Raw genomic sequence first — 50,343 nt, 5'->3', positions numbered from 1 at the left:
CAGGTTCAGGCTCAGGCTCAGGCTCAGGCTCAGGCTCAGGCTCAGGCTCAGGCTCAGGCTCAGGCTCAGGCTCAGGCTCAGGCTCAGGCGAGACAGTCTCGTCGACGTGCGACGGAACCTCTACCTCGGGCGCGGCCTCGGTGACCGGCGTCTCGGCTTCGCCCTCGGCACCTGCCGCTTCACTCTCGGGCGCCTGGGACTCCTCCAGCCGGGCCTCATCGGGCTGTTGCTGCTGCTCTTCCTGTTTCTTCTTGCGCTTGAAAAATCCGAACATGGGGGGATCTGACCTCGAGGTCTGAAGAATCGGCTCATCCTACCACTGCCAATCATTACTGTGGATGTGGATAAGGCCGGAGGGATACGCATTCCCCTTACACATCGAGCCACATCCTCCTCTCGCCACCGCCAACCATTACTGTGGATAAGGCCAGAGGCACGACCCCGGCCATGACTAGGGAGAAGGCCGGGGGTACAATCCCCGCCATGAAACGACGCCCTTCTTCTTCCTCTCGCCAGCGCCGCGCCTCGTCCCGGGGGACCGCTTCAGGATCTGGCCCGGCGGGCCGCGGCAAGCTACGCATCATCGGCGGCGACTATCGCCGCCGCCAGCTGCCGGTGCCCGATAGCCCCGGCCTGCGCCCCACCCCCGACCGGGTCCGCGAGACCCTGTTCAACTGGCTGACCGGGGTGACGCCCGGCGCCCGGGTGCTGGACCTCTATGCCGGTACCGGCGCCCTGGGCCTGGAGGCGCTCTCCCGGGGCGCCCGGCAGGCCTGCTTCGTGGAGCGCGAACCGCGGGTAGCCCAGGGGCTCGGCACCAACCTGGCGACCCTCGGGGCTGACGAGCGGGGCCGGGTCCTGACCCAGGCCGCGGAGGCCTTCCTGGCCGGCCCCGCCACCCTCTTCGACCTGGTCTTCCTCGACCCGCCCTTTCGCCAGGGGCTGGCGGAGGCGGCCTGTATCGGCCTGGAGGAGAATGGCTGGCTCGCCCCCGAGGCATGGATCTATGTGGAGGTGGAGCAGGAGCTGGCACTAAGGGTGCCGGCCCACTGGCGACTGCATCGGGAGGTCAAGGCCGGCGATACCCTGGGACGCCTCTACCAACGCCAGTGGCGCCAGGCCCCGCCGTCGCCGGCCGGCGACGCTTGCTGAGCCGCGCCAGCCATCGTACGCTGCGCCCTGTAGGCTCATGCCACACGCCCAGCGATCAGGAGAAACAGGATGAGTATCGAACTCTTCAACCAGCTCGAACAGAAGGTGTCCCAGGCCGTGGAGGCCCTGGAACTGCTGAAGATGGAAGCCGAGGAGCTGCGCGAAGAAAACAGCCGCCTGAAGCAGGAGCACGACGAGTGGCAGCGTCGCCTCAATGGCCTGTTGAGCAAGTTCCAGGAGCTGGACGGCGGTAGTCAGTCCTAAGCCATCTCCGCCGGGGGTGCCAGCGCGAGCGACATCAGCACGGCGTCCTCCCGGGGCGCCCCGGCCACCCCCGGATAGTAGCCCCGGCGGCGCCCGTCCTCCGTGAAACCGGCGGCCCGATAGAGCGCCAGGGCCGGCGCATTGCCGGCTCGTACCTCCAGCAGCAACCGCTCGCTCCCCCACCCCCTCGCCGTCTCGACCACGCTCTCCAGCAGCAGCCGCGCCAGGCCGCGCCGCCGGGCCCGAGGCGACACCGTGATGGCCTGAAGCTCCGCCTCAAAGGGCAGCCGATAGACGATCGCCTGCCCCAGCAGTGTCTCCCCGTCGCGTACGCCCCTGACCCGGGCCGCCTCATCTTCCAGGGCATCGGCCAACTGGCGCTCGCTCCAGGGGTGGGGCTGCCCGGCCCGCTCCAGGGCCAGCAGGTCCGGGAGGTCTCCCCCGACCAGGCGCACGAGCTCAGGCATCGCCATCGCCGGCCCAGGCCTGGCCCAGGGCGAACAGCCGCGGCCACAGGGCCCGCTTGGCCTCGCCATCCCGGGCCAGCTCGGCGAGGCTCGGCCCCTGCCAGGCGGGTAGCGCCAGGCCCTCGCTGCGCTCGCCATCGATGGCCAGCACCCGGCCAAGCTCCGGCGAGAGACCGAACACCAGCAGCCGCTCCGGGTACCAGCCACGCCCGGCGATAAAGGCCTTGAACCCCTCCCGGGCCTCCTCCAGAGGCGCCTCCACCGGCAGCTCCTCCATCAGCGGCCAGTCGAAGCGCTGCCAGGGCGCCGCCAGGGGCAGGCCGGCGGCACGCCCCAGGTTATTCAGCAGTCGCTGTTGCATGGCATCCGGCGCCTCGGGGAGGAGCACCAGCCAGCGCCCCTCCAGGGCCATCAGCCGTACGGAGAAGCGCAGCGCCTGCTGAGGTGCCACCGGCGAAGCGGCGGGGGCCGCGGTCTGGGCGGAGTGGGCCTCAGGCGGCGTGGCAGCCGGGGCCTGGGGAGCCTCGCCCAGCAGGGCCTTGGCCCGCCCAGGCCCGGCAGTCGTCTCGGGCGATGCCTGGGGCGATGTCTGGGGCGATACCTTGGGCGTCGCCTCGGCGGGCTCGCGGGAGGGCGCCGCGGGCTCCTGCAGCAGCGCCTGCAGGCGGGCCCGGGGTGCCTGAGCCGCCACCGGCGCCTCCTCGGGCCAGTCGCAGGCCGGGGTCTCGGCCGCCCCGGGCAGCCGATAGCGGGCCGTCCAGGCGGTCAGTCCCATGGCCTCCAGGTACTGGAGGCGCTGCGGCTCGTTGATCACCGGCCGCCGCCGCGACAGTTCGGGGAATCGGGCCGCTCGCCGCCCCGGGCGGCCCACTCCTCCGGGGTATAGGGATGCAATGCCAGGGCATGCACGGGGCCGGCCAGTTCGTCGGCCAGCAGGGCGTAGATCTGCTGGTGGCGTTTGACCGGCAGCATGCCGCCGAAGCGCTCGGAGACCAGGGTCACCTTGAAGTGGGTCTCGGAGTTCGGCGGCACATGGTGCTTGTGACTCTCGTTCTCCACCAACAGCATGCTGGGCTCGAGGGCCTGGAGTTTCGCTTCGATGGACGCCTGTACGCTCATGGGAGCCTCGCTAGGGGAGAGGAAAAGGACCTCCATTGTACTCATTCGGCCAGGCGCCGACGATGGTCCTCGCGGCGCGCCGCCTCACTCAACGGCAGGCGCCGCAGGCTGGCCAGCAGGGCCAGCAGGCAGGCCAGGCAGCCCAGCCAGAGGGTCGCCTGCACCGAGGCCAGCCAACCGGTGGCCAGCACCAGGCCGACCACGGCCACCCCCAGGGACTGCCCCAGGGTGCGGGTGGTGCTCATCACCCCGGAGGCGTTGGCGCTGCGTTCCCGGGGGATACTGCTCATCAGCTCGCGGTTGTTGGGGGCCTGGAAGAGCCCGAAACCCAGGCCACATAGCGCCATGCGCCACAGGCTATCGGCGAGGCTCGCCTCGGGCCCCAGCAGCGCCAGGGCCGCCAGGCCGCTCATCAGCAGCCCTAGCCCGGTGCTGGCCAGCAGGGCCGGATTGACACGATCCGCCAGGCGTCCGGCCAGGGGCGCGGTGAGCATGATGATCAGCGGCCAGGGGGTGAAGAGCCAGGCGGTCTGCAGGGGCGAGTAGCCGAGCTCCTTCTGGTAGTAGAAGGAGAGCGCGACGAAGACCAGCCCCTGGGCGATGAAGGTCAGCCCCTGGGCTTGGATGCCCAGGGCGAAGCGCGGTTCGCGGAAGAGCCCCAGCGGCAGCAGCGGATAACGGGCGCGACGCTGGCGGGCCAGGAAAGCGACGCCACAGGCCAGGCTCAAGGCCAGCAATGCCAGCCCCCAGGCGTCGCCATGGCCCAGGGCGTCCATGGCCAGAAAGAAGCTCACCAGCATCGCCGCCGAGAGCAGGGCCCCGGCCAGATCGAAGCCACCCTGGCGGCGCGGCTCGGCAGGCAGCGCTCGCCAGGCCAGCATGGCGGCGATCAGCCCCAGGGGCACATTGAGGGCGAACAGCCAGGGCCAGTCGGCGACGGCCAGCACCAGCCCACCCAGGGCCGGCCCCGAGGCATAGCCCACCGCCACCACCATGGCGCTGAAGCCCATGGCCGCCCCCAGCAGCCGCGAGGGGAAGACCTGTCGATAGATGGAGGGGCCAATGGAAAGGGTGGCGGCGGCCCCCAGCCCCTGGAGGGCGCGGAACAGCAGCAGGGTCTCGAAGCGCTCGGAGAGGGCGGCGCCCAGGGAGGCGACGGAGAACAGCAGCAGCCCCGAGAGGTAGAGGCGACGCCGGGTCAGCAGCTCGCTCAGGGCGGCGCACAGCAGCAGGCTGGCGCCACACACCAGTTGAAAGCTGGTCACCACCCACACCGCTCGGGCCTCGGAGATGATCAGGTCGCGGGCGATGGAGGGCAGGGCCACGTTGATCATGGTGACGTCCACCACCGTGATCAGGGTGCCCAGCACCAGGGTCAGGACGGCCAGGCGGCGCTCGGGGCCCGGCAGGCCATCGTCGCCGGGACGGGTGGAGAAGAGTCGGCTCATGAGGTTCCGTTTGTACCAGCGCAACGAAAAGACCGGCCGCGGCCGGTCTTGGAGGACGGTGAGGCGATCCGCTTAATCCGGGTCGCTTTCCATCAGCAGGGCATCGTCGAACTCGGAGATTTCCAGGGGCGCCTCATCGTCCAGGTCCATGGCCAGATAGCTGTGCTCGACCCGCAGGAAGCGCTGGAAGAGCGCCCAGTCGAGGGTCTCGGGCCAGAGGCGCTCGTCCTCTTCCCAGGCCCGCAGCTCGGTCTCGAGGATCTCCAGGTAGCGCTCCCGGACGAAGGCCTGCAGGGCCTCCGGGGCATCCATCTCGGGGATCAGGTAGACGGTGCTTTCCCGATCGATGTCATCGAGGGTCAGGTCATCCTCGCCCACCGTGGGCTCTAGGGAGTTGATCCAGTCCAGGAAGGGCTGGGTCGGCTTGACGCTCAGGGCGGAGCGGTTGAGCAGTTTCATCGCACTCTCCTCGATGACGATTCCTGGGCATTATGGGCGCAAGGGCTCGCAGTTACCAACACTTCCCGCCCCGGTTCATGCGCCCCCACGGAAGGAGGCGCCCCCCTTCAATCGCCTTCGGGGCGCATGGCCGGGAACAGCAACACATCGCGGATCGAGGCGCTGTCGGTGAGCAGCATCACCAGGCGATCGATACCGATCCCCTCGCCGGCGGTGGGCGGCAGGCCGTATTCGAGGGCGCGCACATAGTCGGCGTCGTAATACATCGCCTCGTCGTCGCCGGCCTCCTTCTCGGCCACCTGCTCGCGGAAACGCTCGGCCTGGTCCTCGGCGTCGTTGAGCTCGGAGAAGCCGTTGGCGATCTCGCGGCCGCCGACGAAGAACTCGAAACGCTCGGTGACGAAGGGGTTCGAATCCTTGCGCCGCGCCAGCGGGCTGACCTCGGTGGGGTACTCGGTGATGAAGGTGGGCTCACGGAGACGATGCTCCACGGTCTTCTCGAAGATCTCGATCTGGACCTTGCCCAGGCCCCAGCCATCCTTGACGTCGATATCCAGGCGCTCGGCGATCTGACGGGCGGCGCTCTCGTCGGCCAGGGCCTCGGCATGGATGTCCGGGTTGTACTCGAGGATCGAGTCGAAGACGCTGAGGCGGCGCAGCGGCCGGCCGAAGTCGTACTCGAAGGTCTCCAGCACCTCGCCGTCGCGGTTACGCACGGTATTGACCACGGTGGTGGTGCCCAGCACCTCCTGGGTCAGGCTGCGCAGCATCGCCTCGGTGAGGTCCATCAGGTCGTTATAGTCCGCGTAGGCCTGATAGAACTCGATCATGGTGAACTCGGGGTTATGCCGAGTGGAGAGGCCTTCGTTGCGGAAGTTGCGGTTGATCTCGAAGACCTTCTCGAAGCCCCCCACCACCAGGCGCTTGAGGTAGAGCTCCGGGGCGATGCGCAGGTACATGTCCTGGTCCAGCGCATTGTGATGGGTGACAAAGGGGCGTGCCGTGGCACCGCCAGGGATCGCCTGCAGCATGGGGGTCTCCACCTCCATGAAACCGCGAGCCTCGAAGAAGCGGCGCATGGCGCTGATCACCCCGGCGCGGGTCGCGAAGACCTGGCGCGAGTCGGGGTTCATGATCAGATCCACGTAGCGCTGGCGGTAGCGGGCCTCCATGTCGGTGAGGCCGTGGAACTTGTCGGGCAACGGTCGCAGGCTCTTGGTGAGCAGCTTGGCCTCTTCCATCATCACATAGAGGTCGCCCTTGCCGGACTTGTGCACCGGCCCGCGCCCGGCGACGATATCGCCGATATCCCAGCCCTTGACGTCCTCGAGCACCTCGGCCGGCAGCCCCTTCTTGTCGACATAGAGCTGGATCTGTCCGGAGACGTCCTGGATGACGATAAAGGGGCCACGCTTGCGCATGATGCGCCCGGCCACTGCCGCCCGGCGTCCCAGCGCCTCGAGTTCCTCCTTCGCCTTGTCGCCGAGCTCGGCCATCAGCTCGGCGGCCTGGCTGTCGCGGCGAAAGTCATTGGGGAAGGCACTCGTCCCCTGGGCAACGGCCTGCTCGCGGCGCGCGGCCAGCTTGGCGCGGCGCTCGGCGATCAGGTGGTTCTCGTCCTGCTGGGGGCTATCCGTGGAGGGGCTCTGGTTGGCCATGTCGCTACCTGTAGTCGAGTTAAGCTTGGGCAAAGGGGCTGGCGGAAACGGAGAAGACGCGCCGGCACGCGGCGAGGCCTTCGCCCCGCCGCGATGGGCGAGGGTCAGAGACCCTGTTTAAGGCTGGCTTCGATAAACTGGTCCAGGTCGCCGTCCAGCACCTTGTCGCAGTTGCTGGTCTGCACGCCGGTGCGCAGGTCCTTGATGCGCTGGTCATCCAGCACATAGGAGCGGATCTGGCTGCCCCAGCCGATATCGGCCTTGGACTCCTCCGCCTCCTGCTTGGCGGCGTTGCGCTTCTGCATCTCGTGTTCCCACAGCTTCGCCTTGAGCTGCTTCATGGCGAAGTCGCGGTTGGCATGCTGGCTGCGCTGGCTCTGACAGGCCACCACGATGCCGGTGGGCTCGTGGGTGATACGCACCGCCGAGTCGGTGGTGTTGACGTGCTGACCGCCGGCGCCGCTGGAGCGGTAGGTATCGACGCGCAGGTCCGCCGGGTTGATCTCCACCTCGAAGCTGTCGTCCACCTCCGGCGACAGGAACACCGAGGCGAAGGAGGTATGACGCCGGCCGCCGGAGTCGAAGGGGCTCTTGCGCACCAGGCGGTGCACCCCGGTCTCGGTACGCAGCCAGCCGAAGGCGTAATCGCCCTGGACATGGATGGTCGCCGACTTGATACCCGCCACCTCGCCGGCGGAGGCCTCGATGATCTCGGCCTTGAAGCCGTGATGCTCGGCCCAGCGCAGGTACATGCGCAGCAGGATATTGGCCCAGTCCTGGGCCTCGGTGCCGCCGGAGCCGGCCTGGATATCGAGGTAGGCGTTGTTCTCGTCCATCTCACCGGAGAACATGCGCCGAAACTCCAGCTTCTCCAGGGCGTCCTGGAGCCCCTCGAGCTCCTTGCGCACCTCGTCGACGGTGGCCTCGTCCTCCTCCATCTCGGCCAGCTCGAGCAGATCGCGGCTATCGCCGAGGCCCTGGTCGAGCTCATCGATGGTCTGGACGATCTGCTCCAGGGAGGCGCGCTCCTTGCCGAGCTTCTGAGCATAGTCCGGGTCGTTCCAGACGTTGGGGTCTTCCAGCTCGCGGGAGACTTCTTCTAGCCGATCCTTGCGTTCGGCATAGTCAAAGATACCCCCTCAGGACGTCTGTCCGCTCGGACAGGTCCTTGATGAGGTTATGAATGGGATTGGTTTCCAGCATGGGGGCGTCTCGCCTCGATCTGCGGTGAACAAGCGGCCGCCCACCCCGAGAGACATCCCCGGGTCGGGCGACGCGGAAAGGGCATTATTGTAGCGAACCTGGCGCCGGGCCGCATCCGCCACGACGCCCCCAAACGCCAGGAGCCCGGCCGGGGCCGGGCTCCTGAGTCGTCTGGTGACGAAACTTAGAAGCGGTAGGTCAGCTGGGCACCGAAACCATGGGCCTCGTTTTTGTAGTCGGCGGTGTAGGTCGCCCCGCCGAGGCCGTTGTAAAGGTCATCCCGGGACTGGCTGACTCGGGTACTCCGCTCGGTGAGATAGGAGTAGGCGAAGTCCAGGGTCAGATCCTCGATAGGCGTCCAGCCGGCGCCGATGGAGAAGATCCGCCGATCGTCCGAGGGAATCCGCACGCTGCGGTGTTGATCGCTGGTGGGCGTATTATCCAGGCTCACCCCGGCTCGCAGCGCCAGTTGCGGATTCAGCTGGTACTCGCCCCCCACGGCGAAGGCCCAGGCATTGGAGTAGCCCTGGGTCTCCTGGGTGATCTGCTGACCCTGGCTGCCGGTAACCAGGATCTGTTCGAAACGGCTCCAACGGGTCCAGGAGGCACCGAACATCAGCGTCAGGCGGTCCGACATCTGCTGGGTCAGGGAGAAGTTGACGGTCTCCGGGGTGGTCAGATCCAGGCTGGCATCGTCGGCGCGGACCACGTTACCGGCGGGATCGAAGGCCCGGAAGTCGCCGGTCAGGGTGTAATCCACCTTGGAGCGATAGGTCAGGCCCAGGGTGGTCTCCGGCACCGGCTGATAGATCACCCCCAGGTTATAGCCCCAGCCATCGTCGTCGCCCTCGACCCGCGAGTCGATATCGGCGGAGGGGTCGAAGGGCTGGGCGGGATTACCCGGCACCCGACGCCGTAGCTCCCCATCCACCCGGTTATAGGCAATCCCGGCGCCGACCGACCACTGGTCGTTGATGCGATAGGAGAGGGTCGGCTGGGCACTGACCACCCTCACCTCGGTATAGTCACCGAAGTAGCGCCCCTGAAAGCCCTCCTCATACTCGGTCATGGAGCCGAAGGGCGCATAGACGCCGAAGCCGAAGGCCAGGCGCTCGTTAAGCGGCTGGGCATAGAAGGCGAAGGGTACCAACTTGCCGGGCACCATATCGCCCTCGCTGGTGCCGGGCGTCGGCCCGGTACTCATGCCCCCCAGGTTCCCTTCGGCCTCGAGGACCGTGATGTCGCTACTGACATCGAGATAGGTACCGCCGGCACTAATCTGGGCCCGGTCCAGGAAGGACATGCCCGCCGGGTTGCCGAAGACGATGGTGGCGTCATGGACGTTGGAGCTACGCCCGGCGTGGCCATAGCCCTGGCCACTGACGCTCTGTTCGTTGATCTGGTAACCGCCGGCACTGGCCTGGCCGGCGAAGGTGGCGGCGGCGATGGCCACGGCCCAGGAGAGCTTGTTGAACTTGTTCTGCATGATCACGACATCCTTTTCAGGGGTGAGCTGTGCGTTGTTATAAACCCGCGCCGGCGGGCGATGACGTGCCCCCAGTGTTGGCGCAACCCTGGGGGCAGATCAAGGCCAAACGTTCGTTTTAATGCAATATTTGCTAATACTTTGGTCGCACGATCGTTTGACTCCCTGAACTTTCAAACACTTGCCGAGTCGCCACCGGGCACCTCGCCCTATCCCGGCAAGCGCTGCTTGACCTAGGTGTTACTCATAGGTTCTACACTCCCGGTAACCATCGACCCGCGAGAGACGCCATGAAAGTGATCGAACTGGCCCGGGCCGCCGGGGTCACCGGCGAGACCGTGCGCCACTATACCCGCGAGGGTCTGCTACACCCCTCCCGCGATCCGGATAACGGCTACCAGCGCTACGCCCATCGGGACCTGGAGCGGCTGCGCTTTGTTCAGCGCGCCCGCACCCTGGGCTTCAGCGTCGCCGAGATTCGCGACATCCTCGCCCATGCCGACCAGGGCGACTCCCCCTGCCCCCTGGTCCGCGACCTGCTGGCCAGCCGCCTGCCGGAGATCCGCGCCCGTATCCATGAGCTCGAGGCGCTGGCCGCCCGCATGGAGCAGGCGCTGTCGGCCTGGAAAGCGATGCCCGACGGCACCCCCGATGGCCATAGCCTGTGCCGCCTGATCGAGAGCTTCCCCGAACCGTTGGGCGTCGCCTCGCACGATGCCGAGTCCCAGGAGGAGACACCATGAACGCCCAGACATCACTGCAGCGCAGCGTCCCCGGCATGAGCTGCCAGGGCTGCGTCAAACGCATGCGCGAGGCGATTCAGGCCCGGGACCCCGAGGCCGAGGTGATGGGCGAGCCCGCCGAGAAGCGCCTCACCGTCACCTCCTCGCTGGATGGCGAGACCCTCGACGCCATCCTCGCCCAGGCCGGCTATCCGACCGGCGAGATCGCCCACGCCAGCGAGGCGCCCGATACCGCGACCGCCGATGAGGCCCCGTCGGCGGCGGAGCACGCCACCACCCGGCGGCTGGCGATCAGTGGCATGACCTGCGCCAGCTGCGTGAAGAGCGTGCAACAGGCCCTGGAGCGCACCCCGGGCGTGGCCACCGCCAGCGTCAACTTCGGCACCCGTACCGCCCAGGTCCATGGCAGCGCCGACGCCGAGGCACTGATCCGGGCGGTGCGCTCGGCGGGCTACGAAGCCGAGCCGATCGTCGACCTGCGCCAGGCCGAGGCCACCCGCGCCGAACAGGACGCCAAGGAGTATCGCCGCCGCCTGCACGGCAGCTTCTGGTCGCTGGCGCTGGCGGTGCCGCTGATGGCCAGCATGTTCTTCTTCCACCCCCACCCGGTGGGTCCGGGGCGGCTCTTCTGGCTGGTAATCGGGCTGCTGACGCTGGCGGTGATGGCCGGCCCCGGCCGCCACTTCTTTATCAACGCCTGGAAGAACTTCCGTCATCACCAGGCCAATATGGACACCCTGATCGCCATGGGCACCGGCACCGCCTGGGGCTACTCCATGGCGGTGGTGGCCTTCGCCCCCTGGCTACCGGAAGTGGCCCAGGGCATCTACTTCGAGGCCTCGGCCATGGTGATCGGCCTGGTGCTGCTGGGCAATGCCCTGGAGCTGCGCGCCCGGGGCCGCACCAGCGAGGCCCTCAAGCGCCTGCTCGATCTGCAGAGCCGCACCGCCCGGGTGATCCGCGACGGCGAGGAACGGGAGGTGGAGATCGACGCGGTGCGCCAGGGGGACCACATCCGTGTGCGCCCCGGCGAGCGTCTGCCGGTGGACGGCGTGGTGGTGGAGGGCACCAGCCATGTCGACGAGTCGATGCTCACCGGCGAGCCGCTTCCGGTGGCCAAGGGCGTGGATGACGAGGTCAGTGCCGGCACCGTCAACGGCAAGGGCGGACTGGTCTACGAGGCGACCCGGGTCGGCGCCGATACTCGCCTGGGCCAGATCACCGAACAGGTGGCCAGCGCCCAGAACTCCCGCCCGCCCATCGGCGCCCTGGCCGACCGCATCTCCAGCATCTTCGTGCCCTCGGTGATGATCATCGCCGTGCTGACTGCCCTGGCCTGGTTCAACGTCGGCGCCGAGCCGCGGGTCATTCATATGCTGGTCACCGCGACCACGGTACTGATCATCGCCTGCCCCTGCGCCCTGGGCCTGGCCACGCCCATCTCCACCATGGTCGGAGTGGGCAAGGCCGCCGAGCAGGGGGTGCTGGTCAGAAACGGCGAGGCCCTGCAGACCGCCAGCCGGCTCACCACCCTGGTGGTGGACAAGACCGGCACCCTCACCGAGGGCAAGCCACGGGTGACCGAGGCCCATCTGTTCTCTGCCGGGGGAGGCGATGACGACGAGGCGCGGCTACTGGGCCTGGTCGCGGGCCTGGAGCGGGGCTCCGAGCACCCCCTGGCCAGCGCCCTGGTGAGCTACTGTGAAGCGCGGGCCGGTGACACGGCCGCCGAGGTCCGCGATTTCACGAGTGTGACCGGTGGCGGTGTCCGAGCCAGCGATGGCGACGGCCACGCGCTTCTGCTGGGCAATGCCCGCCTGCTGGAGGAGGCCGGCGTCGACCTGGGCGATGCCGCCGAGCGGGCCAGCCAGTGGGAAAAGCAGGCCCGCACCGTGGTCTATCTGGCCGTGGGCGGTGAACTGGCCGCACTCTTCGGCATCAGCGACCCGCTACGCCACGATACCGCCACGGCGGTAAGGCGCCTGCAGGCGGATGGCCTGCGGGTGGTGATGCTGACCGGCGACAACCGACACACCGCCGCCGCCATCGCCGCCGAGCTGGGTATCGACGACTTCCAGGCCGGCCTGCTGCCCGAGGACAAGCACGCCGAGATCGAGCGTCGCCAGCAGGCCGGCGAGGTGGTGGGCATGGTCGGCGACGGCATCAACGACGCCCCCGCCCTGGCCCGGGCCGACGTGGGCTTCGCCATCGGCCAGGGCACCGACGTGGCCATCGAGAGCGCTGGCATCACCCTGATGCGCGGCTCCCTGCACGGCGTCGCTGCGGCCATCGAGATCAGCCGGGCGACCCTCACCAATATCAAGCAGAACCTGGTGGGCGCCTTCGGCTACAACGCCCTGTGCATTCCCATCGCCGCGGGGGTGCTCTACCCCCTGACCGGCATGCTGCTGTCGCCGATGATCGCCGGCGCCGCCATGTCGCTCTCGTCCATCACCGTGGTGGGCAACGCCAACCGCCTGCGCCTGCTCAAGCTCGGCGCTCCGAGCGACCATCCCACCGACACGACTCCGCGGGAGGCAACCCCATGACTTGGTTAATCAATCTAGCGGGCCTGGCGCTGATCGCCGCCATCGCCTGGTGGTTCTGGCTTAGCTGACCCGGGCGCTCAGCGGCTCGGCGTGCTCCACCATCAGCTGCAGCGATTCGCGCCCCTTCCAGCGGTTGCGGTTGAGCTTGTAGGCACAGCGCAGGCGATCGCCCAGGCCGAAGGCGGGCAGCTCGCCGGGGGTCAGGGCACGGAACCAGATCGCCCGACGACTCATGCGACCCAGCGAGAGCTCCATCATCAGGTGGCTACCGTCGGCGCCCACCGGGCGCAGCGACTCCACCAGGAAATCCCCTTCGAAGAGTGGTGCCTCGAACTCCCGACCATAGGGCCCCAGGGCCTCGAGGGTCTCCAGGGTGGTGAGGCTGAGCTGCTCGGGCGACAACTCCCCGTCGGTCAGCACCCTGGGATAGAGTTCGGCGCCGCCGAGCTGCTCCGCCACCGCCGTCAGCACGGCCCTGCGGAAGGCATCCAGCCGCTCCCGAGGCACCCCCACCCCGGCGGCGCCACGGTGGCCGCCGAAGCGCGGTAGCGCCTCCGGGGCCAGCTCATGGGCGCGTTGCAGGGCATCGCGCAGGTGCAACCCCTCGATGGAGCGCCCGGAGCCGGTCAGCATGCCCGGGGCCGCGGCGGGGGTCAGCACCAGGGTCGGCCGCCCATAGGCCTGCACCAGCCGCGAGGCGACGATGCCCTGCACCCCCGCATGGCCCTGCTCCAGGAAGATCACCAGGGCCGGGGCATCCTCGGCCAGCGGCGCCCGGGCCAGGGCCTTGGCCTGCTCGGTCATCTCCGCCTCGATCGCCTTGCGCGACTGGTTGTCCTGATCGAGGGTCTCCAGGTGCCGCGCCGCGGTGGCGTCATCGGCGGCCAGCATAAAGTGCAGGGCCGCATAGGGGTCGTCGAGCCGCGAGCGGGCATTGATGCGCGGGCCCATCTGGAAGGCCAGGGTCTCGGCGTCGAAGGGCAGGCTGTCGGGCCCCAGGCGCGCCGCCATGGTGCGCCAGCAGGCGGCCTCCAGGCGGTTGATCAGGATCAGGCCATGGCTAACCACGGCGCGATTGGCGGGACTGCCGCCCAGCGACACGCAGTCCGCCACCGTGCCCAGCGCGACGTAGGAGAGCCAGGGGGAGAGCTTGGGGGTGGCCTCGGGCAACACGCCCCAGTCGATCAGTACGCCGCGGGTCAGCGACATGGTCAGCCAGGCGACCATGCAGCCGGCGATGGTCGGGTCCGGGTAGTCGCAGTCGTCCCGGGTGGGGTTGACGGTGGCATAGGCCGAGGCCGGCGGGCCCTCCTGGGGCAGGGCGTGGTGGTCGGTGACCACCACCTCGACCCCCTCGGCGGCCAGGCGGGCGATGCGCGGTTCATCCGAGCTGCCGCAGTCGGCGGTGATCACCAGGCTGGGCCGCGGCGCGAGCGAGAGGGTGCGCTCCACCAGCGGCAGGCTGATGCCGTAGCCGTCATGGATCCGGTGACCAATCAGGCTATGCAGCTTGGCCTCGGGCACCCCGAACAGCTCGTGCAGGGTTCGGCGAATTACCACATGGGAGGTGATGCCGTCCACGTCGTAGTCGGTAAGGATGCCGATATGCTCGCCCTCGGCCACCGCCTGGGCGATGCGCTCGGCGGCGCGGCGGCCGTCGGCCAGCCGTTCGGGATGCGCCAGGTGGCGCAGGCTGGGCGAGATCAGTGGCGCCAGCTCGCCGCGGTAGTCGTCGAGGCGCCCGGCGAGGATTCGCGCCTGGAGCTCCGAGAGGCCCTCCTGCTGGGCCCGGGCATATAGGGCCTGGTTCAAGGGGCGCGGCTGAATCCGCGGCCGTAGCCGCTCCTGCAGATCCACGGCGTGGGGCTGACTGTCCACTTCGCTTCCTCGATATCGATTCGATACGACAACGCCCGGCGAACCGGGCGTTGTCTTGGCACCTGGCACCGGTGTCAGCGGCGATTCTCGGCGACGAATTGCTGTACCGCGGAAAGCTCCGCCGGCAGCACCGTGTAGCGCTCCTCGCGCTCCAGCAGGTCGTCCATATGCGGCGGTAGCGGCACGCCGGGGAAGCCCGCCTTGACCACCGCCTCGGCGAACTTGGCCGGATGCGCGGTGGCCAGGGTGATCATCGGCACGCTCTCGTCGCACCGCTCACGCTCGGCGGCGCGATAACCGGTGGCGGTGTGCGGGTCGAGGATCTCCTGGGTGCGGTGATGCGCCTCGCGGATCACCTCGAGGATGGTGGCGTCATCGACGCTATGGCTGGCGAAGCGTTCACGAAGACGCGATAGCGGCGCCTCGGCGAGCGCCGCGGGTTCCGCCTGGAAGCGCTCCAGCAGCTCGGCCACGGCGGCGCCATCGCGATCATAGGCCTCGAACAGCAGTCGCTCGAAGTTGGAGGAGACGACGATATCCATGGAGGGCGCCAGGGTCGCGACCAGCTCCTTCTTGGAGAAGTCGTTGTCGGCCAGGGTGCGGTGGAGGATATCGTTGGCGTTGGTGGCGATCACGAAGCGCTCCACCGGCAGGCCCATGCGGTAGGCCATAAAGCCGGCGAAGACGTTGCCGAAGTTGGCCGAGGGCACGCAGAAGCTCACCTTGCGGTGGGGGGCGCCCAGGGCCACGCCGGCGGCCACGTAGTAGACGATCTGGGCCATGATCCGCGCCCAGTTGATGGAGTTGACCGCCACCAGCCGGGTGCCGTCGAGGAAGCCCTGGTCGGCGAAGCTCGCCTTGACCATCGCCTGGGCGTCATCGAAGTTGCCCTCGATGGCGATATTGAAGACGTTGTCCGCCAGCACCGAGGTCATCTGGCGACGCTGCACCTCGGAGACCCGGTTATGCGGGTGGAGGATAAAGATGTCGAGGTTGTCGCAGTGGCGGCAGCCCTCGATGGCCGCGGAGCCGGTATCGCCGGAGGTGGCGCCCATGATGACCGCCCGCTCGCCGCGCTTCTTCAGGAAGTAATCGAGGATACGCCCGAGCAGCTGCAGGGCCACGTCCTTGAAGGCCAGCGTCGGGCCGTGGAAGAGCTCGAGCAGGAAGTGATTGGCATCGAGCTGATTGAGCGGCACCACGGCGTCGTGACTGAAGGTGGCGTAGGCCTCGGTGACCAGGCGACGGAAGGTCTCGTCGTCGATCTCGCCGTTGACGAAGGGCTTCATCACCCGGAAGGCGATCTCGGCGTAGGAGAGCCCGGCCATCTCGGCCAGCGCCTCGCGGGAGAACTGCGGCACGGTCTCGGGCACATAGAGGCCGCCATCGCTGGCCAGGCCGGTAAGCACCACGTCCTCGAAGGAGAGCGCGGGCGAGCGCCCGCGGGTACTGATATAGCGCATGATTCGGTTCCCTTGCCGCCATGGCCCTGGCCATGGCGGTCTCTATCCAGCGAAAGCTCGAGTTATTCGTGTTCGTCGAGGGATTCCACGCGGATCCGCGTTACCGGCCCGGCGATATCGGCCATGGACTCGATCTGGCGAATCGCCTCGTTCATCTGCTGCTCGCGGGTGCGGTGGGTCAGCAGGATGATCGGCACCAGCTCGCCTTCGGTGGCCTCTTTCTGGATCAGCGCCTCGATGGAGATGCCCTGCTCGGAGAGGATGGTCGCCACCCGGGCCAGCACGCCGGGGCGATCCACCGCCAGCAGCCGCAGGTAGTAGGCGGTGCTGATCTCCTCCATGGGCAGGATCGGCAGCTGGCTGACGTCCTCGTCGATGCCGCTGAAGGCCAGGTAGGGCACCCGGTAGTGATGGGCGGTGGTGATATCCCGGGCCACGTCGAGCAGGTCGGCCACCACCGCGGAGGCGGTGGGCTCGGCGCCGGCGCCGGCGCCATAGTAGAGGGTCGGACCCACGGCGTCGCCCATCACGGCGATGGCGTTCTTGACGCCGTGCACATTGGCCAGCAGGCGCTCCTTGGGAATCAGCGTCGGGTGGACCCGCAGCTCCAGGCCCTGCTCGGTGCGCTTGGAGATGCCCAAGTGCTTGATGATATAGCCCAGGTTATCGGCCTGCTCCACGTCCTCGGCGGTGACCCGGGAGATGCCCTCGGTGTAGGCCTTCTCGAACTGCAGCGGCACGCCGTAGGCGATGGAGGCGAGGATGGTCAGCTTGTGGGCGGCATCGATGCCTTCCACGTCGAAGGTGGGATCGGCCTCGGCGTAGCCCAGCGCCTGGGCCTCGGCGAGGACGTCCTCGAAGGCCCGGCCCTCATCGCGCATATGGGTGAGGATATAGTTGCCGGTGCCGTTGATGATGCCGGCGACCCACTCGATGCGGTTGGCGCCCAGGCCCTCGCGCAGCGACTTGATCACCGGGATGCCGCCGGCCACGGCGGCCTCGAAGGCGACGATCACCCCCTTCTCGTGGGCGGCCTGGAAGATCTCGTTGCCGTGCACGGCGATCAGCGCCTTGTTGGCGGTGACCACGTGCTTGCCGTGTTCGATGGCGGTGAGCACCAGCTCGCGGGCGATGTCGTAGCCGCCGATCAGCTCCACCAGCACGTCCACCTCGGGGTTACGGGCCACCTCGAAGACATCGGCGGTGGTCTTGACGCCGGTGGTGTCGCAGTCCGGGTTGTCGCGACGCATCGCCACCTGTTCGATCACGATGGGCCGCCCGGCCCGCCGGGCGATCTCGTCGGCATTGCGCGTCAGGACATTGAAGGTACCGCCACCGACGGTACCCAGGCCACAGATTCCCACTCTCACCGGTTTCAACGTGATATCCCCTTGCTCTAGTGTTCGGTGTCCGCCCGGGTCGTCGGGCGGCGGTCCAGCGGTGGCGGTTCCGGCCGGGCCTGCGCCCGCCACTCGTCATCGTCTTGCGTCTGTTCAGTCGTCGAGGCCCAGCATGGTGACCAGGCGCTCGGCGGGCACATAGCCCGGCACCAGGCGCCCGTCGGGCAGCACGATGGCCGGCGTGCCCTGGACGCCGAGCTCCATCCCCAGATGATACTGGGCCTCGACCGGATTGTCGCAGTCCGCGGGCCCTTCCAGGGGCTCCCCGCCCTTGACCCGGCTCATCGCCTCACTGGGATTGGCGTCACACCACACCTGCTGCAGCTCTCGAGCGCCTTGAGCGCCCATGCCGCCTCGCGGGAAGGCCAGATAGTGTACCTCGATTCCCCGCTCATTGAGCGCCGGCACTTCCTCGTGGAGACGCACACAGTAGGGGCAGGTGGTATCGGTGAAGACGCTGACCACGGCGCGACTCTCGGCACCACGGAAGATCACCCGCTCGGCCTCGGGGATCATCGCCAGGCGCTCGGCGCGCTCGGCGTTGCGGGCCTGTTCGGTGAGGTTGACCAGCCCCTGGTCGGCGTTCTCGTAGAGGTCCCCCACCAGGAAGAAGCGCCCGCTGCTGTCGCTGTAGAAGGTCTCGCCGTTGTCCAGGCGCACCTCGAAGAATCCTTCCAGGGGGGTCGCGGTCACGCTCTCCACCGGCATCGACTCGCCGCGCACGCTCAGGCGCTCGGCCAGCTCGGCGGCGGGGTCGGCCAGGACCGGGGCGGACAGGGTGGCGGCCAGCAGGCCAGCCAGGAGGGCTCGTGACGCTCGTTGCATGTTCAGCCTCGCGGGTGATGTTCGACATGCAGCAGTTCCAGGCGAGCCTGGGCCACATGGGTATAGATCTGGGTCGTCGACAGGTCGCTATGACCCAGCAACAGCTGTACGACACGCAAATTGGCCCCATGATTCAACAGATGGGTGGCGAAGGCGTGGCGCAGGGTATGCGGCGACAGGGGCCGCGAGATGCCGGCGGTGCGCGCATGGGCCTTGATGCGATGCCAGAAGGCCTGACGGGTCAGGCAGGCATCGCCGCGCCCGGGAAAGAGCGCCGGCCGGGTGGGGTCCTGCATCATCGCCCCCCGGCCGCCGCGCAGGTAACGCTCGAGCCAGGCGATGCCCTCCTCGCCCAGGGGCACCAGGCGCTCCTTGTCGCCCTTGCCCAGCACCCGCACCACGCCCTGGCGCAGGTTGACGCTGGCCAGGCTCAGGTTGACCAGCTCCGAGACTCGCAGGCCGCAGCCGTAGAGCACCTCCAGCATGGCGCGATCGCGCAGCCCCAGGGGAGTATCGGTGTCCGGCGCCGCCAGCAACCGCTCCACTTCGGCCTCGTCGAGGGTGTTCGGCAGGTTGGGGCGCACCTTGGGCAGGCGTACCCCGGCCAGGGGGTCGGCACTCAGTCGCTCGGTCATCAGCGCCCAGCGGTAGAAGCGCCTCAGGCTGGACAGCAAGCGAGCATTGGAGCGCAGCCGGTAACCCGCCGCGCGCCGCGCCGCCAGCCACTCGGGCAGGGTCTCGGCGCCGGGAGCCAGCAGGCAGGCGCCCCGCTCGGCCAGGCAGGCCGCCCAGGCGCCGAGATCGCGGCGATAGGCGGCCAGGGTGTGCTCACTGGCGCCCTGCTCGAGCCACAGGGCGTCGAGGAAGGCGTCGATCAGGGCGGCATCGGACATCGGCGGGCCTCAAATGCAGGGAAACCCCGCCCCGCGCGAGCGGTGACGGGGTTTCCCGGCGACCTCGGCGGTGCCGGGTCGCGGCCTGGCCCGACTTAGGCCAGCTTTTCCTTGATACGGGCAGACTTGCCGCTGCGCTCGCGGAGGTAGTACAGCTTGGCCTGGCGCACGTCGCCGCGACGCTTGACGCTGATGGAGTCGACCAGCGGGCTGTAGGTCTGGAAGGTCCGCTCGACGCCGACACCGTGGGAGATCTTGCGCACGGTGAAGGCGGAGTTCAGACCGCGGCTACGCTTGCCGATCACCACGCCTTCGAAGGCCTGCAGACGCTCGCGGTTACCTTCCTTGACCTTGACCTGGACGATCACGGTATCGCCGGGGGCGAAGGCCGGAATTTCCTTGCTCATCTGCTCGTTTTCGATCGCCTGGATCACCTTGTTCTTGCTGCTCATTGCTAGCTCCTCAATCTCTCTATCGCCACCCGGGGGTGGCCGTGATCCCGACGCTCGGCGTAGGCACGCGGACGCGGGAATCGGATGTGTGACGCGAGTCTGCCCTGGCTTATGGGGCCTCGGGGGTGGCTCGCACCGCCGCCTGACTGGCGTATTCGTCGATAAATTCATCGAGCAGTTGTCGCTGCTCTCGGCTCAATTCGCGACCCTCGAGAAGGTCGGGGCGCCTGAGCCAGGTGCGTCCCAGGGACTGCTTGAGGCGCCAGCGACGAATGGCACCATGATTGCCGCTCAGCAGTACCTCCGGTACCGCCCGCCCGTCGATCTCCTCGGGGCGCGTATAGTGGGGGCAATCCAGCAGTCCCTCGTTGAAGGAGTCCTCCACCGCCGAGTCCTGGTGTCCCAGCACTCCCGGTACCAGCCGGGCGGCGGCATCGATCAGCACCATGGCGGGCAGCTCGCCGCCGCTCAACACATAGTCGCCGATGGACCACTCTTCATCGATGTCGGCCTCGACGATGCGCTCGTCGATGCCCTCGTAACGGCCGGCCACCACGATCAGGGGCCCCGCCGCGGCCAGTTCCTGGACACCGCGCTGATCCAGAGGTCGCCCCTGGGGCGACAGGTAGATCACGCGGGCCGGCTGGCCCTGTGTCGCTTCGGCCTCGGCGCGCGCGGCATGAATCGCCTGACGCAGCGTCTCGACCTTCATCAGCATGCCCGGCCCGCCCCCATAGGGGCGATCATCCACCTTGCGGTGCTTGTCGGTGGCAAAGTCCCGGGGATTCCAGAATTCCAGTTCCAGCAACCCTTGCTTGACCGCTCGACCGGTCACGCCATAGCGGCTGATCGCGTCGAACATCTCCGGGAACAGCGAGACAACACCTATCCACACGGCAATTCATTCCAGGCATCGGCCCCGGGGGTTCCGCCTCGGGCGGTAGACCCTAGGGTCAAAAATCGGGATCCCAGGCCACCGTCATGCGGCCGGCATCGAGATCCACGTCGAGTATCACCTCGTCGGGCAAAAAGGGCAGCAGCCGCTCCTTGCCGTCGGCGGCACCGCGCACGACCATGACGTCGTTGGCGCCGGTCTCGAACAGATAGGCCACACGCCCCAGGGCTTGCCCCTCGGCGGTCACCACCTCGAGCCCTTCCAGTTGGTGCCAGTAATACTCGTCCGCGGGCAGCTTTGGCAGCGCCGACTTGGGCAGCAGGATCTCTGCCCCGGCCAGCCGCTCGGCGGCGTCGCGGTCGTTCACCCCATCGAGGCTCGCGACCAGTCCCTTGCCGTGGCGACGCCCCTGAGTCAGGCGGTACTTCGCCACCCGACCGTCGAGACGTACCCACCACTCGGGGTAGTCGAGAATGCCCTCCATGGGGCTGGTGTAGGAGTACACCTTGAGCCACCCCTTGACCCCGTAGGAGCTGGTCAGCTTGCCCAATACCACGTGCTGAGCATCGGGGCTGTCCTGGGGAGAGGTCATGGCGGTTTCCTGCACCGGGCTCACGATCAGGCGCTGGCCTGCTTGCGAGCTTCCTTGATCAGCTCGGCGACGCGCTCGGAGAGCTGGGCACCCTGATCCTGCCAGTGGGTGACACGCTCCAGGTCGACGCGCAGACGCTCTTCCTGGCCACGGGCCACCGGGTTGAAGAAGCCGACGCGCTCCAGGAAACGACCGTCGCGGGATTTGCGAGAGTCGGTCACGGTCAGGTGATAGAAGGGACGCTTCTTGGCGCCACCACGTGCCAGACGAATGGTAACCATGGCGTTAAACAGTCCTTCGGTTGGATTGCTGAAATTTGGAGTCTTCAGGGCGTGAGCGGACTCACGACCCAGTCATGAAGACGCGACATTCTACGGAAAGCGGCACCGTTTGGGAACCTTTTTCCTTGACAGCCCGCCGCCCCATCTGGGATGGGCCGGCGTCGGACGCGAGGATCCGCGGCGTCTCGGCCTAGCGCCAGGGGAAGCCGCCGGGGCCACCCATGCCGCCGGGGCCACCCGGACCACCGCCGCCCATCATGCCGGACATGCCGCGCATCATCTTCTGCATGCCGCCCTTCTTGCCCGCCTTCTTCATCATCTTCTGCATCTGCTTGTGCTGCTTGAGCAGGCGATTGAGGTCGGGCACCTGCAGGCCGGCACCGCTGGCGATACGCCGCTTGCGGGAGCCATTGATGATCTCCGGCTTGCGGCGCTCCTGGGGGGTCATGGAGTTGATCAGCGCCTCGAGCTTGCCCAGCTCCTTCTCGGGTCCGGGGCCCTGGGCCATCTCGGCCATCTGTCCCATGCCCGGCAGCTTGCCGAGCAGGCCGCCCATGCCGCCCATCTTCTTGAGCTGCTGGAGCTGGTCGCGGAAGTCTTCCAGGTCGAAGCCTTCGCCCTTCTTGACCTTCTTGGCCAGCTTGGCGGCCTTGCCCTTGTCGACGGTGCGCTCGGCCTCCTCGATCAGCGACAGGACGTCGCCCATGCCGAGGATACGCGAGGCCACCCGGTCCGGATGGAAGGGCTCCAGGGCATCGGTCTTCTCCCCCATGCCCATGAACTTGATCGGCTTGCCGGTGATATGACGCACCGAGAGGGCCGCCCCGCCGCGGGCGTCGCCGTCGGCCTTGGTAAGGATCACCCCGGTCAGCGGCAACGCCTCGTGGAAGGCCTTGGCGGTATTGGCGGCATCCTGGCCGGTCATGGCATCGACCACGAACAGCGTTTCCTGAGGCGTCACCGCCCGATGCAGCGCCTGGATCTCGTCCATCATGTCGGCATCGACATGCAGGCGACCGGCGGTATCGACGATCACCACGTCATGGAACTGGATCTTGGCGTGCTTGATGGCCGCCTCGGCGATGGCCACCGGCCGCTGGTCGCTGGAGGAGGGGAAGAAGTCGACCTGGACCTCGCCGGCCAGGGTCTCCAACTGGTCGATGGCCGCGGGACGATAGACGTCGGCGGAGACCACCAGCACCTTCTTCTTCTCGCGCTCTCTGAGGTAGCGGGCCAGTTTGGCCACGGAGGTGGTCTTGCCCGCCCCCTGCAGGCCGGCCATCAGGATCACCGCCGGCGAGCCCTTGAGGCTGAGGCCATCGAAGGCCTCGCCCATGACCGCCTCCAGCTCCTGCTGGACGATCTTGACGAACTGCTGCCCCGGCGACAGGCTCTTGGAGACTTCCTGCCCCACGGCACGCTGGCGCACCGCATCGATAAAGGCCTTGACCACCGGCAGGGCGACATCGGCCTCCAGCAGCGCCCGGCGCACCTCGCGCAGGGTTTCCTTGATATTGTCCTCGGTCAGTTTGGCCTGACCGCTGATGGACCTCAGCGTCCGCGATAGACGCTCCGATAGACTCTCGAACATGGGCCTCTCCGGCAACGATGCCTTGGCGTTTGGCGCGATTATACGCCTTGATGGCTCCGGTCTCCATGCATGGCTGGGCGGCGCCCCGGGGCTTCGGTATAGTAGCCCCAGGATTGCGGCCACTTTTTCATCGCACTTCGCCGCCCCGGGCGGCCCATGGACAGCAACGCTATGCAGGCGCTTCCCTTTGCCCTAATCGCCATCATCCTCTACTGCGGCGCCGCCTCCTGGCAGGCGCTGGCGCTGACGCGGCGCGTCCCCCAGCGCCCGCCCCTGGTGTTGGCCCTGGGCGGCCTGGCCGTGGTCTGTCATCTGCTGGTACTCGGCGCCCTGGTCGGCGGCAACGAGCCGCTGAGCCTGGGCCTCGGCACCACCGCCACCGCGGCCGGCGCCCTGATCGCCGCCCTGCTGCTGGCGATCAGCCTCTTCAAGCCGGTGCTCAACGTGGCGGTGGGCCTCTTCCCGCTGGCCGCCATGACTCTGGTGCTGGCGGTGGGCCTACCCGGCTCACCCCGCGGCGATGGCCTGACGCCGGGCATCGCCCTGCATGTGGTGAGCTCCGCCCTGGCCTTCGCCGTGCTGGCCATCGCCGCCGTCCAGGCGATCCTGCTGGGGGTGCAGAACCAGGCCCTGCGACATCACCATATCCGTGGCGTGGTTCAGGCCCTGCCCCCCCTGACCACCATGGAGCGGGTGCTCTTCGAACTGGTCTGGGCCGGGGTCGGCCTGCTGACCCTGGCCATCCTCAGCGGCTTCCTGTTCCTCGACAACCTCTTCGCCCAGCACCTGGCCCACAAGACGCTGCTCTCCCTGGCCGCCTGGGTGATCTTCTCGATCCTGCTGGCCGGCCACCACTGGCTGGGCTGGCGGGGCCTCAAGGCGGTGCGCTGGACCCTGGGCGGCTGCGCCCTGCTGCTGCTGGCCTATTTCGGCAGCAAGTTCGCCCTGGAAGTGATCTTCCAGGGGGCCTAAGCCGCCTTGACAGGCCGAGCACTCCTTCTCTACAAACGTGCCTGATACGCCATAAAGGACCCTTCCATCTTGAGCGACGACTTCCCTCTGGGATTGCTGTTCGGCCTGCTGGCAGTGCTGATCCTGCTGTCGGCCTTCTTCTCGAGTTCCGAGACCGGCATGATGTCCATCAACCGCTACCGGCTGAGCCATCGTGCCAACGGTGGCGAGCGCCGGGCCCAGCGGGTGCTGCGCCTGCTGGCCCGCCCGGATCGCCTGATCGGCGTGATCTTGATCGGCAACAACCTGGTAAACAACCTGGCCGCCGCCATCGCCACCGTGCTGGCGATCCACTTCTTCGGCGAGGTGAGCGGGCCGGCCATTGCGCCCCTGGTGCTGACCATCGTCATCCTGATCTTCGCCGAGGTGACTCCCAAGACCTATGCGGCGATCAAGCCGGAACGCATCGCCTACCCGGCGTCGATGGCCCTGGAACCGCTGCTCAAGCTGCTCTATCCGCTGGTGTGGCTGACCAACGCCATCTCCAACGGCCTGTTGCGCCTGGCCGGCGTCAAGCAGATCGATGGCGGCACCGACAACCTGACCCGTGACGAGCTGCGCACCATCGTCCACGAGGCGGGCACCCTGATTCCCCAGCGCCACCAGGCCATGCTGCTGTCGATCCTCGACCTGGAGAACGTCACCGTCAACGACATCATGGTGCCCCGCCACGAGATCGTGGGTATCGACCTGGAGGATGACCTGGAGAGCATCCTCGCCCAGATTCGCACCAGCCAGCACACCCGCATCCCGGTCTACAAGGGCGATATCAACAACATCATCGGCATGCTGCATCTGCGCAACGCGGCACGTTTCCTGGCCAAGGCGGAGGTCACCAAGGCGGCCATCGTCCAGGAGGCCCGGGAGCCCTACTTCATTCCCGAGTCCACTCCACTGCACACTCAGCTGCTCAACTTCCAGAAGCAGAAGCGGCGTATCGGCATCGTGGTGGACGAGTATGGTGACGTGGAGGGCCTGGTGACCCTGGAGGATATCCTCGAGGAGATCGTCGGCGAGTTCACCACCGACGTGGCGGGGATGCACCAGGAGATCCACCTCCAGGACGATGGCAGCTACCTGATCGAGGGCACCGCCAATATCCGCGAGATCAACAAGTCGCTGGGCTGGCAGCTGCCCACCGACGGCCCCAAGACCCTCAACGGCCTGATCCTCGAGCACCTGGAGTCCTTCCCCGACGGCCCCGCCTGTCTGCAGGTGGGCACCACCCGCATGGAGATCCTTCAGGTCAGGGACAAGCTGATCACCTCGGCGCGTTGCTGGCAGCACGCCCGGCGCCCGGCCCGCCGCCGCTGAGCCATATCCTCCATAAAGAAAACGCCGACGGCGCCCCTCGGGGCGCCGTCGGCGTTTCTGCGTCTGCTCGGCGAGCGGCCTCAGGGGCCTTCATGAACGCCTTGGGGGTGAGTGCGCGCGCCGCGGCTGGCCAGCGCATTCAGGGCATTGATATAGGCCTTGGCGGAGGCGATGACGATATCGGTGTCCGCGCCCAGGCCGTTGACGATGCGTCCGCCCTTCTGCAGGCGTACCGTGACCTCGCCCTGGGAGTCGGTGCCGCTGGTAATGGCGTTCACCGAGTAGAGTTCCAGCTCCGCCTGGCTGTCGGCGATCTGCTCGATGGCCTTGAAGACCGCATCCACCGGCCCGCTGCCCTGGGCCTCGACGCGACGCTCCTCGCCGTCGTGGCCGAGCACGACCCGGGCCAGGGGCGTCTCGCCGGTCTTGGAGGTGACTTCCATGGCCACCAGGCGGAAACGCTCGGCCCGGGCCGCGGCACGAGTATCGGTGACCAGGGCCTGGAGGTCCTCGTCATAGATCTCGTGCTTCTTGTCGGCGAGCTGCTTGAAGAGGGCGAAGGCGTCGTTGAGCTCTGCCTCGGAGGCGAACTGAATGCCCAGCTCATCGAGCCGCGAGCGGAAGGCGTTACGCCCGGAGTGCTTGCCCAGCACGATGGCGTTGGTGTGCCAGCCAACGTCCTCGGCACGCATGATCTCGTAGGTCTCGCGGTGCTTGAGCACCCCGTCCTGATGGATTCCCGACTCGTGGGCGAAGGCGTTCTTGCCGACGATGGCCTTGTTGGGCTGCACCGGGAAGCCGGTGACGGTGGAGACCAGCCGCGAGGTGGGCACGATATGGGTGGCGTCGATGCGGGTCTCCACGTCGAGGATATCCTGGCGGGTGCGTACCGCCATGACGATCTCCTCCAGGGAGGCATTGCCGGCCCGCTCGCCCAGGCCATTGATGGTGCACTCCACCTGGCGGGCGCCGGCATTTACCGCGGCCAGGGAGTTGGCCACCGCCAGCCCCAGGTCGTTATGGCAGTGCACCGAGAAGACCGCCTTGTCGCTGTTGGGCACCCGGCGGATCAGCTCTCCCACCATCTCGCCGAAGGGCACCGGCAGGGCATAACCCACGGTATCGGGGATATTGATGGTGGAGGCGCCGGCCTCGATGGCCGCCTCGACGATGCGGCACAGGAAGTCCAGCTCGGAGCGCCCGGCGTCCTCGCAGGAGAACTCCACGTCGTCGCACAGGCCGCGGGCCTTCTGCACCGCCGCCACGGCACGCTCCACCACCTGCTCCGGGCTCATCTGCAGCTTGTACTGCATATGAATGGGGCTGGTGGCGATAAAGGTATGAATGCGCCCCTGGGCGGCGCCGGCCAGGGCCTCGCCGGCGGCCTCGATATCGCGATCCAGGGCCCGGGCCAGGGAACAGACGCGGCTACCGGTGACACTCTCGGCCACCGCCTTCACCGCCTCGAAGTCGCCGGGACTGGCGGCGGCGAAACCCGCCTCGATGACGTCGACGCGCAGCTTCTCCAGCATCAGGGCGATGCGCACCTTCTCGTCGCGGGTCATGGAGGCGCCCGGCGACTGCTCGCCATCGCGCAGGGTAGTGTCGAAAATGATCAGCGGCTGCTTGCTCATGGAAGGGCTCTCATCGGGGTCCAGCGGCGGAATCCCGTCGCCCGGCCAGGGCGCGGGAACTCAGTGTTTTCTAAGGGTAGCCGAGGTCGGCGCCGGGCCCCAGGCCTCGGCGTCGGCCTTGAGCTCACGCACCTCGATCTCGAGGCGTGCCAGGCTGGCCTCCCGCGGTGCCAGGGGCGCCCCGAAATGCAGCCCGACCCGGGCACGGAAGCGGCGCGGACGCTTGGTCAGGGCGCGACCGCCCTGGTGGGAAGTCCAGGAGCCCCAGAGCCCGGCCAGGCCGGCGGGCACCACCGGCACTGGGTTGCGCGTCAGGATATGCTCCAGGCCTCGCCGAAAGGCGTGGATCTCGCCATCCGGCGTTAACCGCCCCTCGGGGAAGAGCATCACCACTTCGCCGTTATCCAGGGCACGGCGAACCTCTTCCAGGGCACGGCGCACGCTGCCCGGATCGCGACGCTCCGCCTCCACGGGAATCGCCCCCACCAGGCGGAACCACCAGTGGAGCCAGGGCGATTCATAGATGGGTCGATCCATCAGAAAACGCAGCGGCCGCGGGCTGGCGCCGCCGAGGATCAGGGCGTCGACGAAGCTGACATGATTGCAGACCACCAGGGCCGCGCCCCGGGCCGGCAGGTGCTCGCCCCCCTCGACGCGCAGTCGGTAGCAGAGTCGCACCAGGGCAAGGATCAGGTAACGCGCCAGGCCGAGGCAGGGCCCCCGTAGGGGATGAAACACGCGACTCACGGGGCGTAGGGACCATGGCGCAGGCCGGCGAGGATGGTGACCAGCAGCTGCTCCAGCAGCTCGGTGACCTCCAGGGGCTGGCCCTGCCAGACGCCGAGGCGCTCATTGAGCCCCAACTGCACCAGGCCGTGCACGCTGCCCCAGAGGGTGCGCGCCATGCGCCGCGCCTCCAGGTCACTGAGGCCCGGCTGATAGGCCTTGAGGCCGGTCTCCACGCGCAGGAAGAGGGCCTCGATCATGTCGCTCTGGCGCCGATCCAGCTCGCCCTCCTGGGCCAGCGGGTAGTCGAACAGCAACTGCCAGCGGTAGGGCTCATGGCGCGCGAAGCGCCAGTAGGCCAGGGCCAGGGTGCGTAGCTGAGAGGCCAGGGTCTCGTTGGTATCCGCCGGCACCATGGCCTCCTTGAGCCGTGCCAGGGTCTCGAGATTGACGTGCTGCAGCAGGTTATTGAAGCTGCCATAGAGCTTGAGCAGGGTACTCGGCGCACACCCCACGTCGCGAGCCAGGGCGCGCAGCGACAGCTCATGCACCGGGCGCTCCTGCAGCCAGGCATCGCAGGCCGCCATCACCTGGGCATGCAACGCCTCGGGGGCATGCTGTCTGGGACGTGCCATGGGCTTCCTCGTCGCGATGGGTGGAAGTGCGGAATCGAACACTGTTTCCGACCAGCATATCGCTACCGGCCACAAACGCAAGCCCGACGCCGGCATGAGTGCTTTTCAGCCCCCGGCGAAGCCGCTACCCTTGAGGCCCTCCGCCGCTCAGGAGTCGCTATGGCAGGCCGCCTGCATATCGCCCCCATGGACCTGGAACGGCTGCTGCCGGACCTGCGCCTCGAGGCCACCCCGCTGACCAGCCCCAACCTGGCGCCGCGCCAGCCGCTGTCGATGGTACGCCTGGCCGCCGGCCGCCCGACCCTGGCCACCGCCTTCTGGGGGCTGACACCGCCCTGGCTCAAGGTGCTCGATCACGCCCCCCACTGTGCCCGGGCGGAGTCCCTGGAGACACGCCCCATGTTCCGCGAGGCCTTCGCCGCTCGCCGCTGCCTGATCCCGGCCAGCGGAATCTATGTGTGGAAGCCCCAGCCACGCATGAAGCAGCCCTTCCTGGTCACCCGGGCCGACCGTGGCCCGCTGTTGCTGGCCGGACTATGGTGCCGCTACCACACCAGCCTGACCGAGTTCGCCGACTCCTGTGCCCTGGTCACGGTGGCCACGCCGCCACTGCTGACGCCGCTCAGCGACCGCCTGCCGGCGCTGATCGACGCCTCTGCCGCTCGCCGGTGGCTCGATCCCGCCACGCCCCTGGAGCAGGCCCGCGCCCTGCTATCGCCGGCCCCCGGGGAACTGTTGGGCGCCTTTCCGGTATCTAGACGAGTGAATGATCCCAGGCACCAGGAGTGGGCCTGTGGCTATCCCACCGGCCCCATGCTGCGCGCGACCCCCGCCCAGGAGAACCCATGACCCTTTCGCCCCCTCTCGTTTCCCGGTCCCTGATGCTGCTGGCCACCCTCTGGCTCGCCGCCCTCGTCCCGGGACTGGCCCGAGCCGAAGCGCCCGGCGAGCCATCGGGAAGCGTCGAGACCACCAGGCCCCATACCAGCCCTCAGGATATCCGCGACTATCGGCTGCTGACCCTGAGCAACGGCCTGACCGCCCTGCTGGTACATGACCCCGAGGCGGACAAGGCCGCCGCCTCCATGAACGTCAGCGTGGGCAGCGCCGACGACCCCGAGGACCTGGCGGGCCTGGCCCACTTCCTCGAGCATATGCTCTTCCTGGGCACCGCGCCCTTCCCCGACGCAGACGCCTACCAGGGCTATATCAACCGTCATGGTGGCAGCCACAATGCCTTTACCGCCCCCCATGACACCAACTACTTCTTCGATATCGAGCCCGAGGCCCTGCCCGGCGCCCTGGACCGCTTCAGCCAGTTCTTTATCGCGCCGCTGTTCAATGCCGACCGCCTGGAAAGCGAGCGCAATATCGTCCACTCCGAGTATCAGGCGCGGATTCGCGACGAGGCACGCCGCGAGCAGGACGTGCTCAATCAATTCCTCAACCCCGCGCACCCCGGCACCGGCTTCTCGGTGGGCAGCCGCGAGACCCTGGCCGACCCCGCCGAAGGGGAGCCCAGCCTGCGGGCGCGGGTCATCGACTTCTATGAGCGCCACTACGATGCCAATGTGATGCACCTGGCGCTTATCGCGCCCCAGGACCTGGACACCCAGGAGGCCCTGGTGCGGGAACGCTTCGACGCCATCGTCGACCGCGACCTGGAGGCCCCCCGGGTCGCCACCCCTCTGGTCCTCGACGAGACGCTGCCCCTGGCGCTGGCGACCCGCTCGCTGCGCGACCGCCAGCAGGTCAGCTTCCTCTTCCCCATCCCCGACCCGAACCGCGATTATCCCTTCAAGCCGGTGGACTTCCTGGCCAACCTGCTGGGCCACGAGGGCGAAGGCAGCCTGCTGGCCGCGCTGCGCGAGGCGGGCCTGGCCGATGCCCTCGCCGCCGGCCTGACCCGCGATGACGGCGAGAACGCCCTCTTCGCGGTGACCGTCAGCCTGACGCCAGACGGCGCCGAGCGCCTCGACACCATCCAGGCCAGCCTGTTCGCCACCATCGCGCGACTCCGGGAAGCCGGCCCGCAGGCCTGGCGCTACGAGGAGCAAGCGCGCCTGGCGGAGCAGCGGTTCCGCTTTATCCAGCATGGCGAGCCGATTCACGGCGTGACTCGCCTGTCCATGAGCCTCGCCGACTACCCCGCGGAGGACGTGCTCTACGCCCCCTACCGCATGGGCGAATTCGCTGCCGAACGCCTGACGCCCTACCTGCAGGCCCTGACCCCGGAGCGGCTGATCCGCCTCTACAGCGGCCCGGAAGTGGAGGGCGAGTCGACCTCCCCCTGGTTCCAGGCCCCCTACCGGGCCGAGGCCCGGGTCGACTGGCCCGCGGCCGAGCCCCTGGACGGCCTGTCACTGCCCGAGCCCAACCCCTTTATCGCCCAGGACCTGAGCCTGCTGGGCGCCCAGGACGAGCGGCCCGAGCTGCGACTGGAGACCCCGGGAGCGCGACTCTGGCATCAGGCCCACGGCGGCTTCCGCACGCCCCAGGTGGAGTGGCGCCTCAGCCTTCAGCACCCCGGTGCCAGCGCATCGCCCCACCAGGCGGTGCTGAGCCAGTTGCTGGCGGGCTGGCTGAACGACAGCCTCAATGAAGCCTTCTATCCGGCGCGCCTGGCGGGGCAGCACTTCTCGGCCTATGCCCATGCCCGCGGCCTGACCCTGAGCTTCTCCGGCTGGCGAGATCGCCAGGCCCGGGTGATGGAGGAGGCCCTGGCGCAACTCACCGAGGGCGAGATCACCGCCGCGAGCCTGGCACGCGTCAAGCAGCGCCTGGCCAGGGAGTGGCGCAACGCTCCCCTGTCGGCCCTCTACCAGCAGGCCAATCGTACCCTGGGCGAGGCCCTGATCCGCCCCCAGTGGCCGACTGCCGACCTGCTGGAGGCGCTGGAACCCCTCGACCGCGAGGCCCTGCGCACCTACCGCCGCGAGTTCCTGGCGGCCCTGCATATCGAGGCCATGGCCATCGGCGACCTGGATGCCACCCTGGCCAGGCAGCAGGCCCTGGAGGTCTTCGAGGCCCTGGCACCGCGCCTCCCGGCCGATGCCATCGCCGACCTGACCCCCCTGGAGGCCGTCGACCTGCCGCCGCTTAGGCCCGACAGCCAGCGCCAGGAGTCGCTGCTGCTGCGCTACTTGCAGGGCCCCGACCGCACCCTGGCCAGCCAGGCGGAACTGGCGGTACTGGGTCAACTGCTGAGCACCCCCTTCTATACACGGCTGCGCACCGAGGAGCAGCTGGGCTATATCGTCAATGCCGGCTACCGGCCACTGCTGGATGCGCCGGGCATCGCCCTGCTGGTGCAATCCCCGGAGACCGGGAGCCAGGCCATCGGCGAGCACATCGACGCCTTCCTGGAGACCTTCGACGCCACTCTCGCGGAGCTGGACGACGCCACCCTGGCCCCCTACCGCCAGGCGGTACGCGACCAGCTGCTGGCCCGGGACACCTCCCTCGGCCAGCTCACCGACCGCCTGTGGCGCGGCCTGGCCCTGGGCGACGCGGCCTTCGATCGCCGCGAGCGGCTGGCCGCCGAGGTCATGGCGGTGGATGTCGGGCGGCTACGCCAGGCCTGGCGGACCCTGCGCCGCGAGCCCCCGGTGGACGTGGCCTTCGATCCCGGCGACGAGCCCAGCGACGTCCTGGCCCTGAGCCGAGACCTCCCCCCCCTGCCGCACCACGCCGACGAATAACCAGACACAAAAAAACGCCCGGCCCGGGAGCTCTCCCGACCGGGCCTTTCTGGTAGCACTACGCCTAGCCGAAGGCCTGGGGCGGCATGATCGCCTCCACATGCATCACCAGCTCCTCGAGGATCTGCCGCTGACGCTCCTCCAGGCTGAGCTGATTGAGCCGCTCGATCTCCCGGGCGAAGCCCTGCAGGGTCAGGCCACCGAGGCGGGCATCGTTCATGCGATTCCAGCGGTAGGCCTCCCACTGGGCCTGCTCCTCGCTGGTCAGGGTCTCCGGATAGCTGCGCGCCCGATAGCGGAACAGCATCTCCTCCAGCCGCGGGTCCTGGAAGGCGAAGCGCGCCTCCACCAGGTCCCAAGGGTCGCTATCCCGCACCCGCTGCATCTGCTGGCGATCGGCGGGGGAGAAGAAGCCCCCGGAGTAGAGCATCAGGTCGGGGTCCCGGGGCCCCTCCGGCGGTGCCTCGGCAAACACCTGGGCCGCCTTGCGGGCCGCCTCCGGCGCCTCGTGGAGGCGCTTCCAGTGCCGCCGGCAAGCCGCCAGGTCGAGGCCCATGCGTGCGACGATCTCGCCATACTCGCCGGCCTGGGGGCCGCTGACGTCCTTGAGGAAGCTCACCGGCATGATCACCGGGCTGCGATTGATATGGATCACCTTGAGGGGCACCCGCACGGTGCCCTCGGCCAGCTCGTCGGCGGCCACGAAGACCCGCTCGCGGATCGCCTCCGGGCTCAGCGTCAGCAGCGGCTCCGGGTCTTCCGCCAGGTCATAGACGATCACCCCATTAGGGTTGCTGGGGTGCTCGGCCAGGGGCATCACCAGGGCGGCGCAGGCGCGGCTGGCCGGGTAGCGCTGGGAGATATGCAGCAGTGGCTTGCGGGACGCCAGGTCGAGGCGGCGCGCCACCTCGCGCTTGCTGCGCAACCCCAGCAGGTAGTCGAAGAGCCGCGCATTGCACTCCCGCAGCAGCCGAGCCAGGGCGATGGTGGCGCGCACATCCACCAGGGCATCGTGGGCACCGGCATGCTCGATGCCGTTGGCGGCGGTCAGGTCCTCCAGGCGGAAGCTGGGGGCCCCGTCCTCGCGCTTCGGCCATTCGATCCCCTCCGGGCGCAGGGCGTGGAAGGCGCGCACCACATCGATCAGGTCCCAGCGCGAGTTGCCGTTCTGCCACTCCCGGGCATAGGGGTCGAGCAGGTTGCGATAGAAGAGGTGCCGGCTCACCTCGTCGTCGAAGCGCAGGCTGTTGTACCCCACCGCACAGGTGCCCGGCTCGCTCATGGCGGCATTGACCCGCCCGGCGAACTCCGCCTCCGGCAGGCCGCGGCGGCGCGCCGCCTGGGGGGTGATGCCGGTGATCAGGCAGGCCTGGGGGTGGGGCAGGTAATCGTCCGCCGGCTTGCAGAAGAGGGTCAGGGGCTCGCCGATCTCGTTGAGCTCGGCGTCGGTGCGGATGGCGGCAAACTGGGAGGGGCGATCCAGGCGCGGATCGGCCCCGAAGGTCTCGTAGTCATGCCAAAGAAAGGTGCGCGGTGCGGCGTCGGACTGCGCCATGGACGATCTCCAGACAGGGCCGTAAAGTGGGCCCAGCCTAGCATAGACCCCTGCCGGGCTCAGCCCATGGCCTCACCCGACAACGGCTAGCCCTTGGGCAGGGTCACGTTGAGCTCGAGAATCGAGCAGTCATCGTCCTTATCCAGGCTGATGCTCACGGCATCCCGGTCGACCTTGACGTAGCGGCGAATCACCTCCAGCAGTTCCCGCTCCAGCATCGGCATATAGTCCGGCTGGTCGCGCTGGCTACGCTGATGGGCCACGATAATCTGTAGCCGTTCCTTGGCGACCGAGGCGCTCTTCTTGCGTTCACCACGGAAAAAATCCAGGAGTTTCAACGGCGACCTCCTCCGAACATGCGGCTCAACAGGCCCTTCTTCTGAATTTCATGGAAGCGCAGCGGAACTTCCTCGCCGAGCAACCGGGAGACCGTATCGGCATAGGCCAGGCCGGCGTCGCTCTTCTGATCGTGAACCACCGGGATCCCCTGGTTGGAGGCCCGCAGCACCGCCTCGGACTCGGGAATCAGGCCGATCAGGTCGATGGCCAGGATCTCGCGAATGTCCTCGAGGGTGAGCATATCGCCATAATCGACCCGCTCCGGATTGTAGCGGGTGATCAGCAGGTGCTCCTTGACCGGGTCCTCACCCCGCTCGGCGCGGCGCGTCTTGGCCGCCAATAGGCCGAGGATGCGATCCGAGTCGCGTACCGAGGAGACCTCGGGATTGGTGACCACGATGGCCTCGTCGGCGAAGTACATGGCCAGTTGAGCCCCGCGCTCGATGCCCGCCGGGGAGTCACAGAGGATGTAATCGAAGTCGCCGGAGAGGGTCTCCAGCACCTTCTCCACCCCTTCCGGGGTCAGGGCATCCTTGTCGCGGGTCTGGGAGGCCGGCAGGATATGCAGGTTGTCGACCCGCTTGTCACGGATCAGCGCCTGCGCCAGCCCCGCCTCGCCCTGGATCACATTGACCAGGTCGTAGACGACACGCCGCTCGCAGCCCATGATCAGATCGAGATTACGCAGCCCCACATCGAAATCGATCACTACCGTCTTCTTGCCTCGCAGGGCCAGGCCGGTGGCAATGGCCGCGGCGCTGGTGGTCTTGCCGACCCCGCCCTTGCCTGAGGTCACTACAATGATCTTGGCCAAGTTACGCTTCCTGTTGCAGATTAGGTTCCCGATCGGCTCGCCGCCCTTATGACGTGTCAGTCCAGGGCCGCGATCGCCAGCTGATCATCGCTGAGATGCACTTCCACGGCGGCCCCCAGCAGGCGCGGATCGACGTCTTCCAGACGCTTGTAGTTGCCCGCTACCGAGAGCAGTTCGGCATGCAGCTCACGGCAATAGATACCCGTCGCGGCATTGCCATGAATACCGGCCAGGGCACGGCCGCGCAGGGCACCATAGACATGTACGCTGCCGGCGGCCAGCACTTCGGCGCCGGCATTGACGGCGCCGATCACCACCAGGTCCCCCTCGGGGGCACTGACCTGCTGCCCCGAGCGAACCGTGCCACGATAGATGCGTGCCGCCGGAACGGCCGCGGGCTCCGCCGCGCCGGAGGCAGCGCTCGAGGGAGCGGCGACCTCGGCGTCGCCGACCGGGACGCTCTCCAGCGACCGGGCGCGCGCCTCCTGAGGCGGAAACCAGCCCAACCCCAGGGCCCAGGCCGACTGCTTGACCGGATCGCTACCGCCGCGCACCGCCACCGGCAACAACTTGTGCGCCCGGCACACCGCGCAGATGCGCTCCAGGGCCAGGTGCGGTTCATCGAGGCGCTCGACGCTAAGCACCACCGGGGTATGCTGGAAAAAAGCCGGAGACTGGCTGAGCTTGCCCGCCAGTTGCTCGCGAATGCGTTCGGGGTCGGCACTGGTCAACTCCATGACCGTCATGGGCAGCAGCCCCCCCTTGAAGGAAAAGGCCAGACTGGCCCGATCCGCCTTCAGACTCATCGCCGGACTCCGCATCGGATATTGGGAGTAAAGCTAAGCGAGTGCGCCGGCTCCTGCAACCGATGATCTTCACGCAGACCGTCCCAGAAGCGCCAAACCGTTGGCATAACGAGACTTTCGCGGGAACACGGCGCATGCTTAGATTAGTGATATCGACCCTTGACGCGTCGCGGCCCCAGCCGCGGCCGATTCGCTCAGGAACCCCTTTCATCATGTCAGGATGGATCGCTTCGGGTTGGCTGCGCCGCTGGCTGGCGCCACGCTGGCAGCACCCCGACCCGGAAATACGCCGCCAGGCCGCCTTCAAGCTGGCACCCGGCAAGCCCACCGATCAGCGGGCGCTGGAGCGTCTGGCCGGGGATCGTGATGCCGGCGTCCGTCAGGCGGCCCTGTCACGGCTGACCGACCCTCGCCCCCTGCTCGCCTGGTTGGACACCGACTCGAACACCCCGGAGCTACGCCGCCGCCTGGGCGAGCTGCTCTGCGGCCGCGATGGCGACTTGCCGCTGACCGAGCGCCTGCCCCTGGTCGCCGACCTAGATGACGCCGAGCTGCTCGAGACCCTGGCCTTCGAGGGCGATAATCAGCAGCTACGCCTGGCCGCCCTGGCACGGCTCGATGACGAATCGCGGCTGATTCGCCAGGCCTGCGACAACGGCATCGCCGGGGTGCGCCGTGCCGCCGCCGAGCGGGTGACCAGCGAGGCCGGCCTGACGCGCCTGGCCCGGGAGGCCAAGCGCGACAAGCAGGTCGCTCGCCGGGCCCGCAAGGCATTGGCCGCGCGACGCGCCGATGCCGCCCAGGCTCGCCAGGCCCAGGCCGAGCGCGAACGCCTCCTACACGCCCTGGAGCAGCAGGCCCAGGCCCCCTGGGAACCGCTCTATGCCGGACGTTTGCGCCACCTGCAACGGGAGTGGGAGTCGCTGCAAGCCCCCTCCACACCGGCTCAGGAGTCGCGCTACCAGGAGGCCTGCCTGCGTTGCCGCAAGACCCTCAGCGACCATGAGGCCCATCATCAGGCTCATCGGGCCGCCAGCCAGCGTCAGGCTGATGCCGACCAGACCCGCCAGGAACTGGTCGAGGCCCTGGAGGAGAGCCTCACGGCCCTGCAGTGCAGCGAGCTAATCACGGCCCAGGACATCGATAGCCTGCGCTCCCAGAAGCACTTGCTGGCCAGCCGCTGGCAAGCGCTCTCGGATCAGCATGCCCCGGATGCCACCCTGCGCCAGCGCTATGACCAGGTGCTGGCCGGCTATGACGCCATCAGCCAGGCCTGGGAGGGCCTGCAACCTCGCGCCGAGGCCCTGGAGCAGGCCCTGGCCACGCGCGATGCCGCCGCGCTGGCCCGCGCCCTGGACGACTGCGACTGGCCCGAGCGGCTGCCGCCCACGCCTCTGTTGAAACGCGCCCGCGCCGCCCTGACTCAGGCCGAAGAGACCCAGGCCGGCCAGCGCCCCTCGGTGGCCTGGCTCGACGAGGAGCTGGATGAGCTCCAGCAACTGCTGGAGCGAGGCGCCTTCAAGGGCGCCAGCCGCCTGCACCAGAGCCTGCGCCAGCACCTGGATGGGGTGTCGGGGGAGGCCTATGCGGCGTCCCTGGCCCGCTTCAGGCGCCTCGCCGCCAAGCTCGCTGAGCTGCGCGACTGGCGCGGCTTCGTGGCCGGCCCCAAGCGCGATCAGCTCTGCCAGGCCATCGAGGCCCTGGCCGACGACACCCAGCTCGGTGATCGCGAACTGGATCACCAGCACCGCCGCCTGATCAAGGAGTGGAAGGAGCTGGGCAGCGCCGCCGCCACCCGGGAACTCGCCGAACGCTTCCGCGGCGCCTCGGATCGGATCCATGCACGCCTCGGCCCCTGGAAGGCCGCCCGCCAGGCCGAGCGACAGCGTAATCTGGAGGCGCGGGAGGCCCTCTGCGAGCAGCTCGAGGCCCTGCTGGCGCACCCGGATCCCGCCGCCGACCCGGACGCCCTGCGCGAGATCCGCGATCGCGCCCGGGAACAGTGGCTCCAGCATTCGCCGGTGCCCCGAGAGCAGGCGGAACGCGTCGGGCGACGCTTCGGGCGGATCCGCCATGAGCTGCAGGGGCTGATCGATCACCGCGCCCAGGAGATCGCCAGCGCCAAGCGCGAGCTGATCGAGAGCGCCCGTCGCCTGCTCGGCGACGGCGCCCCCATCGACCGCCGCACCGCCGAAGCCAAACGTCTGCAGCAGCGCTGGCGCGCCCTGGGTCGCGCCCCCAAGGGCGAGGAGCAGATGCTGTGGCGAGAATTTCGTGGCCTCTGCGACCAGCTCTTCGCCCATCGAGAAGCGGAACGGGACGATCGCGCTCGTCGCAGTCAGGCGCGCCTGGAGACCATGCAGGCCCTGATCGATCGCCTCGATGCCTGGCAACCCCAGACCAGCGATGATGCCGCGACCCTCGATCAGGCCATCGCCGAGGCCGAAGCCCTGGCCCCCCTGCCCTCGGGGCGCCGCAGCGAAGGCATGCGCCGGCGCTGGAGCGGCATCGTCCGGGCCCGTCGCGAGCGCCTACTACGCCTGGCAGTCAGCGAGGAAGTGGCCCGCTGGCAGGCCCTACGCCCCCTGCTGGAGGCGCACCTGACGGCGGATGCCGAGGCCCTGGGCAGTGGCTCGCCGACAGAGGTGCCCGATCCGGGCCCCATGGAAGGTGACATGCATCGGGCCCACGAGCGACGCAACGCCGCCCGACGTCACCCCGCCACGCCCCAGGACGTGGAAGAGCAGCTGATCCGACTGCGGGTCCACCTGGCACTGCTGGCCGGCGAGCCGGTCGGGCAACAGGATGAACCGCTGCGCCTGGCCATCCAGGTGGAGCGCCTCAACGAGGGGTTGGGCCGCGAGCTCTCCCGGGCCGAAGAGATTCACGGCCTACTTCGCGAACTACTGGCCACCGGCCCGGTTCCCGCCGCGCTCTGGGAGCGGGAAGTCCAGGAGCTGGATAGCCTGCTGGCCCGCCTGCTGCACCTGCCGCCGCCCTGAAACGAGCGCTCCAACGCAAGACGCGAGATCAAGGCCTCGCGTCTCGTTGTCGTCCCTCAGGGGGAAATCAGCCCATGAACTGGCCGCCGTTGATATCCAGGTTAGCCCCGGTGATAAAGCCCGACTCCTTGCCGGCCAGAAAAACCACCGCCCGGGCGATCTCCTCGGGGGTGCCGAAACGCTTGACCGGAATCCCCTCGCGGATGCCCTCGCGAATTTCCTCGGGAATCTTCATGATCATGTCGGTGGCCACATAGCCCGGCGACAGGGTATTGACGGTCACTCCCTTGCTGGCGGTCTCCTGGGCCAGGGACATGGTCAGGCCATGCATCCCCGCCTTGGCCGCCGCATAGTTGACCTGGCCGAACTGCCCCTTGCGGCCATTGATCGAGGAAATATTGACGATGCGCCCATAGCCCTGTGCCAGCATGTCCGAGATCACGCTGCGGCAGGTGTTGAAGACGCTATTGAGGTTGGTATCGATGACCTCGTGCCACTGCTCCGGGGTCATCTTCTTCAGGGTGCCGTCGCGGGTGATCCCGGCGCAGTTGACCAGCACACTGATCGGGCCATGCTGCTCGCGGAGCTCGTTGACTCCCGCCTCGCAGGAGGCGTAATCCACCAGATCGATGCCCGACAGGACGATATTATCGAAGCCCTCGGCCTGCTGCTGGGCCAGCCAGCCCTTGGCCTTCTCGGCATTATGATACCCCGCCACCACCCGATAGCCCTCCTTGGCCAAGGCGCGACAGATAGCGGTGCCAATACCACCGGTGCCTCCGGTGACCCAAGCGACGGGTGCTGTATCGGTCATAGAGTGACTCCCTTGTTAGTGGCCCTGAATAACGACATGGTGCCCTTGGGGCAAATCCAGTGTCGTCGACCCGCGAGTCAAGATGATGACTGCTGGGCCAGTATGTGATGCCGCGGTGCAACAAGACGAGCGTTTCATTGCACACTCGTCGTCAACGCTTGACGTACGTCATAAAATCCGTATAGTGTGCATCACGTTGATGCGGGGTGGAGCAGTCTGGTAGCTCGTCGGGCTCATAACCCGAAGGTCATCGGTTCAAATCCGGTCCCCGCTACCAAACATAGAAGAAGGCCGATTCCTTAGGGAGTCGGCCTTTTTCGTTGCCGAACCGATGACGGTCATCGGTTCGCTTTGGTTTCAAGATCAGTGGTCCCCGCTACTAAGCATAGGAGAAGGTCGATTTCTTAGGGAGTCGGCTTTTTTCGTTGCCGAACCGGTGACGGTCATCGGTTCCCATCCGCGCCCCGCGACGCAGATACCATGGAAAGCCGACCCAGTCGGGAGTCGGCGCTGGCGTTTTTATCGACCGCCCCTGTCGATCGCCTGTGCCAAGGCTTGAATCCGGCCGTCGTCACCCGCATCTTGTGAGGAAACCCGAGCTTCACAAGGCAGACCCCATGCAGATCGTCGACCCGCGCAGCGGTGCCCCCCTGACCTCCGAGGCGCAAGCGTCCAGCCCGCAATCCCAGGCAGACCCCAGCGCCTATATCGTCGATATCGACATGAGCAACTTCCAGCAGGTGGTGCTGGAAGGCTCAATGCAGACCCCGGTACTGCTGGACTGCTGGGCCCCCTGGTGCGAGCCCTGCAAGAACCTGATGCCGGTGCTCGAGAAGCTGGCCCGGGAGTATCAGGGTGCCTTCGTGCTGGCCAAGCTGAATATCGACGAGAATCAGGAGATCGCCGCCCAGCTAGGGATCCGCTCGGTGCCGGACGTCAAGCTGATCCTCCAGGGCCAGCTCTATGATCAGTTCCAGGGCGCCCTGCCGGAGGGGCAGATCCGTGAATGGCTGGGGCAGTACCTGCAGCCCCCGGCGGAGGCACCGGCCAGCCCCGAGGAGCAGGCCAAGGCGGCCCTGGAGGCCGGCGACGCGGCCACCGCGCGCGCCCTCTACGAGCAACTGGTCCAGCAGTATCCCGAGCATCACGACTACCAGGTCGACCTGGCCGGCGCCCTGCTCGCCGAGGGCCGCGGCGAGGATGCCAGGGCCCTGCTCGACAACCTGCCCCCGGAGCACCGCGATGCCCCCAAGGCCCGTGGCGTGCGCGCCAGCCTGGAGTTTCGCCAGGAGGCCCCCGATGACCAGGCCCTTGCCGCCCTCGGCGACCGTGACGACAGCGAGGCCCAGTTCCAGCGCGCCCTGCGCCGGGTCGCCGATGGCGACTATGAGACCGGCCTGGAGGCCCTGCTGACGCTGATGAAGCACGACCGCGCCTATGGCGACGATGCGGCCCGCCAGACCCTGCTGCGGGTCTTCGATGCCCTGGGGGCGGACCACCCGCTTACCGTCACCTATCGTCGCAAGCTCTTCGCCCTACTTTACTGACCCCTGCATCACGACCGCCCTCGGGCGGTCGTCGGCTATCTCAGCAGGGTGTCGAGGCGCTCGATGGCCTGGGTCAGCTGCGTCGGCGTGGTCCCGAAGTTGAGCCTGACGAAACCCGGCCAGCCGAAGTCGGCGCCGTCGGAGAGTGCCACCCCGGCGCCGTCCAGTAGCGCCTGCTGAGGCGATTCGCCGAGACTCGCCTGGCGCATATCGAGCCAGGCCAGGTAGGTGGACTCGGGGAACGACATCGCCACCCCGGGCCACTCGGCCACCGCCTCTACCAAGCGCCGGCGGTTATCACGCAGCACCGCCAGCAAGGCCTGTCGCCAAGGCTCGCCCTGGGCGTAGGCCGCCTCCGCCGCCACTACCCCCAGCACGTTCATGTCCGGCTGCAGGCCGCGGCAGCGCGCCACGAAGCGCCGCCGCAGCTCGGCGTCGGGGATCACCGCACAGGCGGTGGTCAGCCCCGCCAGATTGAAGGTCTTGGAGGGTGCCCAGAGCGTCACGATCCGCGCCGCCAGCTCGGGATAGGCCGCCGCCAGGGGCCGGTGTCGGGCGCCCTCCTCCAGCAGCAGGTCACAGTGCAGCTCGTCGGAGGCCACCAGCAGATCGTGGCGCTCCACCAGCGCCGCCAACCCCGCGAGCTCCTCGTCACGCCAGACCCGGCCGGTGGGGTTATGCGGATGACACCACAACAGCAGCCGCGTCTGCGGCGTAATCGCCGCCTCCAGCGCCGCCAGGTCGAGGCGCCAAGGCTCGCCGGGGGCCGGCGGCTCGGCGAGCCGCGCCTGCTGGGCCAGCCGCCCGCTGCGCTCGGCCACCTTGAGAAAGGGCGGATAGATGGGAGTGACGGTCAGGATTCCCTCGCCGGGCTCGGTCAGCGCCATCGCCGCCAGCTGCAGGGCCGGTACCACCCCCGGCAACCAGTGCTGCCAGTCGGGCCGAATGGTCCAGCCATAGTGCTCGGCACTCCAGTCGCAGAGGGCCCGGCGCAGGCCATCGGGCACCAGCCCGTAGCCGAAGACGCCATGGGCGACCCGCGCCTGGAGGGCCTCGATCACCGCCGGCGGCGAGGCGAAGTCCATATCGGCAACCCAGAGCGGTAGCACCGCCTCCCCGTAGCGATGCCATTTTTGGGACGGCCAGTCGGACGGCTCGACGTCGCGGGCACCGGGATGCCGTCGCTCGATGGGCGTGGCAAAATCGAAGGCCATGTCTGCTCCTCGTCAGTTCACTGCTGGCGCCATTGCACCACTTATAAGGGTTTGACCATGCAGGAAAGTCCCTTCTACGCCAAGGTTCGTCAAGGCCTCCCCGCCCTGATCGACCAGTGGCGACGCCTGGGCCAGGGCGATCCCCAACGCCTGGCCCTGATCCTCGCCGAGACGGCGCGGGTCGCCAAGCTCGGCGAGCCGGAAGCCACCCCCAGCGCCGAGGAGCTGGCCGCCTGGAGTCGTGCCGAGGCCGCCGAGCAAGTGCCCCTCTGGGCCGCCAAGACGGCCACCTTCCTGCTGGTGCAGATGCCGGCCCGCCCCACCCCGGAGAATTTCGACGAGGCCTGCGCCTGGGCCTACTGTTGGCTGCGCAACCGCGACTTCGCCGACTTCGACGCCGCCCTGGCGGCGCTGCCGGCCCACCTGCAGGCCCCCCTGGCGCAGGCCCTGAAGGCGGCCTGGACCGATCGCCAGGGGCTGCGACTCATCTGACCGCGGCGCCTCCCCGCCCCTTCTCCGGATGTCGACTTGACCTAGCGTTTGCTCGGGTTAATGCTGATCCCTTTGCCAGCGAGGATCCCCCATGTTCACCACCCAGCTCACCCCGGCCTTCACCGATACCGACGCCCTCGGGCATATCAACAACACCCGGCTGCCGGTGTGGTTCGAGCAGGCGCGTACCGACCTCTTTCGCCTCTTTACGCCGGACCTGGATCCGCGCAAGTGGCGCCTGATCCTCGCCAAGCTGGAGGTGGAGTACCTGGCCGAACTCTTCTATGGCCAACCGGTGACGATTCACACCTACCTGACGCGGCTGGGCAACAGCTCCCTGACCGTGACCCAGGAGGCCTGGCAGGAGGGGCGCCTGGGGGCCCGCGGTCATACCGTCATGGTCCACTATGATCATGCTGCCAAGTGCTCGCTGCCCATCGAGGGCGAACTGCGCCAGCGCCTGGAAGAGCATCTGCGTGACGCCGCCGCCGAGGCCACGCCGTGACCCCGGCCATCCGCGCCCTGGAGCGAGCCGGCGTGCCCCATCGGGTGCTGAGCTACGCCCATGACCCGCGTGCCCCCGCCTATGGCCTGGAGGCCGCCGAGGCCCTGGACCTCGCCCCCGAAACGGTGTTCAAGACGCTGGTGGCCAAGCTCGATGATGGCCGTCTGGCGGTGGCCCTGGTGGCGGTGACCGATCAACTCGACCTCAAGGCCCTGGCCCGGGCCGCTGGCGCCAAGAAGGCCCAGATGGCAGAGCCCGAGGCGGCCCAGCGAGCCACCGGCTATGTGGTCGGCGGCATCAGTCCGCTGGGGCAGAAGAAGCGCCTGCCGACCTTTATCGATCGCCGTGCCGAGGCGCTGTCGACGCTGCATATCAGCGCCGGCAAGCGGGGCCTGGAAGTGGCCCTGGCCCCGGCCGACCTGGCTCGCCTCTGTGCCGGACGCTTCGCCGACCTGGCACGGGCGTGAGCCTTTCCCGCCCGACCGTTGTCTCAGGCCTATCCCCCGCGACAGGAGGCCATCATGGCGATCCGCTACAACCTGTGGCTCGACCCCGACAATACCGCGACCCATCGCGCCGTGGAGGCGGACCTGGAGCGCTACTTCGTGGAACGATTCGCCGACTACCCGCATATCCGGTTGTTCGGGGCCGACCCTTACGATTATGATGCTCCCTTCAACCGCCTCTACGATGCGCTGATGGCTCGGGCCCTCGACTACTGTGAACGGCAGTGGTGCTATGTGCCCACGCCGGCCCAGCTCAATCAAGCCTTCTTTCGTGCCGTGGGGCGCTCGAACAAGTTTCTGCGAGACCCCCAAGATGGTGATCCCCACCGATCAGATTCCCGATGAGCGTCAACTGGCGATCATCACCGAGCAGCTCGGCCGTGCCCCGCGTGGCATTCAGGCCGTGGTCGCCACCGATGGCGAAGGCACCCCCCTGGTGCTGCGCATGCACTCCCTGGTCGACGGCAAGCCCTTCCCGACCCTCTTCTGGCTCTGCTCCGAGCGCCTCAAGGTGGAGCTGTCGCATATCGAGGCCGCCGGGGTGATCAAGCGCCTGGAGGCCCGCCTCAAGGAAGATCCCGACTTCCTGGCCGCCTACCACCGCAGCCACGAGGACTATGTGGCCCGTCGCTGGGCCTCCATGAGCCCGACCCAGCAGGCCGAAGCGGAGCGCCTGGGCTATGCGGAGCTGCTTCGCCACCGCGGCATCGGCGGCATCGCCAACTGGGACCAGGTGCGCTGCCTGCATACCCAGTACGCCCACCACCTGGGCGGCGACAATATCATCGGCCAGTGGCTGGACGCCGAGTATGGCGTCGCCGACTGCCTGCCCTGATTTCCCCTCCCCCTGACACCCCTCTAAAGGAGATATCTCCATGTATTTCGATACCCATGTGGTCGCCAGCCTGGTCCTGATCGGCAGCATGTTCGTCATCAGCGGCGTCGGCATCAAGCTGCTGCGTGACGCCATGCGTCGCGATGCCAGCCGCAGCAGCCGCTAAACGCGACCGACGCACGACCCAGGAAGGGGCACCGCTGGGTGCCCCTTCCGCGTTTGAGGGTACGATTCAGGGTATGGCGGCCGGAAGCCGCTCCACGACGAGCAAGGAGTAATGCATGGCAAGTATCTGTGTCTATCTGGGCTCGCGGGATGGCGAGGATCCCCGCCACCGTGAGGCCACCGAGGCCCTGGGGCGACTGATCGCCCGGCGTGGCCATCGCCTGGTCTATGGCGGCGCCCGGGTCGGCCTGATGGGACGCCTCGCCGATGCCGCCCTGGCGGCGGGCGGCCAGGTGATCGGCGTGATGCCACGCCACCTGGTGGCTCGGGAGCAGGCGCACCAGGGGCTCAGCGAGCTGATTCGGGTCACCGACATGCACGAGCGCAAGGCCACCATGGCCGCCCATGCGGACGCCTTTATCGCCCTGCCCGGCGGCATTGGCACCCTGGAGGAACTGTTCGAGATCTGGACCTGGCACTACCTGGGGCTCCACGACAAGCCCCTGGGCGTGCTCGACAGCGGCGGCTTCTATACCCCCCTGCTGGACTTTATGGACGGCACCGTCGCGGCGGGTTTCCTGGATCAACGCACCCGGGATCGGCTGCTCGCCGCGACCACGCCCCAGGCACTGCTCGACGCCCTGGAGACACATCTGGCGACTGAATAGGCTCGCTCAGTCGGCGGCGCTGCCTTGTGCCAAGGCCCGGGTGCGGGCATAGGTCTGCTGCAGCAGGCGGGCATCGTCGCCGGCGCGGTGACGATGAATACCCAGCTCTACCACCAGGGCCTCCTTGGTCGCCTTCCAGAGCGCCTGCTGCCGCTCGTCGAGCAGGCGGCGTAGCGCCTCCAGGCGAAAACGCGGCAGCACCCCGGCGTGATGAAAGAGCAACGACAGCCAGGTGTTGTCGTATCCCCAGCTATCGCTGTAGGCCACTCCCACCTGGGCCAGCTCATCATTGAGCCAGCGCGCCACCTCATCCACCGGGTGCCCCTCGCGGGCTAGACGCGCCCGGGAGATGCCATGCAGCAACTCGGCCTTGGGATCCCAGTGCACCCACTCCGTCAGGGGCTGGATCAGGAAAGCGCAACTGCTGCCATCGGCCCGCGCGATGCCCACCTCGATGGGGTAGCTACCGCGCCCGAACCCGGACGCCTCGATATCCAGCAGTGTCGGCAGCGTCACTCGGGCATCCTCTGGTTAACAAGGGGCGGCCGGGGTCATGGCGAACCCGGGGATCATTCCAGCCTACTGGGTTAGCGGCGCCGGGTCGAATTCAGTGGCGTGAGGCGGGGGCGTCGGGCAGGTCGGGGGGCGACCAGAGGGCAGGCTCCAGCTGACGGTCGGCCAGGGATTGCCAGTAGGCGGCCTGTTCGGCATCCACCGCCAGGCCGAGCTCCCCCTGGCGATAGGCCTTGGCCAGGCGCTCGGCGGCCAGCGGATGGCCCGCCTCGCCGGCCCGGGCATACCAGGTCACGGCATGGTCATCGCGACGCGGGTACTGGGCGCAGCCATGCTCATAGATAGCGGCCAGCTGATACTGGGCGCGGACATCGCCGCTCTGCGCCGCCTCGAGGACATAGCGCGCACCGCGGGCCTTGTCCTGGGGCGAGACGCCGCGATGAAAGAGCATATGGCCGTAGAGCGACAGGGCGCCGGGATGACCGGCATCGGCGCAGCGCTGGAACAGATGCATGGTCAGCCGCTGGGTACGCGGCGAACGCGGTAACCAGCGCAGATGAAAGAGCTGCTCTGCCAGTCGATATTCAAGGCGCGTGAACAGTGAAGATGCCTGCGGCATGGCAAACAACCTTGCATTCCTGAGTAGCGAAGAGATGGACCGGCTCCTGATACAGCATAGGCCAGTATCCAAGCGTCACTGCATCGCCAAAACCCGCTGTTCTGGCGAATGGGCCGCAAGCATACGCCCCTCACCGGGGCGACTCAACCCTCGTGAGGGCGGCCTTCGGCCGCACCGGGTTTGCCGCCGCCCCGGGGCCTGGCTACCATGCCCTAAATTATCGCGAGATCAGGAGTGGATCCATGCAGACCCGACCGCTTGGCGACACCGGAATCGAGGTCAGTCGCCTATGCCTGGGCACCATGACCTTCGGTGAGCAGAACAGCGAAGCCGAGGCCCACGAGCAGCTCGACCGGGCGGTGGCCTTCGGTATCAATTTTATCGATACCGCCGAGATGTACCCGGTGCCGCCTCGCGCCGAGACCCAGGGGCGCACCGAGACCTACATCGGCAACTGGCTCAAGGCCCGCGGCTCCCGGGACGACGTGATCATCGCCAGCAAGATCGCCGGCCCCGGCATGGACTACCTGCGGGGCGGCTCGCGACTGACCCGGGAGCAGATCCACCAGGCGGTGGAGACCAGCCTGCGGCGCCTGCAGACCGATTATATCGACCTCTACCAGCTGCATTGGCCCGATCGCTACACCAACTTCTTCGGCCGCATGGGCTACGAGCACAAGGAGGAGGAGGTCAGCACGCCCCTGGAGGAGAGCCTCTCGGCCCTCCAGGAACTGGTAGAGAGCGGCAAGGTTCGCGCCATCGGCCTCTCCAACGAGACGCCCTGGGGATTGATGCAGAGCCTGCGCCTGGCGGAGCGCCTCGACCTGCCCAAGGTGGCCAGCATCCAGAACCCCTACAACCTGCTCAATCGCACCTTCGAGATCGGCCTCGCCGAGATCGCCCATCGCGAGAACGTCGGCCTGCTGGCCTACTCGCCGCTGGCCTTCGGGGTGCTCTCCGGCAAGTACCTGGATGGCCAATGGCCCCCCGGCGCGCGCCTGACCCTCTTCGAGCGCTTCCAGCGCTACAACTCCCAGAGCGCCATGGAGGCGACTCGGGCCTATGTGGAGATCGCCCGGGAACACGACCTAGACCCGGCGCAGATGGCCCTGGCCTTCGTCAATTCCCGCTCCTTCCTGACCAGCAATATCATCGGCGCCACCACCATGGAGCAGCTGGAGAGCAACCTGGCCAGCGAGTCCCTGAAGCTCGAACCGGCCGTACTGGAAGCCATCGAGGCGGTCCATCGGCGACAGCCCAACCCCTGCCCCTGAGGCCATGCCCCACGGGGCTATCGCCTCGATAGCCCCGTGGGGAGACAGCGCCTGATATACTCGACACTCTCTTCATCAGGACCAGGAGCGCCCCATGCTGAGCGTGATCTCGCCCGCCAAGACGCTAGACTTCGAGTCCCCGGCCACCACGGCCATCCACACCCAGCCGGATTATCTGGAGCGCAGTCAGGCACTGATCGAGATCCTGCGCGACTACTCCCCCCAGCGCCTCAGCGAGCTGATGGGCATCAGCGACAAGCTGGCCGGTCTCAATGCCGCCCGCTTCGCCGATTGGGCGCCCCCCTTCGGCCCCGAGAATGCCAAGCCCGCCGCCCAGGCCTTCCAGGGCGACGTCTATGTGGGCCTGGAAGCGGCGAGCTTCGACGACGAGGACAACGCCTTCGCCCAGCGCCATCTGCGGATTCTCTCCGGCCTCTATGGCCTGCTGCGCCCCCTCGACCTGATCCAGCCCTATCGCCTGGAGATGGGCACCAAGCTGGAGAATGCCGCCGGCAAGGACCTCTACGCCTTCTGGAGGCCGCTGCTGACCGCCGAGCTGGACAAGGCGGTGGCCGACAGCGGTACCCCGGTGCTGGTCAACCTGGCCTCCAACGAGTACTTCAAGGCCATCGATACCCGCAAGCTGCGGGCCCGGGTCATCACCCCGGTGTTCAAGGACGAGAAGAACGGCAAGCTGAAGATCATCAGCTTCTATGCCAAGAAGGCCCGCGGCCTGATGGCCGCCTGGATGATTCGCCAGCGCCTGGAGGACCCGGAGCGGCTCAAGGAGTTCGATGTGGCCGGCTACCGCTTCGACGCCGAGCTGTCCCAGGGCGATACCCTGGTCTTTACCCGCCCCGAGGCAGCGGCCTGAGGCCCCCTCAGAAGAAGCGCAGGGAGCGGTCCGAGCGCTCTCGGAGGTAGGCGCGGTGCACGGCCTTGAAGCGCTCGTCATCGCAGCGATTCAGCCACTCATAGGCCACCATGTCGGCACTCACCGGGATCGCGCCCATGGCGGTTACCCGCTCGCGAGCCAGCCGCGCCTCCTCCGGGCGACGGCTGGCGGTGGCCTCCACCAGCCAGTAGACCTCGTAGCCGGCATCCAGCAGCCCCAGGGCACTCTGCATCACGCAGATATGCGCCTCACTACCACAGATCACCACCTGACGCTTGCCGCTCTCGCGCAGCGCCTCGGCGAAGGTCGCCTCGTCATGGACGCCGAAGTGCGCCTTCTGGAAGATGCGTGCCTCGGGCAGACGCGCCACCAGCCGCGGATCGGAGCCTCCTAGCCCCTGGGGATACTGCTCGGTGATCCACACCGGCACGCTCAGGGCCTGAGCCACCTCGCCCAGCCAGCCCGCCTCCTCCACCGCCTGCTCCCCCCCATGAATCACCGGTAACAGGCGACTCTGCAGGTCGACGATCAATAACAGGCTTTCCTCAGATTCCAGGCGCATGAGCTCTCTCCGATAATTGGTTCCGTTGCCTCGCGTAGTGGCTAGAATAGAGGGCCCGAGACTTCCTGACACCTCACCATCCTTCAACTCTGGAGATACCCCATGCGCCATCTCTTCGTCATGCTGCTGGTCAGCGTGCTCGGCTTTGGCCTCGCCGTCGACCACGCAGAAGCCCGCCGCCTGGGTGGCGGCGGCAGTATCGGTAGCGTTTCCCGCTCCGCCTCGCCGCCCACCACCGCCAAGGCCACCCAGGGCCAAACACCCAACCAGGCAGCCAACCCCTCGCGTGGCCGCGGCCTGGGCGGGATGCTCGGAGGCATGCTGGCCGGCGGCCTGTTAGCCGCCCTCTTCTTCGGCGGCGCCTTTGACGAGCTTCGCCTGATGGATCTCCTGCTGGTCGCCGGCATCGCCTTCCTGCTGTTCCGGCTGCTGGCCCGCCGGCGCGTGGCCCCCGCCGCGGGGCCGGCTCCGCAGCGCCCCGAACCTCAGGCCTTCCAGGCCGAGTCCACGCCGGCCGCGGGTAGCCTCGGCGGCATGGGCAGCGAGCCCGAGTGGTTCGACCGAGAGCGCTTCCTGGGCGGCGCCAAGGAGCACTTCATGACCCTGCAGCGGGCCTGGGACAATAACGACTTCTCCCAGATCCAGGACTATGTCACCCCCGAGCTCTACAACCTGCTACGCCAGGAGCGCGATCAGCACCCGGCCAACAACCGTACCGAGATCGTGCGCCTGTTCGCCGAGCTGGGCAGCGTCCAGGAGATCGGCAACCAGGCCGAGGCCACGGTGATCTTCCATGGCATCATCGACGAGAACGGCGAGCACAACGAGTTCAACGAGACCTGGCACCTGATTCGTGAGCTCCGCGAGGATGCTCCCTGGTACCTCCAGGGTATCGAGCAGAACGCCGGCACCTGAGCCCCCTCACGGCTAGAAACGAGCAAGGCCGGGCATCTGCCCGGCCTTATCGTAGTGCCTTGCTACGGTCCTGAATCAATACCCATCGGAGCCCCCCTCGGCGCTCTCCTCAAGGCTTTCGCCCATCTCTTCGATGCTCTCGCCGGCCTCTTCCATGGCCTCATCGATATTCTGTCCCGCCTCTTCCGCCGGCCCCGGATCATCTTCGCAAGCGGCCAGCCCCATCCCCATCATGGCCGCCAGGGCCGCGATCGCCAGATAACGCATCATGCCTGTCATCGTCTCCTCCTGAGATCCCACTGTGGACAGTACCGACATTCACCATAGCAGAGCCCTCGATGGACCGAGGGCGGGCCTTTGTATGGGTTTGTAAGCCAGTCACACCCGTGGATACCTTCCATGAAGAGTCTCACCTGGCACCGGCCGAACGCCCCGAGCCGGCGAGGGAGCGGACCGCGACGCGG

52 protein-coding genes and 1 tRNA gene are annotated in these 50,343 nt (G+C 67.9%); 22 read left to right on the top strand and 31 right to left on the bottom strand.

The window, feature by feature from the left end:
• The 3 genes from HPA02_RS18235 to HPA02_RS11830 form a co-directional block, all read left to right on the top strand.
• On the top strand, positions 1-286 hold a 286-nt coding region (locus HPA02_RS18235), incomplete at its 5' end, for a hypothetical protein (protein WP_186809975.1).
• A gap of 197 nt (positions 287-483) precedes the next feature.
• The gene (rsmD, locus tag HPA02_RS11835) at positions 484-1,152 is read left to right on the top strand and encodes a 16S rRNA (guanine(966)-N(2))-methyltransferase RsmD (protein WP_146803404.1); all 669 of its coding nucleotides are present in this window, start codon (positions 484-486) and stop codon (positions 1,150-1,152) included.
• A gap of 69 nt (positions 1,153-1,221) precedes the next feature.
• A complete protein-coding gene (locus HPA02_RS11830) occupies positions 1,222-1,416 on the top strand; it encodes a cell division protein ZapB (protein WP_146803403.1) in 195 nt (64 codons plus the stop codon).
• Here HPA02_RS11830 and rimI read toward each other — a convergent pair.
• From rimI to HPA02_RS11790, 8 genes are all read right to left on the bottom strand, one after another.
• A complete protein-coding gene (gene rimI / locus HPA02_RS11825) occupies positions 1,413-1,883 on the bottom strand; it encodes a ribosomal protein S18-alanine N-acetyltransferase (protein WP_307725136.1) in 471 nt (156 codons plus the stop codon). The two genes, HPA02_RS11830 and rimI, sit on opposite strands and share 4 nt — an antisense overlap.
• Positions 1,876-2,697, bottom strand: coding sequence for a hypothetical protein (locus tag HPA02_RS11820; RefSeq protein WP_146803401.1), 822 nt, complete (start codon positions 2,695-2,697; stop codon positions 1,876-1,878). The genes rimI and HPA02_RS11820 overlap by 8 nt, the downstream gene beginning before the upstream one ends.
• Entirely contained in the window at positions 2,694-3,002 is a 309-nt protein-coding gene (locus tag HPA02_RS11815) for a BolA family protein (protein ID WP_146803400.1), read from the bottom strand. Before HPA02_RS11815 ends, HPA02_RS11820 begins: the two co-directional genes overlap by 4 nt.
• 41 nt (positions 3,003-3,043) lie before the next feature.
• Entirely contained in the window at positions 3,044-4,450 is a 1,407-nt protein-coding gene (locus tag HPA02_RS11810) for an MFS transporter (protein WP_146803399.1), read from the bottom strand.
• Between the two features lie 72 nt (positions 4,451-4,522).
• Positions 4,523-4,909, bottom strand: a complete 387-nt coding sequence (locus tag HPA02_RS11805; RefSeq protein WP_146803398.1) for a hypothetical protein — start codon at positions 4,907-4,909, stop codon at positions 4,523-4,525.
• A 107-nt stretch (positions 4,910-5,016) separates the two neighbouring features.
• Positions 5,017-6,567 (bottom strand): lysine--tRNA ligase, encoded by a 1,551-nt coding sequence (gene lysS / locus HPA02_RS11800; RefSeq protein ID WP_146803397.1) that lies wholly within the window; start codon positions 6,565-6,567, stop codon positions 5,017-5,019.
• Between the two features lie 104 nt (positions 6,568-6,671).
• Positions 6,672-7,770 (bottom strand): peptide chain release factor 2 gene (gene prfB / locus HPA02_RS11795; RefSeq protein WP_186809974.1). Its coding sequence is split into 2 segments (ribosomal slippage): positions 6,672-7,694 and positions 7,696-7,770, totalling 1,098 coding nucleotides; the frame shifts between segments, so codons are not numbered across the junction.
• A 184-nt stretch (positions 7,771-7,954) separates the two neighbouring features.
• Positions 7,955-9,256, bottom strand: a complete 1,302-nt coding sequence (locus HPA02_RS11790) for an OmpP1/FadL family transporter (protein ID WP_146803396.1) — start codon at positions 9,254-9,256, stop codon at positions 7,955-7,957.
• 290 nt (positions 9,257-9,546) lie between these two features.
• Here HPA02_RS11790 and HPA02_RS11785 point away from each other — a divergent pair, with 290 nt between their 5' ends.
• Complete coding sequence (locus HPA02_RS11785) at positions 9,547-9,999, top strand: MerR family transcriptional regulator (RefSeq protein WP_146803395.1); 453 nt, start codon at positions 9,547-9,549, stop codon at positions 9,997-9,999.
• Positions 9,996-12,548 carry a heavy metal translocating P-type ATPase gene (locus tag HPA02_RS11780; protein ID WP_244945918.1) on the top strand — a complete coding sequence of 851 codons (2,553 nt, stop codon included), beginning with the start codon at positions 9,996-9,998 and terminating at the stop codon, positions 12,546-12,548. Before HPA02_RS11785 ends, HPA02_RS11780 begins: the two co-directional genes overlap by 4 nt.
• Positions 12,549-12,608: 60 nt before the next feature.
• On the opposite strand, the gene HPA02_RS11775 is transcribed toward HPA02_RS11780, so the two are convergent.
• From HPA02_RS11775 to ffh, 10 genes are all read right to left on the bottom strand, one after another.
• Positions 12,609-14,426 carry a single-stranded-DNA-specific exonuclease RecJ gene (locus HPA02_RS11775; RefSeq protein ID WP_244945917.1) on the bottom strand — a complete coding sequence of 606 codons (1,818 nt, stop codon included), beginning with the start codon at positions 14,424-14,426 and terminating at the stop codon, positions 12,609-12,611.
• 74 nt (positions 14,427-14,500) lie between these two features.
• A complete protein-coding gene (gene thrC, locus HPA02_RS11770; protein WP_146803394.1) occupies positions 14,501-15,889 on the bottom strand; it encodes a threonine synthase in 1,389 nt (462 codons plus the stop codon).
• Positions 15,890-15,951: 62 nt separating this feature from the next.
• Positions 15,952-17,268, bottom strand: coding sequence for a homoserine dehydrogenase (locus tag HPA02_RS11765; protein WP_146803393.1), 1,317 nt, complete (start codon positions 17,266-17,268; stop codon positions 15,952-15,954).
• Between the two features lie 114 nt (positions 17,269-17,382).
• Positions 17,383-18,114: a DsbC family protein gene (locus HPA02_RS11760; protein WP_146803392.1), complete on the bottom strand. Its 732-nt coding sequence runs from the start codon at positions 18,112-18,114 to the stop codon at positions 17,383-17,385.
• A gap of 2 nt (positions 18,115-18,116) precedes the next feature.
• Positions 18,117-19,007, bottom strand: coding sequence for a site-specific tyrosine recombinase XerD (gene xerD / locus HPA02_RS11755; protein ID WP_146803391.1), 891 nt, complete (start codon positions 19,005-19,007; stop codon positions 18,117-18,119).
• 95 nt (positions 19,008-19,102) lie between these two features.
• Positions 19,103-19,459, bottom strand: coding sequence for a 50S ribosomal protein L19 (gene rplS / locus HPA02_RS11750; protein WP_146803390.1), 357 nt, complete (start codon positions 19,457-19,459; stop codon positions 19,103-19,105).
• 109 nt (positions 19,460-19,568) lie between these two features.
• Entirely contained in the window at positions 19,569-20,354 is a 786-nt protein-coding gene (gene trmD / locus HPA02_RS11745; protein ID WP_146803389.1) for a tRNA (guanosine(37)-N1)-methyltransferase TrmD, read from the bottom strand.
• A 58-nt stretch (positions 20,355-20,412) separates the two neighbouring features.
• Positions 20,413-20,946: a ribosome maturation factor RimM gene (rimM, locus tag HPA02_RS11740; RefSeq protein WP_146803388.1), complete on the bottom strand. Its 534-nt coding sequence runs from the start codon at positions 20,944-20,946 to the stop codon at positions 20,413-20,415.
• Between the two features lie 26 nt (positions 20,947-20,972).
• The gene (gene rpsP / locus HPA02_RS11735; RefSeq protein WP_146803387.1) at positions 20,973-21,227 is read right to left on the bottom strand and encodes a 30S ribosomal protein S16; all 255 of its coding nucleotides are present in this window, start codon (positions 21,225-21,227) and stop codon (positions 20,973-20,975) included.
• A 190-nt stretch (positions 21,228-21,417) separates the two neighbouring features.
• Entirely contained in the window at positions 21,418-22,818 is a 1,401-nt protein-coding gene (gene ffh, locus HPA02_RS11730; RefSeq protein ID WP_146803386.1) for a signal recognition particle protein, read from the bottom strand.
• A gap of 171 nt (positions 22,819-22,989) precedes the next feature.
• On the opposite strand from ffh, the gene HPA02_RS11725 reads away from it, so the two are divergent.
• Positions 22,990-23,790: a cytochrome C assembly family protein gene (locus HPA02_RS11725; RefSeq protein ID WP_146803406.1), complete on the top strand. Its 801-nt coding sequence runs from the start codon at positions 22,990-22,992 to the stop codon at positions 23,788-23,790.
• Positions 23,791-23,859: 69 nt separating this feature from the next.
• Positions 23,860-25,143, top strand: a complete 1,284-nt coding sequence (locus HPA02_RS11720) for an HlyC/CorC family transporter (RefSeq protein WP_146803385.1) — start codon at positions 23,860-23,862, stop codon at positions 25,141-25,143.
• An 80-nt stretch (positions 25,144-25,223) separates the two neighbouring features.
• Here HPA02_RS11720 and HPA02_RS11715 read toward each other — a convergent pair whose 3' ends face one another.
• From HPA02_RS11715 to HPA02_RS11705, 3 genes are read right to left on the bottom strand one after another with little or no spacing between them, the layout of a single operon-like run.
• Complete coding sequence (locus HPA02_RS11715) at positions 25,224-26,777, bottom strand: 2-isopropylmalate synthase (RefSeq protein ID WP_146803384.1); 1,554 nt, start codon at positions 26,775-26,777, stop codon at positions 25,224-25,226.
• 60 nt (positions 26,778-26,837) lie between these two features.
• Entirely contained in the window at positions 26,838-27,515 is a 678-nt protein-coding gene (locus tag HPA02_RS11710) for a 1-acyl-sn-glycerol-3-phosphate acyltransferase (protein WP_244945916.1), read from the bottom strand.
• A 5-nt stretch (positions 27,516-27,520) separates the two neighbouring features.
• Complete coding sequence (locus tag HPA02_RS11705) at positions 27,521-28,138, bottom strand: TetR/AcrR family transcriptional regulator (protein ID WP_146803382.1); 618 nt, start codon at positions 28,136-28,138, stop codon at positions 27,521-27,523.
• A gap of 159 nt (positions 28,139-28,297) precedes the next feature.
• On the opposite strand from HPA02_RS11705, the gene HPA02_RS11700 reads away from it, so the two are divergent.
• Together HPA02_RS11700 and HPA02_RS11695 are read left to right on the top strand one after the other, a co-directional pair.
• Positions 28,298-28,987, top strand: coding sequence for an SOS response-associated peptidase (locus tag HPA02_RS11700; protein ID WP_146803381.1), 690 nt, complete (start codon positions 28,298-28,300; stop codon positions 28,985-28,987).
• Positions 28,984-31,839 (top strand): insulinase family protein, encoded by a 2,856-nt coding sequence (locus HPA02_RS11695; RefSeq protein WP_244945915.1) that lies wholly within the window; start codon positions 28,984-28,986, stop codon positions 31,837-31,839. The genes HPA02_RS11700 and HPA02_RS11695 overlap by 4 nt, the downstream gene beginning before the upstream one ends.
• 64 nt (positions 31,840-31,903) lie before the next feature.
• On the opposite strand, the gene sbcB is transcribed toward HPA02_RS11695, so the two are convergent.
• The 4 genes from sbcB to minC all read right to left on the bottom strand — a co-directional run bounded on the left by sbcB (position 31,904) and on the right by minC (position 35,353).
• Positions 31,904-33,394, bottom strand: a complete 1,491-nt coding sequence (sbcB, locus tag HPA02_RS11690; protein WP_146803380.1) for an exodeoxyribonuclease I — start codon at positions 33,392-33,394, stop codon at positions 31,904-31,906.
• An 86-nt stretch (positions 33,395-33,480) separates the two neighbouring features.
• Positions 33,481-33,732, bottom strand: coding sequence for a cell division topological specificity factor MinE (gene minE, locus HPA02_RS11685; RefSeq protein WP_146803379.1), 252 nt, complete (start codon positions 33,730-33,732; stop codon positions 33,481-33,483).
• Positions 33,729-34,547 (bottom strand): septum site-determining protein MinD, encoded by an 819-nt coding sequence (minD, locus tag HPA02_RS11680; RefSeq protein ID WP_146803378.1) that lies wholly within the window; start codon positions 34,545-34,547, stop codon positions 33,729-33,731. The genes minE and minD overlap by 4 nt, the downstream gene beginning before the upstream one ends.
• A gap of 56 nt (positions 34,548-34,603) precedes the next feature.
• Entirely contained in the window at positions 34,604-35,353 is a 750-nt protein-coding gene (gene minC, locus HPA02_RS11675; RefSeq protein WP_146803377.1) for a septum site-determining protein MinC, read from the bottom strand.
• A 212-nt stretch (positions 35,354-35,565) separates the two neighbouring features.
• Between minC and HPA02_RS11670 the strand changes: the two genes are divergently transcribed.
• Positions 35,566-38,355 (top strand): DUF349 domain-containing protein, encoded by a 2,790-nt coding sequence (locus HPA02_RS11670; RefSeq protein WP_146803376.1) that lies wholly within the window; start codon positions 35,566-35,568, stop codon positions 38,353-38,355.
• Between the two features lie 67 nt (positions 38,356-38,422).
• On the opposite strand, the gene phbB is transcribed toward HPA02_RS11670, so the two are convergent.
• Positions 38,423-39,169, bottom strand: coding sequence for an acetoacetyl-CoA reductase (gene phbB / locus HPA02_RS11665; protein ID WP_146803375.1), 747 nt, complete (start codon positions 39,167-39,169; stop codon positions 38,423-38,425).
• Between the two features lie 200 nt (positions 39,170-39,369).
• Here phbB and HPA02_RS11660 point away from each other — a divergent pair.
• Both HPA02_RS11660 and HPA02_RS11655 read left to right on the top strand, forming a co-directional pair.
• Positions 39,370-39,446, top strand: a tRNA-Met gene (locus HPA02_RS11660).
• A 340-nt stretch (positions 39,447-39,786) separates the two neighbouring features.
• A complete protein-coding gene (locus HPA02_RS11655) occupies positions 39,787-40,716 on the top strand; it encodes a thioredoxin family protein (RefSeq protein ID WP_146803374.1) in 930 nt (309 codons plus the stop codon).
• Between the two features lie 35 nt (positions 40,717-40,751).
• Here the strand turns inward: HPA02_RS11655 and HPA02_RS11650 are convergent, their stop codons facing one another.
• Positions 40,752-41,930: a MalY/PatB family protein gene (locus tag HPA02_RS11650; protein WP_146803373.1), complete on the bottom strand. Its 1,179-nt coding sequence runs from the start codon at positions 41,928-41,930 to the stop codon at positions 40,752-40,754.
• A 57-nt stretch (positions 41,931-41,987) separates the two neighbouring features.
• Between HPA02_RS11650 and HPA02_RS11645 the strand changes: the two genes are divergently transcribed.
• The 7 genes from HPA02_RS11645 to HPA02_RS11620 all read left to right on the top strand — a co-directional run bounded on the left by HPA02_RS11645 (position 41,988) and on the right by HPA02_RS11620 (position 45,101).
• Complete coding sequence (locus tag HPA02_RS11645; protein WP_146803372.1) at positions 41,988-42,422, top strand: hypothetical protein; 435 nt, start codon at positions 41,988-41,990, stop codon at positions 42,420-42,422.
• Between the two features lie 91 nt (positions 42,423-42,513).
• A complete protein-coding gene (locus tag HPA02_RS11640) occupies positions 42,514-42,927 on the top strand; it encodes an acyl-CoA thioesterase (protein ID WP_146803371.1) in 414 nt (137 codons plus the stop codon).
• Complete coding sequence (gene ybaK / locus HPA02_RS11635; RefSeq protein ID WP_146803370.1) at positions 42,924-43,394, top strand: Cys-tRNA(Pro) deacylase; 471 nt, start codon at positions 42,924-42,926, stop codon at positions 43,392-43,394. The genes HPA02_RS11640 and ybaK overlap by 4 nt, the downstream gene beginning before the upstream one ends.
• 54 nt (positions 43,395-43,448) lie before the next feature.
• On the top strand, positions 43,449-43,778 hold the full coding sequence (locus HPA02_RS11630) for a hypothetical protein (protein ID WP_146803369.1): 330 nt from the start codon (positions 43,449-43,451) through the stop codon (positions 43,776-43,778).
• A complete protein-coding gene (locus HPA02_RS11625) occupies positions 43,747-44,268 on the top strand; it encodes a DUF501 domain-containing protein (protein ID WP_146803368.1) in 522 nt (173 codons plus the stop codon). Before HPA02_RS11630 ends, HPA02_RS11625 begins: the two co-directional genes overlap by 32 nt.
• Before the next feature lie 40 nt (positions 44,269-44,308).
• Positions 44,309-44,434, top strand: coding sequence for a hypothetical protein (locus tag HPA02_RS18555; RefSeq protein ID WP_269750185.1), 126 nt, complete (start codon positions 44,309-44,311; stop codon positions 44,432-44,434).
• Between the two features lie 115 nt (positions 44,435-44,549).
• A complete protein-coding gene (locus HPA02_RS11620; protein ID WP_146803367.1) occupies positions 44,550-45,101 on the top strand; it encodes an LOG family protein in 552 nt (183 codons plus the stop codon).
• Between the two features lie 6 nt (positions 45,102-45,107).
• On the opposite strand, the gene HPA02_RS11615 is transcribed toward HPA02_RS11620, so the two are convergent.
• Together HPA02_RS11615 and HPA02_RS11610 are read right to left on the bottom strand one after the other, a co-directional pair.
• Positions 45,108-45,617 (bottom strand): 3'-5' exonuclease, encoded by a 510-nt coding sequence (locus tag HPA02_RS11615; protein ID WP_146803366.1) that lies wholly within the window; start codon positions 45,615-45,617, stop codon positions 45,108-45,110.
• 91 nt (positions 45,618-45,708) lie between these two features.
• Positions 45,709-46,233, bottom strand: coding sequence for a tetratricopeptide repeat protein (locus HPA02_RS11610; RefSeq protein ID WP_146803365.1), 525 nt, complete (start codon positions 46,231-46,233; stop codon positions 45,709-45,711).
• 242 nt (positions 46,234-46,475) lie between these two features.
• Here HPA02_RS11610 and HPA02_RS11605 point away from each other — a divergent pair, with 242 nt between their 5' ends.
• Together HPA02_RS11605 and yaaA are read left to right on the top strand one after the other, a co-directional pair.
• The gene (locus HPA02_RS11605) at positions 46,476-47,507 is read left to right on the top strand and encodes an NADP(H)-dependent aldo-keto reductase (protein ID WP_146803364.1); all 1,032 of its coding nucleotides are present in this window, start codon (positions 46,476-46,478) and stop codon (positions 47,505-47,507) included.
• 94 nt (positions 47,508-47,601) lie between these two features.
• Entirely contained in the window at positions 47,602-48,381 is a 780-nt protein-coding gene (gene yaaA, locus HPA02_RS11600) for a peroxide stress protein YaaA (RefSeq protein WP_146803363.1), read from the top strand.
• Between the two features lie 7 nt (positions 48,382-48,388).
• Here yaaA and HPA02_RS11595 read toward each other — a convergent pair whose 3' ends face one another.
• A complete protein-coding gene (locus HPA02_RS11595; protein ID WP_146803362.1) occupies positions 48,389-48,964 on the bottom strand; it encodes an isochorismatase family protein in 576 nt (191 codons plus the stop codon).
• 102 nt (positions 48,965-49,066) lie between these two features.
• On the opposite strand from HPA02_RS11595, the gene HPA02_RS11590 reads away from it, so the two are divergent.
• Entirely contained in the window at positions 49,067-49,879 is an 813-nt protein-coding gene (locus tag HPA02_RS11590; RefSeq protein ID WP_146803361.1) for a Tim44 domain-containing protein, read from the top strand.
• Between the two features lie 75 nt (positions 49,880-49,954).
• Here HPA02_RS11590 and HPA02_RS11585 read toward each other — a convergent pair whose 3' ends face one another.
• Complete coding sequence (locus HPA02_RS11585) at positions 49,955-50,158, bottom strand: hypothetical protein (RefSeq protein ID WP_146803360.1); 204 nt, start codon at positions 50,156-50,158, stop codon at positions 49,955-49,957.
• Positions 50,159-50,343: the final 185 nt, after the last annotated feature.

The organism is Bisbaumannia pacifica (assembly GCF_007989625.1).
Lineage (GTDB): Bacteria > Pseudomonadota > Gammaproteobacteria > Pseudomonadales > Halomonadaceae > Bisbaumannia > Bisbaumannia pacifica.
Note: the sequence above shows the minus strand (reverse complement) of the source record. Positions and strands in the feature narration are given on the sequence as shown.

Coding starts and splice junctions, on each gene's coding strand:
- rsmD (WP_146803404.1), top strand. CDS start 484: ATGAAACGACGCCCTTCTTCTTCCTCTCGCCAGCGCCGCGCCTCGTCC.
- HPA02_RS11830 (WP_146803403.1), top strand. CDS start 1,222: ATGAGTATCGAACTCTTCAACCAGCTCGAACAGAAGGTGTCCCAGGCC.
- rimI (WP_307725136.1), bottom strand. CDS start 1,883: ATGCCTGAGCTCGTGCGCCTGGTCGGGGGAGACCTCCCGGACCTGCTG.
- HPA02_RS11815 (WP_146803400.1), bottom strand. CDS start 3,002: ATGAGCGTACAGGCGTCCATCGAAGCGAAACTCCAGGCCCTCGAGCCC.
- HPA02_RS11810 (WP_146803399.1), bottom strand. CDS start 4,450: ATGAGCCGACTCTTCTCCACCCGTCCCGGCGACGATGGCCTGCCGGGC.
- HPA02_RS11805 (WP_146803398.1), bottom strand. CDS start 4,909: ATGAAACTGCTCAACCGCTCCGCCCTGAGCGTCAAGCCGACCCAGCCC.
- lysS (WP_146803397.1), bottom strand. CDS start 6,567: ATGGCCAACCAGAGCCCCTCCACGGATAGCCCCCAGCAGGACGAGAAC.
- HPA02_RS11790 (WP_146803396.1), bottom strand. CDS start 9,256: ATGCAGAACAAGTTCAACAAGCTCTCCTGGGCCGTGGCCATCGCCGCC.
- HPA02_RS11785 (WP_146803395.1), top strand. CDS start 9,547: ATGAAAGTGATCGAACTGGCCCGGGCCGCCGGGGTCACCGGCGAGACC.
- HPA02_RS11780 (WP_244945918.1), top strand. CDS start 9,996: ATGAACGCCCAGACATCACTGCAGCGCAGCGTCCCCGGCATGAGCTGC.
- thrC (WP_146803394.1), bottom strand. CDS start 15,889: ATGCGCTATATCAGTACCCGCGGGCGCTCGCCCGCGCTCTCCTTCGAG.
- HPA02_RS11760 (WP_146803392.1), bottom strand. CDS start 18,114: ATGCAACGAGCGTCACGAGCCCTCCTGGCTGGCCTGCTGGCCGCCACC.
- xerD (WP_146803391.1), bottom strand. CDS start 19,007: ATGTCCGATGCCGCCCTGATCGACGCCTTCCTCGACGCCCTGTGGCTC.
- rplS (WP_146803390.1), bottom strand. CDS start 19,459: ATGAGCAGCAAGAACAAGGTGATCCAGGCGATCGAAAACGAGCAGATG.
- rimM (WP_146803388.1), bottom strand. CDS start 20,946: ATGACCTCTCCCCAGGACAGCCCCGATGCTCAGCACGTGGTATTGGGC.
- rpsP (WP_146803387.1), bottom strand. CDS start 21,227: ATGGTTACCATTCGTCTGGCACGTGGTGGCGCCAAGAAGCGTCCCTTC.
- ffh (WP_146803386.1), bottom strand. CDS start 22,818: ATGTTCGAGAGTCTATCGGAGCGTCTATCGCGGACGCTGAGGTCCATC.
- HPA02_RS11725 (WP_146803406.1), top strand. CDS start 22,990: ATGCAGGCGCTTCCCTTTGCCCTAATCGCCATCATCCTCTACTGCGGC.
- HPA02_RS11715 (WP_146803384.1), bottom strand. CDS start 26,777: ATGAGCAAGCAGCCGCTGATCATTTTCGACACTACCCTGCGCGATGGC.
- HPA02_RS11705 (WP_146803382.1), bottom strand. CDS start 28,138: ATGGCACGTCCCAGACAGCATGCCCCCGAGGCGTTGCATGCCCAGGTG.
- HPA02_RS11700 (WP_146803381.1), top strand. CDS start 28,298: ATGGCAGGCCGCCTGCATATCGCCCCCATGGACCTGGAACGGCTGCTG.
- HPA02_RS11695 (WP_244945915.1), top strand. CDS start 28,984: ATGACCCTTTCGCCCCCTCTCGTTTCCCGGTCCCTGATGCTGCTGGCC.
- sbcB (WP_146803380.1), bottom strand. CDS start 33,394: ATGGCGCAGTCCGACGCCGCACCGCGCACCTTTCTTTGGCATGACTAC.
- minC (WP_146803377.1), bottom strand. CDS start 35,353: ATGAGTCTGAAGGCGGATCGGGCCAGTCTGGCCTTTTCCTTCAAGGGG.
- HPA02_RS11670 (WP_146803376.1), top strand. CDS start 35,566: ATGTCAGGATGGATCGCTTCGGGTTGGCTGCGCCGCTGGCTGGCGCCA.
- phbB (WP_146803375.1), bottom strand. CDS start 39,169: ATGACCGATACAGCACCCGTCGCTTGGGTCACCGGAGGCACCGGTGGT.
- HPA02_RS11655 (WP_146803374.1), top strand. CDS start 39,787: ATGCAGATCGTCGACCCGCGCAGCGGTGCCCCCCTGACCTCCGAGGCG.
- HPA02_RS11650 (WP_146803373.1), bottom strand. CDS start 41,930: ATGGCCTTCGATTTTGCCACGCCCATCGAGCGACGGCATCCCGGTGCC.
- HPA02_RS11645 (WP_146803372.1), top strand. CDS start 41,988: ATGCAGGAAAGTCCCTTCTACGCCAAGGTTCGTCAAGGCCTCCCCGCC.
- HPA02_RS11640 (WP_146803371.1), top strand. CDS start 42,514: ATGTTCACCACCCAGCTCACCCCGGCCTTCACCGATACCGACGCCCTC.
- HPA02_RS11630 (WP_146803369.1), top strand. CDS start 43,449: ATGGCGATCCGCTACAACCTGTGGCTCGACCCCGACAATACCGCGACC.
- HPA02_RS11625 (WP_146803368.1), top strand. CDS start 43,747: ATGGTGATCCCCACCGATCAGATTCCCGATGAGCGTCAACTGGCGATC.
- HPA02_RS18555 (WP_269750185.1), top strand. CDS start 44,309: ATGTATTTCGATACCCATGTGGTCGCCAGCCTGGTCCTGATCGGCAGC.
- HPA02_RS11620 (WP_146803367.1), top strand. CDS start 44,550: ATGGCAAGTATCTGTGTCTATCTGGGCTCGCGGGATGGCGAGGATCCC.
- HPA02_RS11610 (WP_146803365.1), bottom strand. CDS start 46,233: ATGCCGCAGGCATCTTCACTGTTCACGCGCCTTGAATATCGACTGGCA.
- HPA02_RS11605 (WP_146803364.1), top strand. CDS start 46,476: ATGCAGACCCGACCGCTTGGCGACACCGGAATCGAGGTCAGTCGCCTA.
- yaaA (WP_146803363.1), top strand. CDS start 47,602: ATGCTGAGCGTGATCTCGCCCGCCAAGACGCTAGACTTCGAGTCCCCG.
- HPA02_RS11595 (WP_146803362.1), bottom strand. CDS start 48,964: ATGCGCCTGGAATCTGAGGAAAGCCTGTTATTGATCGTCGACCTGCAG.
- HPA02_RS11590 (WP_146803361.1), top strand. CDS start 49,067: ATGCGCCATCTCTTCGTCATGCTGCTGGTCAGCGTGCTCGGCTTTGGC.
- HPA02_RS11585 (WP_146803360.1), bottom strand. CDS start 50,158: ATGACAGGCATGATGCGTTATCTGGCGATCGCGGCCCTGGCGGCCATG.